This is a genomic window from Bartonella sp. CB10SXKL, from assembly GCF_042195515.1.
Classification (GTDB): Bacteria; Pseudomonadota; Alphaproteobacteria; order Rhizobiales; family Rhizobiaceae; genus Bartonella.
The window spans coordinates 173,014-230,684 of sequence record NZ_JBHION010000002.1; the positions used below are offsets into that span (position 1 = coordinate 173,014).

A 57,671-nucleotide genomic window follows, 5' to 3' on the forward strand; every position below is an offset into this window, starting at 1 on the left:
TGTAGCTTGTTCTTCACGCAATCAGCTTTTAACATTAGAAGATCGTAAAGCTGCCAAAATTATTCCTGAAAGTGGAAAAGCTGCTGAAAAGCTTTATCATGAAGGTGAACGGTCGGTTGATAAATTATGCAAAACTGTTCGTGATATTTTACAACAAGAAACGCGTGCAATCATTGAAGCGATAGATTTACGGGATATGGAAACTTTATGCGTGGTTAAAGGAACATTGAATAAACCGGCGGTTTTACTCCTTACTGTCCGCTTTGGTGAGGTAAGGCTGATTGATCAATATATATTGCAAGAGAAGAGTGGAAAATGAGTGTACATAAAACCGTAAAGCGTATAACATCTTCCGAAATACGTGCAAGAAAGGGACAACAGCCAATTGTTTCTTTAACAGCTTATCAAGCTTATACTGCGCGGATTGCTGATCCATATTGCGATATCCTTTTGGTTGGTGATAGCGTTGGAATGGTTGTGTATGGGTTTGAGACAACGCTTCCTGTTAATTTAGATATGATGATTTCACACGGGAAAGCCGTGGTGCGTGGATCTCAAAAAGCTCTTGTTGTTATTGATATGCCTTTTGGTTCTTATGAGGAAAGTCCAGAGCAAGCTTTTTTAAATGCATCGCGCATTCTTGCACAAACGGGGTGTGGTGCAGTTAAGCTTGAAGGGGGCGTTTATATAGCCGAAACAATAGATTTTTTGTGTAAACGTGGCATTCCAGTGATGGGGCATATCGGTCTTACACCCCAAGCAATGAATCGTTTTGGTGGTTTTAAAACACAAGGACGCAAGGAGAATGATTGGCAAAGAATTGAAGCAGATGGAGCAGCGATTGAAGAGGCAGGTGCTTTTGCTGTTGTTTTAGAAGCAATGGTCGAACCTTTAGCGGTGAAACTGACAAATAAGCTTTCTATCCCTACGATCGGTATAGGGGCGTCCAATCAATGTGATGGGCAAGTATTGGTTATGGAAGATATGTTGGGCTATGGTTCTCATGTGCCAAAATTTGTACGCCGTTATGGAGACCTTGAACAAGCCATGGAAACTGCAATAAAGAATTATGCAGAGGATGTCACATCTCGTGCTTTCCCAGCGGATAATGAAGTTTATAAACTAAAATAAACTTCAGTTTAAGATGAAAGGTTTGACAAGAGAACATTTGTTATTTTGATAATGAATGTGCATTTTTAATATATTTTGTATGCAATTTGAACTGTGATTTTTTCCATTTCTTTAATGAAGTCACGCCTCTCATGCAAAACAGAACGCCATTGGGTCGCTAATTCACGTGCTTTTTTAAAGAAAGCTTTCTTAAGGTACCCAATCCTATTTCGCGATGGCGTTCGTGGATAGTATAGTAGTAAGTCCCTTATGAAGTGTATAAAATTTATAGAGCACTCCCGTCTTTACGCTTCATAAGAGAGCAAGCCGGCATCATCACGCACTTTGCCAATTTTCAATGTTGCGACAGCGCTTAGCACTTGAGATGGTTCATAAGAAGCATTTTAATTCTTTCTTTAAAAAGTTTTATCTACACGCCAGCCCCACTTGTGGTGTGCAAGAGAATGATTTTGATTGATTCAATATAAACAGATTTGAAATGAGTGAAGCTTACGATATTAGGAGCCCTCATTCAAAATGAAAAAACAATGAATTATTATTATAAGTCAGTGTGATGATTCTGTAATGACAAGGAAACAACAATGCGAAGAGTCTATAATCTTTGGGCATCCAAGTCATTAAAGCGCGTTAAAAATGCGTTTTCAATGTGTTGTGTAGAATAGGGGGATAAATTAAGATCATCGGGTAGAATATTATTGGGAGAGCCAAAATAGCGAAGGGCTTCTTCTGTATTAAATCCAGCAAGCGTAATCGCTTCATAATAGGCAGCAATACGGTCGGCTTGTTTAATTTTTTTTAAAAGTTTTTGAGAAAGATCAACGGGAAGAGAAAAGCGCATGTGGATAGCATCTTGGATGCGTTTTTCAACGCGTTCATATTGTTTTCCTATGACAGCTTTAAAAGGGGAAATCATATCGCCGATGACATATTCTGGAGCATCATGAAGAAGGGCATAAAGACATTCGTTGCTTCCCGATTGTGGAAAAAGTTTTTGAAATATTTGTTCAACCAAAAGTGAATGTTGTGCAACAGAATAGGCATGCTCTCCTCGTGTTTGACCGTTCCAACGTGCCACGCGAGAAAGTCCATGGGCAATATCTTCAATTTCAACATCAAAAGGAGAAGGGTTGAGAAGATCAAGTCGCCTTCCAGAGAGCATTCTTTGCCAAGCGCGGGCTTCTCCATTTTTTAATAATTCAGCTTTAGCCATGAGTGTTTTCTATAGTATTTTCAGGAAAGGTAAAATTCATATTTTCAGCAATGCTTATAGTGACAGGAATGTTTTTTACAGTAAAGGGGATGTTATGATCCATAGCATCTTTGACGTGGTCAATACGCATTAAAGCAAGAGCCTCATTTTCTACACATGTTCCCAAGTAGCCAATTACTTTTGTTTCTGCTTCAATGCTAGATTGAGGGGTTAATTCACACTGGCCTTTTACAATAAAAATACGGCGACGTGCTGCACGGCGGTGGTGCATTCGTGAAACAATTTCTTGTCCAATATAACATCCTTTATTGAATGCAAGTCCATTGATTTGATCGTAATTAATATCATGAGGAAAGACTTTGCCAACTTCATAGTCTTGACCACTTTCCGCAATTGCATAACGGATACGCAATCGATTCCATGTGTCATGATATTCTGAAGTTAAAAAAGGTTTTTTGCTATAGATTCGTATTATTTTTTCTTGTTGTGGGAAGCGTTTATCAACAAAACTTGAATCAAAATTTAAAGAATCTGATTCATTATTCAAAGAAACTGTAACAAGCTCTTGGAATGGTTGTGTAATTTCTACTTTTTTGCGCAGCTTATAGAGCAACAGACGCTTATGGAGCGTATCAGCTAAAGGCATCCTGATATCAATCAGGTAACCATCTTCTTTTTTTCCGATAAGAAAATCAGCAAGAACCTTTCCTTGTGGGGATAAAAGGGCTCCAGGGAAAAGTTCCTGTGGACTGATTTTTTTTACATCTGTCGTGATCAGGGATTGTAGAAAATCTGTTGCTTCTTCGCCTGTAATTTGAATAAGCCCGCGGTTTTTTAAGCAAATGGCATTTTGTTTTTTAATCATGGTTCTTGCCTTTCTGCTCAAAGTTACATAATCGATAAGTGAGCAATATGTAAGGAGCGTGGTTATGTTTAAAACATTTGATACAATTTTTAAAGGTGCAACACTTGTGAATCATGATGGAAGAAGCAAGCGTGATATTGGTATTACAAATGGTCGTATTGCTGAAATAGGCGACCTTACATGTGCATCGGCTAGTGAGGTCATTGATTGTACGGGGCTTCATATTTTACCAGGAATTATTGATAGCCAAGTGCATTTTCGTGAACCAGGAAATGAATATAAGGAGGATTTGGAAAGTGGCTCGTATTCTGCTGTGTTAGGGGGGGTTACGGCAGTTTTTGAAATGCCTAATACCAGTCCATTAACAACATCAGAAGAAACATTAAGCGATAAGGTTAAACGCGCATTTCATCGAATGCATTGTGATTTTGCATTTTGGGTTGGAGGAACGCGTGAAAATGCTCATGAATTGTCTGAATTAGAAAGACTTCCTGGTGCGGCTGGAATTAAAGTCTTTATGGGGTCCTCTACCGGTGATCTTTTGGTTGATGATGATGAAAGTGTACGCCTTATTTTGAAGAATACACGCCGTCGTGCGGCTTTTCATTCTGAAGATGAGGCGAGGCTCAAAGAGCGTAAAATATTGCGTATTGAAGGTGATGCATCGTCACATCCGATTTGGCGTGATGAAGTTGCGGCATTAAAATGTACGCAGCGTTTGGTAAAAATTGCTCATGAGACGAAGGCTCGCATTCATGTGTTACATCTTTCGACAGAAGAAGAAATTGATTTTCTAAAAAAACATAAGGATGTTGCAACAATTGAAGTGACACAACATCATTTGACACTCACGGCTGATGATTATAAGAAGTTTGGTACATTAATTCAGATGAATCCGCCTATTCGTGAATTGCGCCACCGTGAAGCTCTTTGGTACGGTGTTCAACAAGGAATAATTGATGTCTTAGGCTCAGATCATGCGCCTCATACTCTTGAAGAAAAACTTCAACCTTATCCCTCTTCACCTTCAGGTATGACAGGCGTGCAAACAACAGCAGCAATTATGTTGACACATGTGAATGCAGGAAAAATATCTCTTGAACGTTTTGTTGATCTCACTTCACATGGCCCTAGTCGTATTTTTGGTATAAGCTGTAAAGGGCGCATTGCTGTTGGGTTTGATGCTGATTTAACCATTGTTGATCTTAAGAGAGAAGAAATTATTACGAATAGCTTAATTGGTTCTCGCGCCGGTTGGACACCTTATGATGGTCAAAAAGTTAAAGGTTGGCCTGTTGGGACTATTATCCGTGGTATGCGCGTTATGTGGGAAGGTGAAATTGTCACACCTTCACAAGGAGAGCCTGTTAAATTTATGGAAACTTTGGTGTAAACAGATTAAAATTATAAGTATGCCGTAAAATACCATCCTTTAGAGTGGTGATATAGGGTATGTCAGCCTCTTTGATACATAAGTGTTTTTTTAATGCGTGGTGAATATTCTTAGGCTTGTTTGTAGAAACTATGCAGCAAATTACATGCGTTAGAAGCCAAGAGGAACCTTGTTCAACAAGAACCTAGATTATTTACAGAGCAAATTTAGTTAAAAATCTTCGTCCTTTGAGGTGTGGGGAGGAAGCCAAAGAGCGATTTTGTATGGGGAAAAAGGCGCTCATACGAATAAAAGCGTATCGAGACATTATTCTTTAAACGTCTCTCTATTTTCAGAGCTGGTTTATTGCTCCCCGCATTTGTGAAAGGAGTATCATTGATACTGCTAAAATTGAGAGAGATACTTTTTGTATAGATTAATTATTTATAATGCATGAGGAGGTTTTCAGATAAAATTCTTCCTTCCTCAATGTATCTTTGATTGGCTTCAATGGCTTCTTGTGTACAATGATGATAATTTTCTGAGAAAGCACGATACGCTTCATTAAACGCTTCATAAAAATAAGCACGTCTTTGTGGAATGGGGTGTTCTGCTTCAATCAGTGCATTCATATAGTCATACCATTGGTTTGTTGGAGGCTCGCAAAGATTTTGGAGAGAATGCAATGATCCCAAAATTTCTGCTAGTCGGAGTAATTTTTTTTCATAAGGTGGAGATTGTTGTGCAAAGGTTGGCATTGAAATGACAAGAAATATTAAAATAATGATGTTCATCAATCTATTACGCATTATTTTTATTGCTTTCTTTGAATAAAACTCTGTAAAGATAAAATAATTTTGTCATGAGAACGGTGTAAAAAATAGAGTTAATTGCTACATTATTCTCAATTATTTATTATAAAATATAGGGCGTAAGAGGCAGTAAGGAACCCATTGTGGAATATTGAAAATACTGATGAAGCTTTATGTAGTTTAAAATTTAAGATTTTCTTTCTGCAAACTATCTATTTTTCACATAGATTTATATTGTATTACCTATAGAATTTTTTCTAAGCTCGTTTTCTTTAAGGAGGGAAAGCATTTCTAATGATAGAACGCTTTTGTCCAATCAAATAAAATAGATTATTTTTATGATAAATGATGGATACAGCCGTGAATATAATGGGAAAATGGTAAGAAGAATTTACTATAAGATAAAAGTTTTTAGCCTAAACAGCGTAATACAATAATTTGAGATAAGATACATCTAAAAGGATCGGTGCATAATATCGTCCATGGAGTCAATAAATGAAAGAGTTGCGATTTTATAATACGCTGACACGTAAAAAAGAAAATTTTACACCAATAGATGCGACAAGAGTACGTCTTTATGTTTGTGGTCCGACAGTTTATGATTATGCGCATATAGGAAATGCACGCCCTGTCATTGTTTTTGATATTTTATTTCGTTTATTGCGTCATGTTTATGGTAATGAGCATGTTCTATATGCACGTAATATTACAGATGTTGATGATAAAATTAATGCACGAGCAGCTTGCGAATATCCAAACTTGTCATTGAATGATGCTATTCGTCAATTAACAGAACGTACATATTCTCAGTTTCAGCAAGATACAATAGCACTTGGTTGTCTTTTGCCAACCAGCCAGCCGCGCGCAACCGAGCATTTAGAGGAAATGCGCTCTTTAATTGAAAGATTGCTTGAAAAGGGGCACGCTTATAAAGCGGAAAATCATATATTGTTTTCTGTAAGTAGCATAAAAAATCCTCCCCATTATGGGGCATTTGCAAATCGTTCTTTAGATGAAATGAGGGCGGGGGCGCGTATCGATGTTGCTGCTTATAAAAGGGAAGAGATGGATTTTGTTTTATGGAAGCCTTCTGTGGAAGGAGAACCAGGTTGGGAATCACCGGGCGGAATTCCTGTTTTAGGTCGTCCAGGTTGGCATATTGAATGTTCTGCAATGTCAATGGCAAAGTTATTAGCGCCCTATGGCGGTGGTTTAACCTGTGATGATCCGACCGCCAATGTTTTTGATATCCATGGTGGTGGAATTGATTTAATTTTTCCTCATCATGAAAATGAGATTGCACAAAGTTGTTCAGCTTTTGGGACGGAGCGAATGGCTAATTTTTGGATGCATAATGGTTTTTTACAAGTTGAAGGCAAAAAGATGTCGAAAAGCTTTGGCAATTTCATAACTATTCGTTCTGTTTTAGAGAATAATTTTTTGGAGCTTAATGGTATTTTAACCGATGAAATGAAGCAAAATTGGGCTGGTTTGTCTGCGCGTTTTTCGATGTTGCAAACGCATTATCGTGAACCACTAAATTGGACAGCGCAGCGTTTAATACAATCGAGCAGCGAACTGTATCGTTGGTATGAATGGCTTCGCAGCAAAAAGAGTGAGATGAAAAACAATGAAGCAATTGATGATACTTTGATAGATGCACTTAGTGATGATCTTAATACTCCAAAAGCACTGACTCTTTTGCGAAAATTTTATAAGGAAGGAAATGCTTTGGCTCTTGTAAATGGAATGAATTTATTAGGACTGTTAAGACAAGAATGGATTAAAGAAATAGACTGCCCATTATTTATAAGAAAAACTTTCCTTGATACAAAATTTATTGATCAGCGCATTGCCGAAAGACTAAGACTTATCCATAATAAAGAGTGGGAAGCTGCGGATACAATTCGTGATGAGCTTGCAGCCGAGGGGGTTCTTTTAAAAGACAGTAAGGATCCGCAGAGTGGTGAGCGCATAACTGTGTGGGAAATAAAGCGACACTAATGTCTCTATTCCAGCAGCTCCATAAAAAAGGAGAATATGATGGAATTTTTATATCATTATGGATATATCGCGCTTAAGCTGGCTGTAGGTCTTGTTGCCTTCTTATTTATTTTAAGAACGACGGGGCGGGGGAGTCTTAGTCAAATGACACCAGTTGATTTGGTCAGTAATTTTGTCATGGGAGGTATTATTGGAGGCGTTATTTATAATCAGAGTATTAGTAGCATTCAATTATTGCTTGTTTTACTCATCTGGCAAACCCTGATTACATCTTTTAATTTTATTGCACGTTATTCAGTTTTTTTTCGTCGTCTTATTGCAGGGCGGAATGTCACATTAGTTTTAGATGGAGTTTTCCAAATGGATAAGATTAAGAACTTAGGGATCAATATTAATGATCTCATTACGATGTTACGTCTTAAAGGGTGTCACTTACATGAAGCTGCTTTTGTTCGTTTGGAAACCAATGGTGATTGCACTGTCATTAAAAAGGAAGAGGGAAAGAAATCGACGATTTTAATAGAAAATGGTGAAGTTATTGATGATGGACTTAAAGAGATTGGTAAAACAAAAAAGTGGCTTCAGGCAGAATTGAAAAAAAAACATGTAAAAGTTGAAAGTTTATTCGCAGCAGAGTGGTATGAAAATACAGATCAAAATAATAAATTGTATAGTGGATTATTTCTTGTTCCTTTTTCAAAAACAGTCTAACTTCAAAAAACGGGTAGGTATAGCTTATTGGAAGTATAATAAAGAGATAAATCTATAAATAACCACAGAGGGTATTTTGCCTGTTTGTGCGGATGATAGAGAAGTAAGGACTTTATGAAACGCAATGAAATGACAAAAACTGTATCATCAGATACAGGGAAGACTCTGCACACACTTTACAATTTATGGCCCTATATGTGGCCGGTAGGTCGGCGTGATCTAAAAATGCGTGTGCTATGGGCAATATTTTATCTTGTTTTGGCTAAGCTCGTTCTCATATCTGTACCGTATTTATTTAAATATTCTACGAATGTGCTTGATTCAAGCTTTCAGCTACCTGAATGGTTCCCATCCAGTTGGATTATTCCCATCATGCTCGTTTTGGCATACAATGTCGCGCGTATTATGCAGGCTGGATTAAATCAATTACGCGACTCCCTGTTTGCCACTGTTGGTCAATACGCTGTTCGTCAATTAGCTTATAAAACCTTTGTACATATGCATGAGTTATCCTTGCGATTTCATTTGGAACGCCGAACAGGTGGGCTTTCTCGTGTGATTGAGCGTGGAACAAAAGGAATTGAAGCGATTGTAAGATTTTCAATTCTTAGTACAGTACCGACAGTTTTAGAATTTATATTAACGGCACTGGTATTTTACATAAGTTATGGGTGGCATTATCTTCTCATCGTTGTTGCAACGGTTGGATTATATATCTTATTTACCATTAAGGCGAGTGATTGGCGTATTCGCATTCGACAAAAAATGAATACAGCGGATACTGAGGCGAATACTCGCGCTGTTGATTCTCTTTTGAATTTTGAAACGGTCAAATATTTTGGTAATGAAACTCTAGAAGCCGATCGATTTGATGCTTCTATGGTAGGTTATGAAAAAGCCGCAACGAAGATTTGGACATCGTTAAGCTGGCTTAATTTTGGTCAGACTCTTATCTTTGGTATTGGAATGACGATCATGATGCTGATGTCAGCTTATGAAGTTTTTTATAAGACACAAACTTTAGGAGATTTTGTTTTTATTAATGCGCTTTTAATGCAACTTTCTATTCCACTAAATTTTATTGGGTCAATGTATCGTGATATTCGACAAGGTTTAACGGATATTGAAGCAATGTTTGATCTTTTAGATGTTCAGAAGGAGATCGTTGATAAATCGGATGCTAAACCGTTAGAGATAAGCGATGGGACCATTTGTTTTCATCAGGTAAAGTTTTCCTACGATTCGAGACGTCAGATTCTCAGAGATATTGATTTTAAAGTTCCGGGAGGAAAAACAGTCGCCATTGTTGGTCCATCGGGTGCCGGTAAATCCACTATTTCTCGGTTGCTTTTTCGGTTTTATGATGTTGATGCGGGCTCTATCACAATTGACGGGCAGGATATTCGTGACGTAACACAAAAGAGTTTGCGTGAAGCGATTGGCATGGTCCCACAAGATACGGTGTTATTTAATGATACAATTGCCTATAATATTTGCTATGGGCGTCCAAGTGCTACAGATGAAGAGATGCGCAAAGCTGCTGAAATGGCACAAATATCAAAATTTATTGAAATTTTACCGGAAGGTTTTCAGTCTATGGTAGGAGAGCGAGGTCTCAAATTATCAGGTGGTGAAAAACAACGCGTGGCTATTGCCCGGACACTTTTAAAAGCTCCCCCACTTCTTATTCTAGATGAAGCAACGGCGGCTCTTGATACGGCGACGGAACAGGAAATTCAACAAGCATTAGATATTGTAAGCCGTGGACGTACAACATTGATTATTGCTCACCGTCTTTCTACTGTTATTAATGCTGATGAAATTTTAGTTCTTAAAAGTGGTCGTATTATTGAAAATGGGACGCATACAGAGCTTTTACGCAAGAAAGGTCTCTATGCTTCAATGTGGAATAAGCAGCTTGAAGCAACGAAAGCTGAAGAAAAGTTACGTAAAATGCGTGAAGAAGATGAGATGAGTGTTGTTAATCGTAAAAAATAAATAGAGCAAAATGTAATCTATATCTTTATATGGAGTGATTGATTAAATACATAAAAAGACACAAGAGGAACAAAAAGATTTGTTGCTTGTTTAAGTTTACGATGAATAGGAAATTATATGAGTATTCTGCAATCTTTCCATAATAGCTTTGTATCGGTTCATAAAGAAGGCTATCCTTTTATTGTAGCGTTTTTTGTTATTTCGCTCATTCTTGGTTGGATATGGAGTCCGTTGTTTTGGTTTGGTCTCATTCTCACGGTGTGGTGTGTATACTTTTTCCGTGATCCAGATCGTGTGATCCCTTTGAATTCAAATTGGGTTATGTCGCCTGCAGATGGGCGTATTTCATTTGTGGAATCATGTGTTCCACCTGAAGAATTAGGATTAGGGAAAGATGAAATGATCCGTATTTCCATTTTTATGGATGTTTTTTCATGCCATATTAATCGTATTCCTATCAGTGGTACAGTAGAGTCTATCGTTTATCAGCCAGGTCGATTTACTAATGCTGACTTTGATAAAGCTAGTCAGTTTAATGAGCGTAATGGGATGGTAATTGATAGCAAACATGGTAAAATCGGTATCGTACAAATAGCGGGAATGGTTGCACGCCGGATTGTTTGCTGGTCAAAAGAAAATGATGCCGTTATGACTGGTGAGCGATTTGGATTGATTCGTTTTGGTTCTCGCCTTGATATTTATATACCAACTGAAATGAAAGTGCGTGTTGCAGTTGGACAGACAGCAATTGCTGGAGAAACAGTTTTGGGTTCTTTTGATGATAAGAGTGCCACAACGGATTTCAGATACGATTAGGACTCACAATGAAAAATTTTTCGCCATTTTCTTCATTCAATCCTGAGGGGCAGCATGATGAAGGTGCAAATCGGCGGCGTTCACCTACATCGATGCGGTATGTCATTCCCAATATCATTACTATTTTAGCAATTTGTGCAGGGATGAGCAGTATTCGTTTGGCTTTTGAACATCGCTATGAAGCTGCTATTTTAATGGTGCTTTTGGCCGCAGTTTTAGATGGTGCTGATGGTCGCATTGCCCGTTTAATAGATGGTAGTTCATCTTTTGGGGCACAGATGGATTCTCTTGCTGATGTTATAAATTTTGGTGTTACCCCTGCACTCATTGTTTATTCTTTTATCTTGAATCAAGCAAATCACATTGGTTGGGTTGCTGCTCTTGTTTATTGTGTTGCTTGTTGTTTGCGATTAGCACGTTTTAATGTGATGTTAGATAACCCCAATATACCTAAGTGGCAGAAAAGTTATTTTGTTGGTGTTCCAGCACCAGCAGGAGCATTATTACTTTTATTGCCTACCTATTTAGGCACTCTTGGTTTGGTTCCCAATTGGGGGTGGGCATTATTTTTTAGTCTTTATACTGTAATTATTGCTTTTCTTTTGATTAGTCGTTTACCGGTATGGAATGCAAAAACAATTGATCAAAATTTAAGGCGCGATATCGTTATACCGTGCATGTTGGTCATTGTTATTTATGTCGGTTTTCTTGCGACTTACACATGGGAAACTTTATTGATTACAGCTGTTAGCTATATTATTTTTCTCCCCTGTAGTTTTATCGCTTATAATAAACGTGCTACTTTAGAAGAGAAAAAGGCTGATGCTAAAGCTATCCAAGAATCATAAAGTGCTTCATGCTTCTGTCGAAGAGCACAGAAAAAAGAGAGAGTCAAACGATTTACTTCTCATATGATGATCAATCAGGTATGTGATAATTTACAAACCGATTTTTATGGACATTAAAGAGTTTTCCAGTTTCCTTTAAATCAGGTGATAACAAATGTACGATCTTTTTTGCGACCTCTTGTGGTGAAGGCAGAGTTTGTGGATCTTCACCGGGCATAGCTTCAGCGCGCATGGCAGTGCGTGTGGCACCAGGGTTGACACAATTAATCTTAATAGGGGTTTGTTTGAGTTCTTCTGCCCAACAGCGGGCAATCACCTCTAAAGCCGCTTTAGAGGCTGCATAAGCTCCCCAGAAAGGGCGCGCAGCATGCGCAACGCTTGAGGATAACAGGATGGCTCGTCCAGCATCAGATTCACGTAATAAAGGCTCAACGGCTTTCATTAAGCGCCATTGGCTGAAAAGATTTATTTGAAAAACATCTTCAAATACCGTGTTTTCTATATGCGCTATTGGTGAGAGTGTTCCAAGAATTCCTGCGTTTGCAACGATAATATCAAGTTTTTTCCAGCGTTTGGCAATTGAGATAGCAAGAATATCGATGTTTTCCATATGATGCAAGTCAAGGGGAACAAGGGTTGCATGAGCTCCTTTTTCTCGGATTTGATTATCTAATTCAGTAAGTCCACTGACTGTTCGTGCAAGAGCAATAATATGAGCCCCGCGTGCAGCAAGCTCGAGTGCCAAATAATAGCCAATCCCTCTTGATGCGCCAGTAACAAGTGCCACACGCCCATGGAGACTAAAATCACATTTTGCCATCATTAATCTCTTGTTTTAAGAACAGATGATTGATGAATTTTGGAGAGATTTTCTTGATCAACCAGATGCGTAGGATAATATCCAGTAAAATAATGGTCAGTAAATTGTGGATCGGCGTTATTCCGTTTTTCCCCTGCTACAGCAAGATATAATCCATCCGTTGAAAGAAATTCTAATGAATCCGCTCCAATAAAATCACACATAGATTTTAAATCTGGATATTGATTTGCTAAAAGATTTTCAGCTTTAGGTGTATCAATACCATAAAAGTCAGGATAAAAAATCATAGGGCTAGAAATGCGCATATGAACTTCTTTTGCTCCTGCATCGCGAAGCATTCGTACAATTTTAAGGGATGTTGTTCCACGTACAATAGAATCATCAACCAGAATAACACGTTTTCCTTCAATCACAGGACGGTTTGCCGAATGTTTTAACTTGACGCCAAAAGCGCGAATTTGTTGTGTTGGTTCGATAAAAGTGCGGCCAACATAGTGATTACGAATAATACCAAGCTCGAAGGGAATTCCAATTTCTTGTGCATAGCCAATTGCGGCAGGCGTTCCTCCATCAGGAACAGGAACCACAACATCACCCTCACAAGGGGCTTCCTGTGCTAAATGGATTCCCATATTTTTGCGTGTTGTATAAACACTACGTCCTCCAACGATTGAGTCTGGGCGGGCAAAATAAACATATTCAAACAAGCAAAGTTTTTCTGGTTTTGTATTTTCTGGTTTTATAATTTTTTTCGTAATTTCCCCATTTTTTTGTATTTCACATATGATGATTTCTCCATTTTTAACATCACGGACATATTTTGCTCCAATAATATCAAGAGCACAAGTTTCAGAACAAAAGATAGGCTTACCATCAAGTTCCCCCATCACGAGAGGTCTAATTCCTGTTGGATCGCGTGCCGCAATAAGCTTTGTACGTGTAAGCGCTAACATAGCATACCCACCTTCTACTTGCCGAATCGCATCAACAAAACGATCAGAGGACGATTCATAACGTGAGCGGGCAATAAGATGGAGAAAAACTTCTGAATCTGACGTTGATTGACAGATAGCACCAGAAGCGATGAGTTCACGGCGTAATGTGAGACCATTGGTAAGATTACCATTATGTGCAATAGCAATACCTCCAACTTTCAATTCAGCAAAAAGGGGTTGAACATTGCGTAATGCCACTTCTCCAGTTGTTGAATAACGGGTATGTCCAATAGCACGATTTCCTGGTAAGCGCGCAAGTGTTGCAGGGTTTGTATAGTGATCACCAACAAGACCTAAATGCTTTTCTTGATGAAATATTTTATTATGGTAAGAAACAATCCCAGCTGCTTCTTGCCCACGATGCTGAAGTGCGTGGAGTCCAAGAGCTGTTAATGTTGCGGCATCTTCATGCCCAAGAATACCAAAAACTCCACATTCTTCATGAAGGGTATCATCATCTAATGAAAATTCTTGACAGAAAACATCGCTTTTTATCATCATATTCTTTCAGTTGTGATATGGAGGAATCATTAATATCACATTTTACATCATTTAGTTCTCTTTCCTCATGAAAAACTATTCTCTATTTTTTAAAATTATCTTTTCATGAGAGTGTTGCTCATACGTATGTTTATTGCTGTCTTTAAACAAATTTTCAGCCTTTTCGAGAACAGATCCAATATCTTTTGGGAGTATTTCCCAAACTTTTTGTCCCAATGAATCTAAAATGGGTCTTGTTTTTGCATTTTTTAACCAATTCGCTTGAAGCTCGGGTTTAATCAGTGCATTAATCAGCAACATACCGATGACCATGATAAGTAAACCACGAAGTGCTCCAAAAATAAAACCAATAGCACGGTCAAGGATACCAATTCGACTATCAATAATAAAATCAGAGATCTTCATTGTAATAATTGAAGTAATAATGAGAACAATAATAAAAATTGTGACCAATGTTGTGATCAATGCAATCATTTTATTAGAGAGATATTGTTCAAAGAAAGGTAAGACAGGTTTGAATAAAAACAGTGTCGTAACAGCTGCAACTGCCCAAGAAATCAACGATAACACTTCACGTGAAAATCCTCGAAGCATAGCAAGAAAAGCGGACAACAGGATGATTACTACGACAATTCCATCAAGGATTGTTATGATCATTTGTTTGTTCCTTATACATAAAGTTGCGTTCTTTTAAGTCTGTGTGCAAATATATTTTTTGTTATGCCATTTTTTGTTCTTATAGCAAGGATCTTTTGTATGTTATAGAGTTTTTTCTATATTATCATATCTGTGGTGCAGATCATTTTTTACTTACGGTAAGAGTAGCAACGAGTTCGGGAAGGTCGGAGAAAGTTTTTTGTTTAAAGTTGAGCGACTTCATCATTTCGGTTGTTGTTGTGGGATGAAAGGCTCCTTGAAAGCCGAGTTTTTTGGCTTCATTTATGCGCTGTGCTGAATGTGCAACAGCGCGGGTAGCTCCTGAAAGACTGACTTCACCAAAATAGACATAATCCGTTGGCAATGCGATATTGGCAAGAGAAGATACCAAAGCAGCGGCTACAGCTAAATCAGCAGCGGGTTCTGATATGCGATAGCCACCTGCCACGTTCAGATAGACATCATGCTGTCCAAAACGAATGCCACAATGGGCTTCTAAAACGGCAAGAATCATAGAAAGACGATTTCCATCCCATCCGACAACCGCACGTCTTGGTGTCCCAAGGGAAGAAGGAGCAACAAGCGCTTGAATTTCTACGAGTATCGGGCGTGTTCCTTCCATACCGGCGAAAACAGCAGCGCCTGGGGCTTTTTCATTACGTTCTCCTAAAAACAATTCGGATGGATTTATCACTTCGCGTAATCCTTTATCAGACATTTCAAAGACACCAATTTCATCTGTTGGTCCGAAGCGATTTTTTACAGTTCTAAGAATGCGATAATGATGTCCTCCTTCACCCTCAAAATAGAGAACGCCATCAACCATATGTTCAACGACCCGAGGACCAGCAATTTGTCCATCTTTTGTAACATGCCCAACAAGAACAACGGCGGCTCCTGTTTTCTTGGCAAAGCGGATCATTGCCTGAGCACCGATACGTACTTGTGTGACAGTGCCAGGTGCTGAATCTGCTGTATCTGACCATAGGGTTTGAATCGAATCGATAATCACCATATCAAGGTTTTTATGTTCGCTTAAGGTTGCCAGAATATCTTCAACATTGGTTTCAGCAGCAAGTTTCACCTCTGTATTGTTAGCTTCAAGCCTTTGTGCGCGCAGACAAATTTGCGCAATAGCCTCTTCACCTGAAACATAGATGACATTATATCCTTTACGTGATAAAGCAGCAGCTGTTTGTGTCAGCAATGTTGATTTACCAATACCCGGATCACCTCCAACAAGGAGTGCCGATCCACGGACAAAGCCCCCACCGGTAACACGATCAAGTTCCGCAATACCAGAATAAATACGTGGAGCATCTTGGATATCTCCAGAAAGAGATGTAAGGGCAACGATGCGTCCTTTACGCGTATTCTGCTTAGGACCACTTCCTATGCCGCCATTTATATTTTCTTCGATAAGGGAATTCCATTCTCCACAAGCACTACATTTTCCTGCCCAACGAGAATGAACAGTGCCACAATTTTGACAGATAAATTGAATACGATTACGTACCATGTTGATTTAACCAATTTGCTCTGGAAGATAATTGCTATCGGCAAGATCACTGAATCGTGTGAAATCAGATTGAAAGGCAAGGGGCACGATTCCTGTCGGCCCATGGCGCTGTTTTGCAATAATAACATCAGCTTTTCCAAAAGCTTTGTCCATTATTTCTTGCCATTTTGTATGTTCCAAGCTACCTAGTTTTGGTTCTTCATTTTTGAGATAATATTCTTCGCGATAGACAAACAGAACGATGTCGGCATCTTGCTCAATTGAACCAGATTCACGTAAATCTGAGAGCTGTGGACGTTTATCTGTTCTATTTTCTACTTGACGTGAAAGTTGAGAGAGAGCGATAATAGGAATATTCAATTCTTTTGCTAATGCTTTTAATCCTGTGGTAATTTCTGTGATCTCTTGAACACGATTTTCTGATGAACGCTTTGAACTGCTTGTCATGAGTTGGATATAGTCAATAAACAAGATATCTAAACCATGTTGCCGCTTGAGACGCCGCGCACGAGCAGCTAATTGCGTAATTGATATTCCCCCAGTTTGATCAATATAAAGTGGTGCCTTTTGTAGTTGGTTCACCGCACGAATAATTTTTGAAAATTGTTCATCTGAAATATTACCACGCCGAATATCAGAAGAAGAGACTTCTGTTTGTTCAGAAATAATACGTGTTGCAAGCTGTTCGGATGACATCTCAAGTGAGAAGAATCCCACAATGCCGCCTTCATTTTCTTGGATATTGGCATTACGATTATAAGCATTAGCAATATTAAAGGCAATATTGGTAGCCAGTGAGGTTTTACCCATACCAGGGCGCCCCGCAAGGATAATTAAGTCAGATGCTTGTAATCCTCCCATTTTTTCATCAAGTGTTTTAATATGGGTGGCTATCCCTGATAATTGTGAAGAGCGCTTTTTCGCAGCACTTGCCATATCGATAGCTTTTTTAATAGCCTCATTAAAATTTTCAAATCCACCTCCATATTTCCCTTTTTCTGCTAGCTCAAATAACTGATTTTCAACAGTTTCAATTTGTTGGGTAGGCGTAAGCTCTACAGGAGCATCAAAGGCTGTATTGACAACTTGAGTTCCAAGGTTAATCAAAGACCGTCGGATAAAAAGATCGTAAATGACGCGTCCATAATCTTCAGCGTTAATAATAGTGACTGCCTCTGTGGCTAAGCGAACAACATATTGGTATACAGTAATATCTCCAATTTTTTCTTCCATTTGGATATAGGGCTTGATTGTAACTGGATCTACACGTTTTCCTGTTTTAATAAGGTGAGATAAAACATGATAAATTTTTTGATGCAATGGTTCAAAAAAATGTTCTGGTTTTAGAAAATCTGAAACGCGGTCAAGAGAATCATTGTTGATAAAGATGGCACCAAGCAATGCCTGTTCAGCTTCAATATTATGCGGAAGTTGCCGAAAAGAAGGAGAATCCTCTTTCTTTGAAGAGCTGACATTAACAACGTTAGTTTCTTCCATAATATTTTTCCACTAAAATTCTAAGTCTAGCTACTTTAGGCGATAAATTGAAAATCGTATAATTAAAAGAATAGAGCGACAAATCTTCATTTTAAGTTAAAATTATATAATTTTTTAAAACTCTCTTTTCGTTCCTCATTTATCATTTGTGTATTATTTATATAACGTCTATCTATTTTATTTTATAATATGTGATTTTAAAGTGGAAGTTTTGCTACTCTAAATTTAAGTATTTTTAAGTTACTTAACCTTAAAATTCCAATATCTGTGTAAGTAGAATTATTTTTTTATAACTGAAATTATTTCAGATCATGTGAGGATATAATCAACTTAACGCTCATACAAACTTTAGCCTTAAGGGTAGGACTTTAAATTATTTTTGCTTTATATGCTGGAAGACAAAAGACATTTCCTCTTAATGATATTATCATTCTCGGCATATAATGCCTTTAAATAATATATTTCTAATTCTTTCATAAAAATTAGATTATTTATGTACGATAGCCATAAAATACTCACTTTTAAAGTGTGAGTATTTTATGAACAATATTTAAAATGGAATAAAAAATATAAAACACAAAGCAAAAATAGCAGTTAAGCTTCTTGATGAGAACTGTTTATATCGTTGTCATTAATTTCTTCTGCCAATAATTCTTCCTGACTTTCTTCTAATAATTCTTCTTGAATATTATATATTTCTTTAGCCGAAGTGAGAGTTTCACCTTCTGCTTGGCGTTGTGCTTCACTGGTAGAACGCGCAACGTTAATAATCACAGAAATTTGAACCTCTGGATGTAAGCTAAGAGTGATAGTGTGAAGACCGATCATTTTTATTGGATGATTAAGTTCGATTTGATTTCTTCCAATAGAAAAGCCTTCATCTGTTATGATTTCAGCAATATCACGTGTTGACACAGAACCATAAAGTTGTCCCGTTTCACCAGCAGAACGAACAACAATGAATGATTGTCCATCAAGTTTTTCAGCAATTTTTTGCGCTTCGCTTTTGCGTTCAAGATTACGTGCTTCAAGTTGTGCACGTTGTATCTCAAAATGTTTTTTATTAGCTTCATTTGCGCGTAAAGCTTTACCTTGAGGTAAGAGAAAATTACGCGCATAACCATCTTTAACTGAGACAATATCACCCATCTGACCAAGACGAGGAATGCGCTCAAGTAAAATAATATCCATAGTTTTTCCTTTCGAACAAATAAATTTAGTGGAGTTTTTTGCGTGATTGAAAATTGTATTGAATAGCAGCCCAAATTCCCATCAAAAGCATCATGAAAACAATAGGTGGAGTAAAAACGATTGTAAAAATAGCAATATAAACAAGAGAAAGTATAATAATTCGACCGTTTACCCCTTTTGTAATATTGTGAAGATATGCTAGACCGCTAATTAATATGATGACAATGTATGCAGTGCTAAAGATACGGGTACTCAAGTTAAGAGAAGCGCTCAGCTCAATCATCGATGCTATGCAAACAATAATGAAAATAATAATTCCAGAAATGGGAAGGCGGAGAGTTTGGCTCCAATCATCACGGGGTCTTTTCAGCCATTTCATATGTTGTGCTGCTATCATGGAAAAGTAAAGGTTACCAATGAGAAAAACCAAACTATAAACAGTCAAAGAAAAAGCAGTAAAAGTTGCTGTATGCGTCATTAAAAGCTCACTAAAAGCGCGTATATCGGCTTCTTTTATTGACTGTGATTGTTGCAGAGTTTGTGCTATGTTTTCGGTGATTTTTTTTGCAATGACGGGTGTGGATGGACGGGTTTGAACATAGAGCCCAATGAAAGTTGCTATAAGAGCGATAAAATTAGTTAAATGAAAAATAACCGATGATAATGGGTACCATATCAGTTCGTTTTCTTTTTGCGCTGGTCGTGCAAGCCCAAGAAGCCAAGAAGCATAGACAGCAGGAAGGAAAAAAAAGAACATAAAGCCAAGAGCAATATAGGTATTAGTGGTTATGATAAGAACAACAGTGGCACTTATGAGGGCGATGAGACTGGCTAATGTTCCTTGACCGAACGCAACAATAAAAATTGGCAATGAAAGAAAGCAGCCAAGAAGAAGAGAAAAAAAGGGCGCGATATTTGCAACATTGATAATTGCCATTCCTATAACAACAGCAAATAATCCTGCCAAAATACCAGTTAATATCTCATAAGTACGATCTTTTTTCATTTATTGCTGTCCTGCTTTCTGCAGTTAGAGGCGTGTCAATACCCCAACTTTGATATTTAATAGCTTAACATAGGATACAACAAGCTATTTTTAAACCATATAAGAAAAGCAACTGGAGAAACTCTCCAGTTGCTAGAGCGTATTAGATTGTTTACTTTATAACGTACGGCAGTAAGCCTAAAAAGCGAGCACGTTTGATAGCATTAGCTAATTCACGCTGTTTTTTCTGACTAACAGCAGTAATCCGTGAAGGAACAATTTTCCCACGTTCGGAAATATAGCGTTGTAACAACTTGATGTCTTTATAATCAATTTTGGGAGCATTGGTCCCTGAAAAAGGACATGTTTTACGACGACGATGAAAGGGGCGACGTGCAGAGTTTTGATTAGTGTCAGTCATCATTCTACCTCTTCTATAGCATTTTCACGTTGACGACGTGGAAAACGAGGACGCTCTTCATCGTGTCCAATGTGACTACTGCGATCAAGGTGTGAGAGCATAGCAGATTTTTCTTTTTCGTGTTTTTCTACGCGAATGGTCATATAACGCAAAATATCCTCATTGATGCGCATTTGACGCTCCACTTCAGCAATTGCTGAAGCTGGTGCATCAATATTGACCAAGACATAATAAGCTTTACGATTTTTACGAATACGATAAGCAAGAGGACGAAGTCCCCAATTTTCTATACGCCCAACTTTTCCACCATGTGCTTCAATGACACCTTTGTAGAGACTCAAAAGTTCATCAACTTGCTGCGGTGCAATGTCTTGTCGGGCAAGGAACATATGTTCATAAAGAGCCATTGTTTTGCCTTTCTTCAATTAAATTTCACCGGTTTTAGCGCAAAGCCTCTGCGACTTGTCTTTTTTGGAAATCCAAAGAAGAAAGGACGCGTTTACAATTCGAGACATCTCAGAGCGGAGACACGGGAGGCCGGAAACATTGTATTTCCTACTGATTTTACAGCCCTCCGTTCAACCTCCGGCTAAAGTGCCGGCAACGAACACTTCATATCTACAAGTTATCTTTTAAAATAGCAAGTTTACGTACATAAAAAAATTGATTTATTAAATCTTGATATATTTTCAATATATTCTCTCTTCTACAAAGAGATGGTGCTGTACACTATAAGAATAAGGAGAGAAAAATGGGCTTTTTAAACCAGATTGATGTTACACTCTTTGAAATGTTTGTCGGCAATCATCAATCTTGGTCGATTTTAGTTTTGTTTAGTATTTTTTGTGCAAAGTTTTTAATTTATATTATTCCTCTCCATCTTTGTGCGTTGTGGTTTTGTGGTGGGGAGAGGGAGCGATGTGTCGTGCTAAGCATTTGCATGAGCATTTGTGCATCTCTTTTCATAGGTTATCTCATTTCTCTTTTTTATTTCCATCCTCGCCCATTTGTGGTAGGGTTGACGACACCGCTTATTCAACATCGTGCAACAGCTTCTTTTCCTAGTAATCATGCCTTGACCATTGCATCTTATGCAGCTAATTTTTATTTTTACCGATACAAAGTTGCTTTTAGATTTGCCGTAGTGTTTTTATGCTTAATCTGTTGGGCGCGCATCTTTGTGGGTGTACATTATCCCTTTGATATTTTAGCAGGGGCAATTTTAGGAAGTCTCATAAGTTTGGGTGTTATTCAGTTTATAGCACCTTATTTTCCTAAGTTTTTATATCAAATTCCGCCTTTAAAATATAATTTTAAGTGTGGTATTCGTTTTAAATAAAGGGCTTTATCTTGATTTGTGCGGATGAATAAGGTCAAAAGAAAATAATTTAATTGTACAGTTTTAGGAGTTGATAAATGGGTGCAGCTTTTATTTTTCCAGGGCAGGGGAGTCAACTTGTTGGTATGGGAAAGGCGCTTACAGAGCAATTTATTGCCGCACGGATGGTTTTCGAGGAAGTTGATGATGCTTTGGGTGAGAAATTATCAAAGATTATTTTTGAAGGACCAGCAGATGTTTTAACGTTAACAGCAAATGCACAGCCGGCATTAATGGCTGTATCTATGGCTGTCATTCGTGTGATGAAACAATTAGGGCTTCGTATAGAAGACAAGGTAAGATTTGTTGCTGGTCATTCTTTAGGCGAATATTCGGCTCTTTGTGCTGCTGATACATTTACTCTCACAGATACGGCAAGGCTTTTGCGTACTCGTGGCAATGCTATGCAGGCTGCTGTCGCGGTTGGAGAAGGTTCTATGGCTGCATTAATTGGTTTAGAAGAGCACATTGTGGAAGAAATTTGCAAAACTGTTTCTGGAGAAGGACTATGTCAGATTGCTAATGATAATGGTGGTGGGCAAATTGTTATTTCAGGTAAAGCAAAAGCAGTTGAGACAGCGGTAGAGATTGCATCAACAAAAGGTGCAAAACGTGCACTTCTTCTTCCAGTTTCTGCACCTTTTCATTCGTCTTTAATGCAGCCTGCTGCTGATGCCATGAAGAAAGCGCTTTTGACTGTTAATAAAATGGAACCTATTGTTCCTTTAATTGCCAATGTTTCTGTTACACCAGAAAAGGATCCAGAACGTATTGCTACTCTTCTTGTCCAACAAGTGACGGGGAGGGTGAGGTGGCGTGAAACAATAGAATGGATCGGGGCTAATGGGGTTGATACGCTTTTTGAAGTTGGTTCTGGAAAAGTATTAACAGGTTTAACGCGTCGTATTAACAAGGATATAAAAGGGGTAACTATTGGAACAGTTGATGAAATAGAATCAGCGCTAGGTATGCTTGGCGTTTAATCTATAAGGAGTTTAAAAATGTTTAAATTAACAGGGCGTAAAGCTCTTATAACGGGGGCATCAGGAGGAATTGGTGAGGCAATTGCACGCTGCTTTCATGCACAAGGAGCCATTGTTGGACTTCATGGAACACGTGAAGAAAAGCTTAGAGAAGTGGCAGCAGAATTAGGGCAGAATGTTTTTGTATTTCCCGCTAATCTTTCTGAACGCCAATCGATTAGACAATTGGTTGAAGTTTCAGAAAGAGAAATGGATGGCGTCGATATTTTGGTTAACAATGCTGGAATCACTAAGGATGGTCTTTTTGTGCGTATGCAAGATAAAGATTGGGATGATGTTTTAGAAGTTAACCTAACAGCTGCTTCTCTTTTGACGCGTGAATTAATACATTCTATGATGCGCCGCCGTTATGGAAGGATTATTAACATTACATCTGTTGTTGGTGTTGTGGGAAACCCTGGACAAACAAATTATTGTGCTGCAAAAGCAGGCTTGATAGGTTTTTCTAAAGCATTGGCACAAGAAATTGCTTCGCGAAACATCACTGTCAATTGTATTGCTCCAGGATTTATTAAATCCGCGATGACAGACAAGCTTAATGAAAAGCAAAAAGAAGCCATTATGGCTGCGATTCCGATGAAGCGTATGGGAAGTGGGCAAGAAATAGCCGCTGCTGCTGTTTATTTAGCAAGCGATGAAGCAGCCTATACGACAGGTCAAACACTCCATATCAATGGTGGAATGGCAATGATTTGAGTATTTGTTTTATTCCACATTGATTTATGAGTTGTATTATTTTAGATAGTAACGATTGAAATGGATAGATGCATCTATTTCTTTAATATGGTCGTTGATCAATTGATGTCGGAATGTCAGATTGGTTCATTTTGTAGGGGATATCCACAGGATGTTTTAAATCATTACTAAAATCTTTTAAAGTAATGCATCTATTGCTTGATTAGATGAACCGATATAGTTAACCAAATTATAGGAAAATATAAATTCGAGGATTTCAACATGAGTGATACAGTAGAGCGCGTTAAGAAAATTATCGTGGAACATCTTGGGGTTAATGCTGATAAAGTTGTAGAAAATGCAAGCTTTATCGATGATCTAGGGGCTGATAGCCTTGATACGGTTGAACTCGTTATGGCTTTTGAAGAAGAGTTTGGGGTAGAAATTCCAGATGAAGCTGCTGAAACGATTTTCACAGTTGGCGATGCAGTCAAGTTCATTGATAAAGCTTCTGCGTGATTACTAAAGGGCAAAGGCATGAATTGCTTTTGCCTATATTCTTCGGAGCTCTTTTGAAAAGAGAGCTTTGAGAGGTGAAGTTTAGTTCAAGGTTAGAAGTTATGAGACGTGTTGTTGTTACTGGTTTAGGGTTGGTATCTCCATTAGCTGGTAATACTGAATATAGTTGGAAACGACTTCTTGAAGGAAGAAGTGGTGTCCGACGTATCACAGAGTTTGATGTGTCAGATTTGCCATGCCAGATTGCTGCGCGTATCCCCTTAGGGGATGGAACAGAGGGGACTTATAATGCTGATTTGTATATGGAACCTAAAGAGCAACGTAAAGTTGATGCATTTATTGTTTATGCAATGGCTGCTGCTAACCAAGCGCTTGCAGATGCCGAATGGTTTCCTAAGAGTGATGAAGATCAGATTTGTACAGGTGTGTTAATTGGTTCGGGAATTGGGGGAGTTGAGGGTATTGTTGAAGCTGGTTATACGCTTCGTGATAAGGGCCCACGTCGTGTTTCTCCTTTTTTTATTCCAGGTCGTTTGATTAATCTTGCTTCTGGTTATGTGTCTATTCAATATGGTTTACGGGGGCCTAATCATTCTGTTGTAACGGCTTGTTCAACAGGGGCGCATGCGATTGGTGATGCGGCACGTTTGATTATGTTTGGTGATGCAGATGTCATGGTGGCAGGGGGGGCTGAATCTCCGATAAATCGGATATCTCTTGCAGGTTTTGCAGCTTGTAGAGCTCTTTCCACTTGTCGCAATGATGATCCTGAACGGGCGTCACGTCCTTATGATACTGATCGTGATGGTTTTGTGATGGGAGAAGGAGCGGCAGTTGTTGTTTTAGAAGAGCTGGAACATGCCAAAAAACGAGGAGCGCGTATTTATGCTGAGGTTATTGGCTATGGTTTATCTGGTGACGCTTACCACATTACAGCGCCTTCAGAAAGTGGTGAAGGGGCTCAGCGTAGTATGATAGCTGCTCTTAAGCGTGCACAAGTGAATGTGAGTGAACTTGATTATATTAATGCTCATGGTACATCTACGATGGCTGATTCCATAGAGCTAGCGGCTGTTGAGCGTGTTTTAGGGAGTTATGCACCACAAGTTTCTATGTCATCAACGAAATCATCTATCGGGCATTTACTTGGTGCAGCCGGTGCTGCTGAGGCTATTTTTTCTATTTTAGCTATACGTGATAATATAGCCCCAGCGACACTTAATCTTGACAATCCATCGATTGAAACGAAAATCGATCTTGTGCCACACAAACCGCGTGAACGAAAGATTGATACGATTCTTTCTAATTCTTTTGGATTTGGTGGGACAAATGCATCGTTGGTGATGCGACGTTTTAGGGGATAATAAGTATTTTTATTTAATTTTTGCTTTTGAGTTTTCTATTTTATTATAAGGTGAATGAGAAATTATAATATTATCCTTAATCGCTATTGAGGGGTTATGTCCGATGTGAAAAATGGAAATCATTAAAGGACGTAAGTGATTCCTCTTCGAATCATTTAGCAGATAGTTATGACATGTTAATACATAAAAAACGAAAGAAATCATCTATCGTCCGTAATCCGTTGGTCATTCTCGGTCATTTTTTTCTTATGCTGATTGTGATTATTCTTTTTGCCATAAGTATTCCTCTTTATATTGGAAAAAGTATTTTTGAAGAAAAGGGAAAAATTGAGGAAGAACAAATTGTTCTTATCCATCCTGGTACCGGAATTCGTGAAATTGCTTCATTGCTAGAAAAACGTGGTTTCATTCGATCATCAGATATTTTTGTTTATGGGGTTGGTTATCACCAAAAAACAACGCATCTGAAGGCTGGTGAATATTTAATTCCAGCTCATGCTTCGATGCAGGATATTATGGATATTCTTGTGAAAGGAAAATCTATAGAGTATACATTTACAGTACCTGAAGGTTTAACGGTTCAGCAAGTTTTCGATCGATTAGCTGCGAATGAAATTTTGATTGGAGACCTTCCAAAAATTTTGCCTCCAGAAGGTTATTTAATGACGGATACTGTTCGTTTTATTCGGGGAACAACGCGTAAAGAGATTGTAAACAGGTTGCGTGAAGGACAGACAAAATTAATTCATGCTATATGGGCTACGCGTTCACCTGATTTACCCATTAAATCAATTGATGAATTTGTTATATTAGCCTCAATTGTTGAGAAAGAAACGGGAATTGCAGCAGAAAGACCAATGGTTGCTGCGGTATTTTATAACCGCCTTACAAAGCATATGCGTCTTCAATCGGATCCAACAGTAATTTATGGTCTCTTCGGAGGAAAAGGAAAACCATCCGGTCGTGCAATTTATCGTTCAGATCTTGAGAAGGAAACACCATATAATACTTATAAAATTAATGGTTTGCCCCCAACGGCTATTGCAAATCCAGGTCGGGATTCTTTAAAAGCGGTGGCACATCCACCAAGCAGTGATGCACTTTATTTTGTTGCTGATGGTTCAGGAGGGCATGTTTTTTCTCGAACTTTAGAGGAACATAATATGAATGTTCGCAAGTGGCGAGAATTAAAGGCAAAACATTGAATTTATAGTGATAACACATCTTTTTGCATCGTAAATGAGAATCCCAAATATAGTAAAATTTTTCTATTTAAACTTTTTATGAGAATGATAAAAAATCATTTTCTTGTCTGTCACAAGTGGGATTGGCGTATGGATAAAAATATTTAAGAAAGAAGTGAATATACTGCTAATACCTTATCTCAAAAAAGAGCAAAATAACATTGAGAATTGCTAAGAAAACACATTGATTAGGGGAGAGGTTGAGATAATGTATAATTCAAATTTTGGAGAAACATTTATGAACAAAGTAGAGTGATGTAATGACAGTCTTTGAAAGTAAATTGAGTGCTATAAAAATAAATCAACGCCGCGGTTTTTTATTTATTCTCTCTTCACCTTCAGGTGCTGGTAAATCAACAATTTCTCGATTACTTCTAGAAGATGGACAATTAGAGCTTTCCGTAAGTATGACCACAAGGAAAAGGCGTCCTAGTGAAGTAGATGGGCTACATTATCACTTTATTTCAAAGGAAGAGTTTGAATATAAGCGTGATAGAGATGAATTTATTGAATGGGCAGAAGTTCACGGAAATTATTATGGCACTTTGCGTGAAACTGTTGAAAACGCATTGAATGCTGGCCATGATATGTTATTTGATATTGATTATCAAGGTACCGAGCAGCTGCAAAAAAAGATGCTAGGAGACACTGTATCTGTTTTTATCCTTCCACCATCAATGAAAGAGCTTGTTTCGCGTTTACATCGTCGAGCAGAAGATAGTCAAGATATCATCAATTTGCGATTGGAAAATGCACGAACGGAGTTAAAGCATTGGCGTTCTTATGATTATGTTGTGATTAACGAAGATTTAGATCAGTCTTTATCTTTTATTAAATCAATTTATTTAGCTGAAACCGTAAAACGTGAGCGTTGTTCTTATCTTGGCTCTTTTGTTGATGGGCTTATTGCTGAAAAAATCGATAAATGTTGTGATTAAAAAAGGTTTCATAACACAAAGTGTATTTTTTAGAGCACTAGATGCGCTAGAGTTACAAATTCAGAAACCGAGAGCGTTTCAGCACGGCGCATTCCATCAATTCCAGCTTTTTCTAATAGCACTTCACCTCCAAGTGTTTTGAGATTTTGACGAAGCATTTTTCGTCTTTGCCCAAAGGCGGTTTTTGTGACGAGGCTTAGTTTTTGTGCAGAGCAGGCAAGAGGTTGTGTTCGTGGAATAATATGAACAACGGAAGATGTTACTTTAGGTATTGGTATGAAGGCTTGAGGGGGTACATCGAAAGCAATTTTAGCAGTAGTACGCCAGCCAGTTAAGACACTAAGACGTCCATAATGAGTAGATTGAGGTTTAGCTGTAATCCGTTTGGCAACTTCACGTTGAAACATCAATGTCATTGATTCATAAAAAGGAGGCCATGGTTCAGTCAAAAGCCAATTTAATAAGAGTTTTGTCCCAATATTATAGGGAAGATTTGCAATAATACGAGGTTTTTCTGGGCTTGTTTCAAAGAGTTTTGAGAAGTCTTGCTTTAGTGCATCATTACAAATAACTTTTAATTTTTTAGGATAGTGTTTTTCTATTTCTAAGAGAGCCGGTATGCAGCGCTCATCGCGTTCTATTGCTGTTACAATGGCACCCTTTGCTAGCAAGGCACGTGTGAGACCTCCAGGACCAGGACCAATTTCAAGAACAGGTTTTCCTTCTATATTGCCTGCTTGATGAGCAATTTTAGATGTTAAATTAAGATCAAAAAGAAAATTCTGCCCCAAAGATTTATGCGCTTGTAATCCATATATATCAATGACCTCACGCAGAGGAGGGAGATTATCTATTGGCATGGTATTAAACTATTTTTTGCAAGTTGATTTGCAAGTTTAAGAGCAGCAATAAAGCTTTCGGGAGAGGCTATCCCTTTATCAGCAATGTCAAAAGCAGTTCCGTGATCTGGAGACGTGCGAATAAAAGGTAGACCTAACGTGACATTAACAGTGCTGTCAAAGTCTAATGTCTTAACAGGGATAAGGGCTTGATCATGATACATACAAATGGCAACGTCATATGCCTTTCTTGCACATTCATGGAACATTGTGTCGGCAGGTAGCGGGCCTGCAATATTGAGTCCTTTCTTTTTAAGATATTCAATAGCAGGAGTGATAACTTCAATATCTTCTTTGCCCATTGCACCTCCTTCTCCAGCATGAGGATTAAGACCAGCAACAGCTAGTCGGGGTGACGTTATTTTAAACCGTGTTTTTAAGTCACATTCAGTAATAAGTACCGTTTGAATAATTAAATCACGGGTAAGCTGTGAAGGAACATTTTTAAATGGAATATGAACAGTTATTGGTACTGTTTTTAATCGAGGTCCTGCTAACATCATAACTGGATGATAGTATTTATGAAAAGCTTTATGGGCTAAATCAGCTAAAAATTCTGTATGACCTGGAAATTGAAAACCGGCATCATAAAGATTCTTTTTTGCAATAGGACAAGTGATAAGTGCACATGCATGGCCATTTTGAATCAATTGAACACAGCGTTTAATTGCTTCAATAATTCCAGCGGCATTATTCGATGAAGGTATACCTAATTGATCACTTTGTTTGTTTTTTAACGGGATGATAGGAAGAGCGTTTTGAAAATTTTTTGCAGGATTATTGATTAAAACAGATTGCACCTCAACATCAATCTGTAAAAAACGAGCGCGCGAACGAATAACATCTGGATCAGCAAGAAGTACAAAAGGCGGAATTTGGCGCGTAACACGCAAATTCCACGCTTTTAATACTATTTCAGGACCAATACCGGCAGGATCACCACCACTAACAATAAGAGCAGCCATTATGAATTTTGAATGCGTGCCACTCGCCGCAGTTCTCCTAAATATTTGTCGCTTAATTCTTCAAGTTTTTGCGGGCTTCTTTTTTTACTATCTTGAAGAGAAAATATCAGTCGAGCGACATAATCATCAGAAACTCTTTTTATTTTGCAGACAGCAATTGCTTCAATTCCATCAGATGTTTCTTGTAATTTTGTCATTTTTCCAGCAGGCGTTTCAAGAATAGCTTGTTCCCATGCATTAGGAAGTTGTGGCTCCAGAAACTTTCCTAAGTGGCGGATAGTAACGTCTAAAATACCTCTTGCTTGATTGTGAGCATTGGCACATCCACGGAAATGTGCGCGAAAATTACTTGCTTCTCTTTGACGTCTTTCAAAGATCTCTGAACGACGATGTGCAGGAATGACAAAAACAATTCGCTGTAATGTATATTCGTTGGTTGAAGGTTTTACACCACCATTTTTTAATATTCTGCGTACAGCTTCTTGTTCGCTAATCATACCTGTTTCAGCTTGATAGCGTGCGCTAACAAGACGCCCCCATCCTATTTGTCCACGGATGTAATCTTTAAAGTGTTGCACTGTGATCTCAGTTTGGATCAGAATCTGGTTGAGCTGATCAATCGTCATATTATTTTGTGTCGCAAAATTCTCAAAAGCTCTATCAACTTCATCATTGCTTACTTCAATATTAAGACGTTTTATTTCAATATTTTTTAGCTTTTCGTCAATAAGCTCTTTTTTAGCCTGTGCCACCAAATTGCCTTGCTTTTGTTGTAATCTGAGAAAAGCAAGGCGTCTTTGTATATCATAATTTGTGATGGGGTTGCCATTAACTGTAACAACAATAGAAGTCTGCGCAAAGACTGTCGGAATCAAAAATCCATTTATTAACAGGCTACTTACGCTCAAAGACGCAATATAAAATAAAGCAAGAAAACGCTTTTTCAATTTATTCATGTAAATAGGCTTTCGCATTGTTTATTAATTCTCATCAACAACTTAAAATACACGCTTTCTTTCATAAAAACAATGATAAGTTAAATGACTGATACATTCCCTTTATAAATTAATCTATCTTTTTTCCGATATCTGCAATCGTACGCAATGAAAGAGAGAAATTAAAGTTTTGCAAGGGTGCTTTCCTGCCTGGATTCGTTACCTGTTGATAACCGAATGTTAACCCGAAACATTCATCCATATAACTCAAGCTAATTCCTCGCTTTATAAATGTACCAGATACTAAATCATAACCGGCGTTGCTATTAATGGACCAATAATCTGCCAATTTAAGTCCTGTTTGAAAAGAAATTTCTTGGCGCTCTTGAGAATATTCATAATCTGGTTGCTTTGCGATATAGGCATATTGTAGAGCTGCCCAAAAATTTTGCCATTTTTGTGATGCTTCGATTTCACTACGGCGGATTTTTCCTGTTTTTTTGTCAAAGCGTCCACGCGTTTCTAAGGAAAAACCACTTTTATGGGTTGTACCAAACATTGCAACATAGTCTGAACGTTTTGCCTCTAAGCTAGAATGAGTACCGACATTGATAAAGTCCTTTTCTGCAAAAGAATTCTTTCCTGCTAGATGAAAGGATTGTCCAATGAGACCATAAAGAGACCAATTATCATTAAGGCTTCCAGAATATCTTATACCTATATTGGCTCTTGTACCACCTTCTACACGATCATAACCAGAAAATTTGTCTCGTTGAAAGAGAGTGGTTGCATCAAAGACAAAGCTTTGAGCATCTTCATTAGGAATTTGTCCAATATATTGTTCATTATTGCGTATAAAAATTTGTGCAGTTGGTTCTATAATATGTGTAGAATGATCAGCTGTAATGAGGAAGGGATAGCGTAGTTCCAACCCTGCTGTTGCCATGCCACGAATTGCTGAACCATGAATTGCGGATAAGGCATTGTTTTCTATAGAATCTGTGTGATTTTCTCTTGCATTGGTTGTAATGATATCAGCTCGTAGAGAGAGAAGAGGGGTTAAGATGAGTCCGTTGTGCGTGTTGAAGCGCTTTTTCCACTGAAGCTCGTTTGTTAAACGTAAACTATTTCCAGCCATACCAGAAAGTTTTACTGTGTTGAGAGGGTTTCCGTTCTGGTCGGGTGAACTGAAGTCAGCATGGCGACGATAAACTGATTGCATATTACTATGGAAGGTAAGCTCTCCATTATAAATGGGTTCATCTGGTGTGAAAAAATAATCGATGCGTGGTAAGACCCACGCTTGCCGAGAGTGACGTTCATAATGAGGATCATTCAATATTGAATCTTGAACTTTAAAATGATAAAAACGCATATCAAAATAATTTTTTCCTGCAAGACCATTCAGATAGATCTGAGAAAGTTGTGTAGGATTGTTATAGTTTTCAAGTTTATAGGCACGACTAAAATGCCGATCTGATTGTGCAAGAATATCCCATCCATAAGTCCAGTGTGAATTAATACGAAAATCCCCCTTTGTCGCCAGCATATAACGGTTTTTATGTTGGGCATCAATCGTATCATTATCAAATCTATGCGGTTTCATTTGATATATATGAGCAAAGCGAATGTTATAACGTCCCGTTTTTAAACGCTGACGCCATTCCCCTTCGGTTAAAAGCCCTTGTTGGGTATAAACCGTAGAAGAAAGGGTAAAATCATAATGGGGGGCGAGATTCCAGAAATAAGAATTCTTTATCCCCATACCGAGATAATCAGTATAAAAAAAATGAGGAGTAAGCAGACCGCTAGCACGCCTAACAGTTGGATCATAGATCTCAAAATTTGGAAATTTTATAATCGGTACACCAAAAACTTCAAAACTGCTATTTTCAAACCGAATTTTTTTGATGCTATTATTCCATATGATCTTTCTTGCTTTAATTTTCCATAGGACGTCTCGATCTGGTTTATAAGAGCAAGGTTCACAGGCTGTATAGGTTGCATTTTCAAAGACTGTTATGTGGTTGTGTTTGCGTGTAGCATTTTGGGCTGAAAAGTGAACATTGTTGGCTGTATCAATACGTAAGGCGTTTACAAAACCCTCGCCAAGATCTTTGGTCATATCAATTTGGTTGGAATAAATTTTATTACCATCCTTTTGAGTAATTTCAACGTTCCCTTGTGCTATAAGCCGTCCTGTTTTTTGATTGTAAATAATTTTTTGAGCGACAACTTTATTGCCATCATATTCGATTTGAACATTACCGTGTGCAGAAACAGTGTTTTCATCACGATTGTAGATGAGTTCATCCGCAGAGAGCAAAAGAGGAGGTTCCGGATTTTGAATGCGACTTTGAGAAGGAGATAGAAGGCTTTGAGCGTGCGCACAATAAGACAAAGCACTTCCTAAAATAACCCCTATAACACTTTTAAAAGCGAGAGCACTTAATTTTGTTAAAATAGTTTTTTTAAGTGTTAATGCTTTCACTTAGCCATCCTCTTTATGAAGTAAAAAAGAGATTCCTAAGAATAACGCAATAACAACGGGTGTCCAAGCTGCAATAATTGGTGGAATATATCCAGCATTACCAAAAGCTTGAACAAGTACGGAAATAACATAAAGCATAAACCCAGCTATTACGCCACCAAGAATCAACATTCTAGATTGCCCAAAACGTGTAAAATTTAAAGATACAGTTGCTGCAATGAGGGTCATTGCCACAAGCAATGCCGGTAATGCAATCAAAGATTGAAAATACATATCAAAATTATTAGCAGAATAGCCAAATGAACGTGCAATCATAATTTTTTTTGGCAATTGGTAAAATGGAATAGTTGCGGGATTCACTAAACGTTCCGTTAAAAATTCAGGTTTTAGATTGGTTTTTATTTGCAACACGGTAAATTTTTCAGGAGGATGCCCTATTTTATAGATTGTTCCATTTGTTAATAGCCAAAATCCATTAGTCAAGGTTGCTTTTGGGGCGTTAATCCAATTTTTGACGGTTGCGTTGTCATTGTATTGTACAAAGGTTGCATCGAGAAGAGAAAGTCCTTGATCGGTGATAGATTTGGCACCAATGGTTGTTCTGCCTAAATTTGTACGTTGTGTTAACCAGTGGATACTTGTATTGTGAAGAGGTGTTAGTACATTGTGATTGCGCCATTCAGTCATCTTTTTTTCTGCTTGAGAAAATCCCCATGCAGCAAGTGGATTAATGAGAAGAATTGAAAATAATCCCAAAAGAAAAGCTCCAAAACAAGCTGGCATAAGAAATTGCCATGCAGAAACACCGATTGAACGAGTCACTACAAGTTCAAGTTTTTTGTTGAGCGAGATAAGCGTTGCCATTGCAGAAAAGAGTGCAATGAAAGGGATAAGTTGTTGCATGATAAAAGGGATGCGTAAAGCAGAGAGGAAAAATGCATCTTTTGCTGTATAATGCGGAAGGGAAGATAGCCTACCGGAATTCTCTGTGAAATCGATTAAAAGAGCAAGAACAAAAATGCTTCCCCAGAAATAACAAGTTATTTTAAGATACCGTATAAAAAAATATCGTCCAAGTGTCCACCCAATCATGATATTTTATCCGAGGAATCTTGAGATTTTCGCTGTTCAAATTTGTTCATTATTTTTTGAAAAGCGATTTGAAGTATCTCATTAACTTTTGTGGGAAGCCCAATTTTATGATTCGTTAAAAGCATAAAAAAGACAAATGCACTTGTTCCTATGGGTATAATATAAAGGAGAGGAACGTATGCAAGATCGCTTTTTGATTTTTCTGCGAAAAAATATCCTATCCAATACACCAGAAAAGAAAGGGCAATTGCCGAGAGATTTGCGGAATGACGAGCTTGTCGATGGGAGCGTACATCTCCTGCCGCTGCTAATGCAATAAGTGAAAAAACAATAGGGTAGAGCCATTGTGTTAATCTGCGGTGAAATTCAGCTTTATATTGGAGTGGTTTTCGTTGATAGTAGGGATCTTTTGGGTCAGGGTTTTGTAAATAAGAAAGAGACTGATCTTTTGGATAAAGAGTAGGTGTTTTATCACTGGGGATAAACTCTCCTAGGCTAAAAGTATATGAGCTAAATTGCACGATTGAAACACTGTTATTTTGATGATTGACTCTTTCTATTTCACCGTTATTGAGAACCAGAAAACTGCCGTTTTTATTGCTCACAATGGATGCGTCTGTTGCATAATAAAAAAGATCAGTCTTAGGATCACGCTGGTCGGCAATGAAAAGGCGTTCAAGTGTTCCGTTTGGATTTCGTTCGCCAATTTCTATGTAAAGGTTATTGGCGAGTTTTTGAAAGCTCCCTTCACTAATGAATAGATTAATAAGATCAAAATGAGCGCTTGCTAGCATTTGTCGCATATGAAGACGCGCTTGAGGAACAACAAAATTAGCTATAGAAAAGGAGATACAGGATGCAACAATAGCAAGAAGAAGGATAGGTTTCCAAACAGTACTTTTAGGAAAACCAGAGGCATTGATGACAGCAAATTCTGAGTCTTGATGCATTGCTGAGAGGATGGTTGTAACTGCGATCACTAATGCAAATGGAATGACAAGAAAAATAACAGAAGGAACCAATGAAAGTGAAAATTGTAAGACTGTGAGGAGTGTTTGTTTACTTGTTGTGAGAAAGTTTATCCGTGCAAGAATTTGTATAGTCCAACTAACGCCCACTGCTGCAATCATGACAGAACTAAACAAAACAAGGACACGTTTCAGGATGTAGAACTCAATAATACGCATAAATTGGGGAAAATCCTCAGTCTTTAATTCGATAGCAAATATTTTTACTGCTTTCGGTTAAAATGTAATAAAGTTTGAAAAAATATCCTTTCATGAATTGGATATTTTTACCAAATAAATAATATCAAATTGCCTATGAGGTCCTCTTTAAATTTTCCGTACATTATATTTTATTTTCAACTATAGTCTACAAAGAATCTAGAAAATAACTTAAAAAACTTTTTTATTAACGTTGAAAATAAAAATTATTGTCTTTTAAAGACACGTGCAAAAAGATGATGCATCTCCATCAAAAAAGAGGGTTTATATCTTGAACCGTTTCCTTTGTATTAGAGATATAGAAGTTTTTTTAAAAAGATGTTAGCTTTTTTATAAAGAATGATGAAGGCTTAAGAGATTGGATATTTTATTCTATCATTTGACGCAGTCAACGCTGAAGGATATTTTGCCGACGCTTGTGGAGCGTGCATTGGCTCGTTTTGGTAAAGTAACAATACAATGTGTGAGTAAAGAACAACGCGATTCTATAGATATACATTTATGGGTTTATGCTGATGAATCATTTATTGGACATGGAACGGAGTGTGATCAATATTCAAACTTTCAGCCTGTATTTCTGACGACAGGACAAGAAAATCCGAATGATTCAAAGGTTCGTTTTCTCATAGAGGGAGCTGTTTGTTCGGATATTGATGCTTATCAACGGCTTGTCGTGATATTTGATGGTAGAAGTGAAGAGCAGTTGAATCTCGTTCGTGCACAGTGGAAAAAATATAAAATGGAAAATCATAATTTAACGTATTGGCAACAGACTGAAGATCGTCGCTGGGAAAAACAGGTTTAATGCGTCTCGTATCTATTGCTCTGATTTTTATAGGATTGCTGGGAATAGTAAATCCAGCACTTTTTATTACGGAAGGTTCAGGGGGAGGGCGTTGGGTTTTTATTGTGATTTTTCTTTTAGGCATGCTAAAGATATGGCCTATAATTAAAAAAACGAAACGCCATGATGATGATTATTGATCGAATTTTGCTTATTTTATGGGCTGTGATGTTGTCCTTCTTTTGCGTGTCGTGGTTGGGGACAACGCATATCTTATCAAAAATGTTTGCTGTTGCTTATATGAGTAATATTGCAGATTTTTTATTTTTCTTTTTGAGTGCATTGTTTGCGGGAATATTGTGGTGGAAAATACCTCAACCCCTGTCTTTAAAAACAAAACTGGCAGCATTTTTGCCGCCAGTCCTTATTTTATTCTTCGTTATTATATTTTAGTTGGATATTTCATCATCTGTAAATCCGACGAAGCAAATCAGTGAAATAAAAGAAGCAAGAAGCAAATAATAACCGATATAAGATGTATCGAAATGTTGCACCAGATATTCTGCAATATAAGGCGCGAGAGAAGCTCCTATGATAGCAGATAAATTGAAAGTGATAGAAGAACCGGTATATCGGATTGCTGTTGGGTATGGTGAAGCCAAAACAGCACCAAGAGGACTGTATATCATTCCCATGAGAGACAAACCAATAACAGACATTGCAAGGACTCCTATAACTCCAGAATTTAAGAAATAAGGAATTGCGAAAGAATAAATACCGGTGATGATTGTAATCCAAATCATCAAAGTTCTACGTCTAATACGGTCAGCGAGTTTTCCAGTGATGACAGTAAAAATCCCACAAAAAATAGCACCGACAATTTCGATTTGAAGAGCTTGATGAAATGGCAATTGCAGATGGTTTGTTGAATAGCTTAACAAATATGTAGTAACCAAGTAAAACAAAACAAAAGTTGCCATACCAGAAAATACTCCAAGAAATAGGATTCGTGGACATTTTAAAAAGACATCTATGATAGGAACTTTGACATGTTCTTTACTTTCAAGAGTTTTTTTGAATTGAACAGTTTCATTAATTGAAAGACGGACCCATAATCCTATAATCATAAAAACAACTGAAGCAATAAAAGGAATACGCCATCCCCAAGCTAAAAGTTCCGCACGATCAAGGAAATGCAACAGAGCTAAATAAACAGCAATAGATAAAAACAAACCTATTGAAACGCCTAATTGGGGGAACATCGCATACCAGCCGCGCTTTTCTGGAGGGGCATTTTCTGTTGCGAGTAAAACAGCGCCTCCCCATTCTCCTCCTAATCCCATTCCCTGTCCAATACGGCACAAGGTTAAGAGGAAAGGGGCAAACCACCCTGCTATTTCATAAGTAGGAAGAAAACCAATAATGACTGTTGAAAGACCCATTGTGAGAAGAGAAGCAATAAGTGTTGCTTTTCTTCCAATTTTATCCCCAAAATGTCCAAAAACAACTGATCCAAAAGGGCGGGCAAAAAAGGCTGCTCCAAATATTAGGAAAGATTGTAAAATGGCAGTCTGATCATTTTGTGTTGGAAAAAACACATGAGGAAATATAAGAGCTGCGGCAGTGCCAAAGACATAGAAATCGAAGAATTCAATTGTTGGTCCAATAAGGCTTGCAAATAAAATTCGACGAGGGGAGTTTCTGTTGCTTGTAGCTTTCATTTCTGAGTTTATAGACATGAATAGAATGTCCCTTTCAGTATATGACAAATCAAATAACGAGTTAACTGACTATAACTATAGAAATTTCAAATCAGTGTCGAGTCAATATTATGACACTTCGTTATATATTAGAACAATGATTATGGACTGATGAGTATGAATAAGTGTTCTATATATTATCCAAAATGAATAAAATAAAGACGCTGTTTTAAATGCTGTAGAAGATGGCAATAGGTGGCTATAAACGCAGCTCTCATTCACATTGCTGTTTCCTTTAAAGTTTAATGCCATTTTTATCTATTAAGGGATCAATCTTATTCGTAGATCAGTATTTAGTGTCTCAAAATATTAAAAATATTTTTATGGATGCAATTGCAACACTTTTAAAGTGTATCTAAAATAAATTAAATCTTTTAGTTGTGTATGCATTTTAAAACACAAGGTGTATATTTCGTCTATCATAGCTTAATCCATCGTATGCTTTGCTATCTTAAAAGACATGAGGTTGAGCAATTACGTTGTGTTGTTTTTGTCTATGCACTTTTTTCTAAATGGGGGAATTTAAATTTGAAATTATGGAGTGTGAATAATGCACCGCAAAATGAAATTAAGTTTTTATGCATTAATGACCAGTGGTTTTTTTGTCAAGATTGCGAGTGCAGATGGAGTAGCTACACCAAGAGAAAAGTTATTAACACCAGTAAGTATCAGTGAACATCTAGAAGAGACAAGAAAGTTGTTATCGGAAGTAAGGGGATTAAAAGAAAAAAAGGGGGGATCAAAAAGGATAGAGAATAAACAGAGAGCAGAAGGAAGTAATCCTTCAGAAGAGGGGAGGAAGAGATTAGAAAACCTATTCTTTGAAGTACTCACAAATTCAATAATTTATGATGATATTGCCGTTTATATTACTGACCGTGATTCTGAGGACTCTGGTAAAAAAGTAAATAGCTTTAATTATGAAGACGCTGGATATTCTATCAATAATACGGTTCAGGAGGGTGGAAAACTTTACATTGATGCAGCAAGTGTTAGCAGGGATACGACAATTGAGCATGGTGGGATTGAGTTTGTCCAAAACTTGAGCATTTCAGAATATGCCGCTGTTAAAAAAGGGGGTAAACAAATTGTTGAGAGTGGTGCAAATGCAGAAGGTACTAAAATTTATGGTGGCGAGCAGATTATTTTTGGTAAGGGAAGTTTTGGATCTGGTTTGTTGCGTAAAGATAAGGCAAGTAGTGCTTATAACACCGAAATTTATGCTGAAGATGGAATACTAGGACTACAAAGTGTCTATAGTGGGGGGATGGCTGTTGACACAAAGATTATGAGAGGCGGTGTCCAGAATCTTGATGGTGAAGAGAATTTTCATAACGGCTTTTCAGAAGATGCTGATACAGCCGATACAGAAGATGAAGATTTTACAATTAATGAGGGGGCTTTTGCACTGAGTAGCGAACTTTTTAAAAATGGTATGCAGAATATCTTTGCAGGAGGGAATGCGAGTGAAGTTACTTTATACGATAGAGCTATTCAGAATATATATGATTCTGGATATGCGGATAATCTAACTATTAAGCATCAAGCAAGGTCATGGGGTTTTGCTGGTGCGATATTAGGTGAAAATACAAATGTTCATGATTTTGGTAGTCTTTATCTTTATGCTGGGAATGGTGAAGCTGTTACGGAAGTAGAAAATCTTAATTTAAATGGAGAAGATAGCAAACTATACATTATTGCGTCTGAAGATAACGGCAAAAAACCTGAGATTAATGTTAAGAATTTAAAAGGAAGTGGCAGAGTTATTTTTACGTCTTTAGGGACGAATAAGCTCTATTCTCAACTTAATATTGATGATCTTTCAGGTTCTTTACATTTCGATTTTAATGTCAATTTTGCCAAGCAGCTTAGTGATTATCTTGTGATTAAAAAAAGGGGCTCTGGTTCTCACACAATAAGTGTGGCTGATTCTGGGCGTGAAATTACAAATTCTTCTTACAAAAAGCTTAAATTAATTACTGATCGCAGCGGAAATGCCCATTTTACTCTGACAAACACTTTTGGTGAAAAAATCGGAACTATTGATGCCGGAACCTATCGGTACAGTTTGAAACATAGAAACAATAAGGGTACTGGTAAAGTTTGGTACTTAGATGCAAACCACACCATTGATGAGACAACTTCTCAAGTTTTTGATAGTGTATTGAAACCATATACTGGTTCATCAAGTGATTTACTTACAGAACTCACAATTGATCAAGGAACAACTGTTTCTATTGCTGATCCTAGCTTTGACACGAGTAGCAAGGAAGTTGATAGCAATGGAGAAACTTCAATTAGTAATACAGTTAAAGATGGTGGAAAGCTTTCCGTTTATAGCGGTGGTTTTAGCTTGTATACGACAATTCAAAGAGGTGGCACTGAGCTTATTAAAACACAGGGTCTTTCACAGGATACTATTGTTCATAAAGGTGGGCAACAAAAGGTTGAAGATGGGGGAAAAGCTGAAGGGGCTAAAATTTACGGTGGTGAGCAGTTTGTTTCAGGAAAGTCTGATATCAAAGGTGAGATGGTAAGAAGCAGTGCCTATGACACTATCGTTTCTGGTAAAAATGGAGTGCTAGGATACCAGAATGTGTACGATGATGGAGAGGTGTTTAACACAAAGATCATGGAAGGAGGGATACAAAATCTTTATGTAGAAGAGGATCTAAACGATTATAGCAGTTTTGCATTTGATACGAAGGTCTTTTCTGGTGGAGAGCAACACATTTTAGCGGGGGGAATCGCGATTGGCGTTCTTTTACAAGGGAATGCTTTCCAAGCAATAGATTTAGGAGGCTATGTAAAGGATTTAATAATTAGAGATCAAGCACAATCGTGGTTACATTTTGGTGCAACATTAGAAGGAAGCACTATGATTCATGATTCTGGACGGATTTATCTTTATGCTGGTGCTGAGCGATCTCGTACTGAAGTAGAAAAAATTGTCTTAAATGGCAGAGATACAAAATTGTACGCGATTGCCTCTAATATAGATGGTGAAAGTTCTTTGATTGAGAATCTGAGTGGGAATGGTCGTGTTATTTTTACTTCTACCGTGTTTAATCCACATTACTCTAAACTTGAGATCAATGATCTTTCAGGGAGTTTACATTTTAGGTTGCATACTAATTTTGCAGAACAGCGCGGTGATTATCTTCTGATAAAACAAGGATCAGGTAATCACACCATAAGTGTTATCGATTCTGGTGTTGAAATGACCAATTCTCCTCTACAAGATCAGAATTTAGTTTTGGAGCTTGATTTAATTCATGTTCAAAGCGGAAATGCGCATTTTACTCTGACAGATTTTTCTGGTGAAGAGACTAGTACGATTGATGGTGGAGCCTACATGTATGGCTTAAAGACAAAAGATGATAATGGGGGAAAGACTTGGTCTTTGGCTACATCACAAATAACTTCTGCTCCTGTAATTTCTTCACCTCATGTGGAGTCGCCTATAGATAAGCTTCCTGAAAAAGAAGAAAATATGACATCGTCAAAAGATTTTAGTATCTCTGATGTAATTCATTACAGCATTGGGGAAGGTGGAGGAATTCTACAAAGCTCTTTGCTCGGTGATGATAACGTAGTTTATGTCTCTGATGATGGAGAGCAAGGTGTTCTTAAGAAGTCTATTAATAATACAATTCAGGGATCAGGAAGACTTTATGTTGAAGCTGGTGGTTTCAGTAAAAATACAACCATTGAAAATGGTGGTACTGAGATTGTAGGGGAACAGGGGGTCTCAGAATCTACGATTATTTACGAGGGTGGAAAACAAAAAGTGGAGGGGGGAGGCTCTGCATTGAGAGCTGAAATTTATGGTGGGGAGCAGCTTGTTTTCGGAAATGGTTATGTAAATGGTGGAATTGTGGGGAGCAGTGCTTATAACACGACACTTTATGGTCAAGGTGATACGCTGGGACAGCAGAATGTATATGATGATGGGATGGCTGTGGGAACAAAAGTGATGAGTGGAGGAGTACAAACTCTTGCTAAGTGGTTTCCTAATGATGATAACTTTGCAGAAAAAGCCGGCGGTTTAGCTGTAAATGCTGAAATCTTTTCAGAGGGTGTGCAGCGTGTTTTAGCAGGAGGTGAAGCAAATACAGTCATTTTACGCACTGGTGGTGTTCAAGAAGTCTATGCAGGTGGAATTGTAAAGAATCTAACGATTGAAGGTAATGCTAATTCATGGATTTCTCCTGGTGCAATATTAGGAGGAGAAATAAAAGTTCAGGATTTTGGTGGGCTCCATCTTGATGCTGGAGACGATGGTCAACAAACTATAGTAGAAAACATTGAATTAAATGGAGAAGACGCTCAATTATACTCCGTTGCTCGTGGGTTTGACGACAAAAGTACACGCATTCAGCAGTTAAGCGGTGTAGGAAAAGTCATTTTTACCTCTTTTGAAGATGATTTATATTACTCTCAGCTTTACATTGATAATCTAGCAGGGAGTCTACATTTTAACTTTAATGTTAGCCTTGCAGAAGAAAAAGGTGATTATCTCTTTATCAAGAATGGGAGTGGTTCTCACACAATAAGTATTTTAGATTCCGGTATTGAAATTGTTGATCCCTCTTCAACAGAACTTGATTTAATTTTTGATCAAAGTGGTGGCGCACATTTTACCCTGAGAAGCTTTTCTGGTGCAAATGTTAAAACTATTGATGGCGGAACCTATACGTATGGTTTAAAACAGAGAATTGATGAGGATGGGGGTGAAAAAGTTTGGTATTTATCTGCAGTATTTATTGATAATGTTTCATTTCTCAACAGTTTACCACGTAGTAGAAGCAGATCTGTGCGGCATTTAAATCAAAATCAATCAGTTTCTTCTCTTTCAACGATTGCAGCATCACAAGAGCATGCTATTAAATTGCCACGTCGAAGAAAAAACCGCCAAAACTTGAGTCAAAGATCTCCAGCTTTTGTTTCTCCAACTGTTTCCTCTCTTGGAAGTCACGTTATTGAAGTCTCAGGTCCAGCGAGTTCTCATCCTCTTTCTGCTGAAGAGCAACAAACTGCTGTTTCAGAATCTTCTCACTCTTTAGCCGATCAGATGATTGTGCGTCCAGTTCATAAAGAACAGCCTTCTCCACAATTGAGTGAGACGTTTTCAGTTTCTCACTTTTTGACCACGCCCTCTACAGATGCGGTATTGTCTATGTCTGTAGCTCCAGCGATGGTGTTTCACAACGAAATGCAAACAGTGCGTGCGGGAAGAGGGATTCTAGATAAAAGTAAAAAGAATGCAGCTTTATGGACCTATGCGATTAAATCTAAAGAGAGTATTGCGACAGAGCATATAGATTTTAAGTTAGATCAGACAGGTATTGTTTTAGGGATCAATGGTTTAAGCGAGTGGGAAAGTGGAGAATTTTATATAGGTGGTTTTGGCAGTTATGATCGTGTCCGTGTTGCGCATGCACGGGGGGGTATCAGTGGTATCAATACTTATGGTATTGGCGCTTATGTCACTTATTTGGATCATAGTGGATGGTATCTCGATGGTATTTTAAAATACAATCATTATCAAAATACTCTAAAGGCAGTTTCAACGAATGGTTTAGGGATTGAAGGAAGTTATAGGCAATGGGCGGTGGGCGCCTCCTTTGAAGCAGGTTATCGACTTCAGACGTCAAAGAACAGTTGGTTGCAGCCTTATGGACAATTTACATGGTTGCAAGTTGAGGGTAAAGAAATCAAGTTATCGAATGACATGACAGGTGACATGCGTCCATTCACTTCATTACGCAGTGAGGTTGGTTTATCTTTAGGATATGAATTTGGTTTTCACATGGATTCCTCATCGCTTGCGTATATTACAGCAGCATGGTTGCGTGAGAATAAAGATGACAATCAAACGTTAATTAATCAACGGCATTCATTTACCACGGACTTATCAGGGAATGCAGGTAAATTAGGAATAGGTTTAAGCAGTTTAGTGAGTGAGAAGTTAAAGTTATATGGTGAGGCCCATTATATTAAAGGGCGTAAAACAAAACAGTCCCTTCAGGGAATTATAGGTGTACGCTATAGTTTCTAAATATATGGTTATTTTTTAGTTATCTTTAAATATATGATTGTTTTTAAAGGTCTTTAATTAAAGGTTCAGAGAACAATTTTTCAGAGCACGCAGCTTCGTTGTTCATGATAAACTGTATACCCTTATATACTTGATTATGCATTACTTTTTATCTTTGATAAGAAAACTCCGAGAAAATGCTAAAGAAGCACTATAAGAGCGCTCTTATATTCTTGATCAAAAAAGTATTTAAAAACTATAAAGAGCGGTTTTTTATGAGATAAGGATGATTTTTAAGAAGGATTGTTGCAATCTAAGGTTGAAAATATATTTTGTAGAGCTAATTACGTTTAGTGTCTATGCAGGCGTGAAGGGGGAGGATATGGCTCTACAATATAAATGGAAACGACATTGTTGGATACTCATGTTGAGCAGCTGTTTTGTGCAAGCTGCTGCTGCAAATGAGGGGGGACCAGCACTTTTTTGTCAATCTTCAAGTTATGAAAATGATAAAGTATTTCAAGATCAATACAATGAGGATATGAAAACAGGCAGATGCATACTTGGAGCCTCTAATGATGCCATGGTAAGAACGCGCAATGAATTAGACTTTTTGAAAAAGCCTAGCGATTTTATCATGGATAAGGGTGCTAGAGTGTTTGCGAGTCAACAGGAACTTGACAGTAGTCATCGTGACAATGCTGGATATAATGCACAAGAACAAAATACTGCGTTTCTTAAAAAGCCTGAACTTATCTCCATTAAAGATGGGGCAATTTTAGAAAATTATATCCTTGATAATGAAGGTAAAGCATACATTTCAAATGATGGTGAGATTGATAGTCCAGGGCGATCCATTAATAACACTGTAAGGAATGGTGCAGAGCTTTATGTGTATGCAGGAGGACTCAGTGAGAATAGTAAAATTGAACATGGTGGAATTGAAAATGTTCAGGCTTTGAAGGGAAAACAAGGTTTTTCGAAAAATGCTGTTGTTGAAGAAGGCGGACACCAAAGTGTTGGAAATGGAGGAAAAGTAGAAGGGACTAAAATTTATGGTGGTGAGCAGCTTGTTTTCGGCGAGGGGGATATTGGAGGAGAGATTAAAGGGAGTAGTGCTTCTCATACTGTCATTTATGGTCAAGATGAAACACTAGGCCAACAAAAAGTATATGATGGCGGAAAAGTTTGGAATACGAAAGTTATGCGAGGGGGTGTCCAAGAGGTTGGAAAAAAGTCTCAAAGTGCAAAAAATGGTGGTTTTGCATTTGACACAGAAGTTTTTGGTGGTGGTAAACAACGTATCTTAAAAGGCGGTCAGGCTATTGGAGTCACTTTAAATGAGAGTGCTATTCAGGAAATATATACTGATGGATCTGTAAAGAATCTAACAATGAATGATCAAACAAAATCATGGGTGCATGCTGGAGCAACATTAGAAGGCAAGACACAGGTAAACCATTCTGGGCAGATCCATCTTTATGCTGGGAATGATCAACAACGCACCACAGTAGAAGATATTATTTTAAATGGAAAAGATACAAAACTGTACTCTGTTACTGATGAGTTTGATGGAAAAAGTTCTTTGATACAAAAATTAAGTGGTGAAGGGAGTGTTATTTTTTCGTTTACAGGTTCTGATCCATATTATTCTCAGCTTCATGTGAATAATCTTTCAGGAAATTTACATTTCGCGTTCAATACTACGATTGCCCATAACCGTGGTGATTATCTCTTGGTTGAGAAAGGCGCTGGGAAACATACAATAAGTGTTGCTGATTCTGGAGTTGAAATCACGGATCCTTTTTCAAATAAGCGTGATTTAATTACGGATCAAAGTGGTGGTGCGCATTTTACGCTGACAGATCTTAAGGGTGAAAAAATTAACGCCATTGATGGTGGAACTTATATGTATGATTTGAAAGAAAGAAAGGATGAAAATGGGAAAGTTTGGTTTTTATCGGCAGACCGCCTCAGTGGACCAGAGCCTTCTATGCCAGATCCGACAGATCCTTTTTTTCCTGGTGAAACATCAACAACCCCCTCTACAGATGCAGTGTTAACGTTGTCCGTAGTCCCTGGACTTATTTTTAATAATGAGTTGCAAGTTGTACGGAATGGTAGAAAAATTTGGGACAGAAATAAGAAAGATATCGAACTATGGACTTATGGGATTAAGAGCAGAGAACGTGTTGCGACAGGCCATACACACTTTAAGCTTGGGCAGACAGGTTTAGTCTTTGGTGCTGATCAGTTGAGTGAATTAAGGCATGGAGAGTTGTATGTTGGTGGTTTTGGGAGTTATGATCAAGCACGTGTTTCTCATGCACGAGGTGGTGATAGTGATTTGAGCTCTTATAGCATTGGAACTTACGCAACTTATTTTGATCATCGTGGATGGTATATGGATGGTGTTTTGAAATATAATTATTACCGAGATAATTTAAAAGCCATATCAACGAATGGTTTAGCTATTCAAAGTCATTACAATCAGTGGGCGATAGGTGGATCATTTGAGATTGGCTGTTATTTTGAACCGGCACAGAATACTTGGATGCAGCCTTATATCAAGCTAACAGGTTTGCAGGTTGAAGGTAAAAGAATAAAACTTTCCAATGAAATGATAGGTGATCTAAGCCCATTAAATTCATTCCGCAGTGAAGTTGGATTGACTGCAGGACATGAATTTTTTGTGAATTCAGAAACTTCATTAACAGCTTACATTATGGCAGCTTGGTTGCGTGAGAATATAAATAATAATTATACGACAATTAATAAGCAGTATAAATTTATTACAGATTTATCAGGCAGTGCGGGTAAATTGGGAATTGGTTTAAACGGTACGGTCAATGATAAACTAACACTTTATGCGGAAGCACATTATCTAAAAGGACATAAGATTAAGAATGCTCTTCAAGGTATTTTAGGATTACGCTATAGTTTCTAAATATGTGTGTACACGGCTGATTAATTTTACAAATGTAATTGTTTTGCAAGCTTAAACAGATAACGCCCGGCTATGTCTTTTCGAGAGTATAGGGACTTTCTCAAATAGTAGGAATGTCTTTATACTCTCTCTTTTAAAGGCAACATACTGAATTTATAATAATAATTCATTTCTATGCATGTTGAATGAGAGTCCCGAGTATCATAGGATTCTCTCATTTCAAATCTGTTTATGTTGAATCAATCAAAATTATTCGCCTAGCACATCACAAGCGGGATGAACATGTGTATAAAAACTATATAAGAAAAGAGTAAAAATGTCTCTTATGAATCTTCTCTAGTGTCAAGGGCTATCATAACATTAGGATGGCAAAGTGTATGATGATATCGGCTCGCTTCTTCATAAGCGTAAAGATTGGGGACGCAATGGCTTTACCGGTATACCATTCATGGGATGACGTCGCGAAATGGGTTCGGGTGCGTTGAGAGATGTCTCTTTAAAACAAGCGCGTGAATGTACAATTCAAAGGCGTTTTGTGTTCCGTGAAGGACGTGACCTCGTTAGGCACGAGCATTTTGTTCATCTAACTTCAAATATTGAAAATTGTTCCTTGAACTCAAGTAAACAATTTGAATTTTATTAAGATTTTCAGCCGTAAGTTAGAACTTTCTAGTGGCTTTTATAGAAACACAACTTAAAGTTGTTTATATTAAAAAATACACTTAAAAAGTGTTTCTAAACATAAATAAAACACATTACGATACAATCTAAGACGAGTTACCTACGTAGCCGTGGGATATTTTTCTAAATAATTGAGAGTGGAGTGTCGATAATGCAGTATAAACATAAGTTGAGTTTTTCAGTATTGATGATCAGTAGTTGTCTTGTACAAGTTGCAAGTGCAGTTGAAAACAGGAATGAAGAGTTAAAAAGATTAGAAAATGTGGGAAGTGGAGGGAAGGTACCAAAAGGTTCAGCACTGATTACAACCCTTTTCAACAATAATGTTAAGATCGAAGGTGGTGGTGTTGAAATTGTTGAAAATGGAGCAACTTCTGTAGGTGCCACTATTGAAAAAGGAGGGATGCAAATAGTTACGCGTGGAGGAAATGCAATAGATGCTAAAATCCTTGGAGGTCAGCAGTTTGTTCATGAAGAGAAAAATATTGATCTTACAAGCGTGGAGAGAAAAAGTAGTGCATATAAATCCACAGTTTCGGGGGATAGTGGAGCAGTGGGACAGCAGAATGTGTATGATGGAGCGTGGGTGTGGTATACGAAAGTGGAAAATAACGGAGAACAAAATCTTTATGCAGGAGAAAGAAAAGAGGGGGGAAAATCAATGTATGCTGAGGTCTCTGGAAATGGGAGGCAGCACGTTTTAGCGTTAGGAGAATCTTTTGCTACTAATTTGAAAGATCATGCTATTCAAGTTGTATATCCTGAAGGGTTTGTGGATGGTCTGACTGTTAACAACTTTGCTAAGTCATGGTTCCATGTTGGTATAAAAGATGTCGTTGGAGAAGTAATGGTCAATGATCACGGAGAACTTTATTTATTCGCTGGTGATAGGACAAATCATACGACTAAGAAAAAAATTCCTATAAAGGACAGAGTTGAAGAAACAATATTTGAGGTTGGTGAACGGAATATAGGAGAAAAACCTCAGATTGAAATTGAAGATTTAGGGGGGCAGGATGGGACTATTATTTTTACTTCTATACCGTATGATCCACAACATATTTCACTTCACGTTGAGAAACTTTCAGGAAGTTTGCATTTTCGATTCAATATTAGTGCTACGGGGGATGCAAGTGATTACTTGTCGATTGATGAAGGTTCGGGTAATCACAAAATAAGCGTTGCAGATTCTGGTCGTGAAATTACAGGTCCTATCTCTCAGAAAAATGGTTGGGCTACAGAGATTAATTTAGTTACTGATAAATTAGGAGGCGCTAATTTTACTCTGGAAGATCTTTCGGGTAATTATATTACAGCTGTTGATGGTGGAGCCTATCAGTATGTTTTACGAAAGAGAGAAAGATGTGCTGATTCTAGTGGTTATTCTACAATTTGGTATTTAAGTTCTGCCTCTGAAGGTACGACACGTTCGAGTACTGAAACACAGTGTGTAAACAAGAAAACGAAGATTCCTCTTGCATTATCTGAGCAAGGTGCTTCTTCTAGAGGAAAAAATACCGGTTCTCGTAAACCTACTAAAAAACAACCAGCTAAACCACGTCCTCCACGTCATTTAAGAGAAGCGCAGAATGTCTCTAGTGTTTCTGTATCTCCCTCTCAAGAAAATCAGAATCGTCTGGTGTTTCCTCTAGCGAGGCCTCTTCATTTTTCTGATGAAGAGCAACAGGCTGTTGTTTCAGAATCTTCACAATCTTTAGCCGATCAAATGATTTTGCGTCCAGTTCATAAAGAACAACCTTCTCCACAATTGAGTGAGACGCTTTCAGTTTCTCACTTTTTGACCACGCCCTCTACAGATGCGGTATTGTCTATGTCTGTAGCTCCAGCGATGGTGTTTCACAACGAAATGCAAACAGTGCGTGCGGGAAGAGGGATTCTAGATAAAAGTAAAAAGAATGCAGCTTTATGGACCTATGCGATTAAATCTAAAGAGAGTATTGCGACAGAGCATATAGATTTTAAGTTAGATCAGACAGGTATTGTTTTAGGGATCAATGGTTTAAGCGAGTGGGAAAGTGGAGAATTTTATATAGGTGGTTTTGGCAGTTATGATCGTGTCCGTGTTGCGCATGCACGGGGGGGTATCAGTGGTATCAATACTTATGGTATTGGCGCTTATGTCACTTATTTGGATCATAGTGGATGGTATCTCGATGGTATTTTAAAATACAATCATTATCAAAATACTCTAAAGGCAGTTTCAACGAATGGTTTAGGGATTGAAGGAAGTTATAGGCAATGGGCGGTGGGCGCCTCCTTTGAAGCAGGTTATCGACTTCAGACGTCAAAGAACAGTTGGTTGCAGCCTTATGGACAATTTACATGGTTGCAAGTTGAGGGTAAAGAAATCAAGTTATCGAATGACATGACAGGTGACATGCGTCCATTCACTTCATTACGCAGTGAGGTTGGTTTATCTTTAGGATATGAATTTGGTTTTCACATGGATTCCTCATCGCTTGCGTATATTACAGCAGCATGGTTGCGTGAGAATAAAGATGACAATCAAACGTTAATTAATCAACGGCATTCATTTACCACGGACTTATCAGGGAATGCAGGTAAATTAGGAATAGGTTTAAGCAGTTTAGTGAGTGAGAAGTTAAAGTTATATGGTGAGGCCCATTATATTAAAGGGCGTAAAACAAAACAGTCCCTTCAGGGAATTATAGGTGTACGCTATAGTTTCTAAGTATATGGTTATTTTTTAATTGATCTCAATGTGTGTAGAAGGATTTTCAAACCAAGTGTCTAGGTTCGTCCTCTTTAAAGAAGAAGGCTTTCAAAAAGATATATTTTTTGCATGTGAGTTTTTTCTTATGACTTTTTATTGCTTAAATGATAATTTTGATGGGAAGCATTTAAGATTATGAAAGAAGGTTCAATATTTATTGAGAGTCGGTAGCGCATCTTTATGATGGGATGAGCGATTGCAGGTATTTTTATTAAAGTTTTCTTTATAATTCATTCTATATTTTGAGAATTTGTGTAGATTTTTGCAGAGTCACTTGGCAAAGGGCTCCTTGCTCGCTATAGAAACAGTCAGAGAATGTTATAAATGAAATAAAGGTGAGTAAATGGCTTTAGAGCGTACTTTTTCGATGATTAAACCAGATGCAACCCGTCGTAATTTGACTGGCGCAATTACTAAAATGCTTGAGGATGCGGAGCTACGTGTTATTGCGTCTAAACGTGTTTGGATGAGCAAACGTGAGGCTGAAAAATTTTATGCTATTCATAAAGAACGCCCTTTTTTTAGTGAATTGGTTGAATTCATGTCTTCTGGTCCAACCGTTGTACAAGTTTTGGAAGGCGAAAATGCAATAGCTAAAAACCGTGAAGTAATGGGGGCTACGAATCCTAGTGATGCAGAAGAAGGGACAATTCGTAAGGTTCATGCTTTATCGATTGGCGAAAATTCTGTCCATGGATCCGATAGTGCTGAAACGGCAAAAACAGAAATCGCCTTTTGGTTTTCTGAGATAGAAATTGTTGGTTAATAAAGCGTTTATAATAATAAAGCGTATATAAAAAGCAAAAATCCGAAACACTATATTTCGGTTTTTTGCTTATAAGATTATAGACTTTTTTGAAAGCATATGGAGCATTAATTGTTTTTTTAGCTTTTAATATTACAGTTGCTTTTACGAAAATATAAAGCCTATTTACTCTTTTTTGAAGAGCTTTTATCTATATACCACCCTTACTTGTAATGTGCAAAAAAGTGTTTGATTGATTTATCATTAATAAAAATAAATCAATCTTATGCTATTCTTATCTCTTATTTAAGTACAAAAAGATAAATTATCCATTATAAATCTCCATACTCTTCATAGGATAACGTGTTTTAAACCTGCACGAAAATAATCCCACCCTGTCCACAATGTAAGGAGGGCAGAAATCCACAGCATAGTAATGCCAAACTCTACTGTGTAAGGGAAAATTTTATTACCGGCTGGTCCAGCTAAAAGAAATACAATAGCGATCATCTGTACAAAAGTTTTCCATTTTGCAAGACGAGAGACAGGAACACTAACTTTTAACTCAGCCAAATATTCACGTAATCCTGATACAAGAATTTCTCTGCAAAGAATGATAATAGCTGCCCATAGTGTCCACCCAGCGATGGTACTGTCTGCGGCAAGCAAGAGCAAACAAGCAGAGACGAGAAGTTTATCGGCAATTGGATCTAACATGCGACCAATATTGGATGTTTGTTCCCAAATACGAGCAAGGTAACCGTCAAGAAAGTCAGTAATGGATGCAACGATAAAAATGGAAACAGCAATCCAGCGAGTGATATCACTTGATTGTAGCCGCCCTTCTAAAAAAAAGCATGCAACAACCATTGGGACTGCAACAATTCGTGCATAAGTTAAAATATTTGGAAAAGAAAAAGTATGATTTTTCATGGAGCCATTTTTAATTCTTGTGAAAGAGAATATATTTCCTTAACGTAACAAGTCGAAGGTTATGAAACAAGCCTATTTTTCATGAAAATGGTTATGAATTTTTTGTGCAATTGTCATAGAGATTCCCGTAACTTTTTTTAAATCTTCAAATGAGGCACTAGCAACAGCTTTGGCACTTCCAAAATGATGAAGCAATGCACGCTTTCTTGTCGGACCAATATTTTCGATTTCATCAAGTGGGTTTTTGAATGTTGCTTTTTTTCGTTTTATCCTATGAGTTCCAATCGCAAAACGGTGTGCTTCATCACGCAGACGTTGCAAAAAATAGAGGATAGGATCACGTGGAGGAAGTGTAAAGGGGGGGATACCTTTTATAAAAAATCGTTCACGTCCCGCATGACGGTCAACACCTTTGGCGATTCCAACAACTGTGAAGAGATCATTTAATTGTAATTCAGCAAGTATTGCATGTACGCTGTTGATTTGTCCTTCACCACCATCGATTAAGATAAGGTCAGGCCAAATGGGAAAAAGATCATCATCTTTTATGTCATGACTTCTATTTGGCAGATCATACTCTTTGATAAGGCGTGAAAATCTTCGTTTAATCACTTCTTTCATCATGCCAAAATCATCGCCAGGCGTGATATCTGTTGAGCGAATGTTGAATTTTCGATATTGATTTTTAATAAATCCCATTTGACCAGCAACAATCATAGCCCCTACAGCATTTGTTCCCATGATATGAGAATTGTCATAGACTTCTATCCGGCGTGGAGGAACAGGTAGTTGGAATGTTTTAGCAAGACCTTGAAGCAATTTTGTATGGGTGGCTGTTTCAGAAAGCTTATGTTCAAGTGCTTCATGAGCATTGAGATAGGCACGATTAACAAGAGTTTTTCGTTCACCTTGTTTAGGTAAAGAGAGGGACACTTTGTGATTTGCTTTGAGACTAAATGCCTCTGTAAGAAGTGTCTTTTCTTCAATTTCTTCAGATAAAAGGATGCTTTTAGGAAGTGGTTTATCATCGTAAAATTGGGCAAGAAAACTCGCTAAAATTTCAGTGCGGGAAAAAGAGGGATCTGCTTTAGGAAAATAGGCACGGTTTCCCCAATTTTGCCCCATGCGAAAAAAGAACACTTGAATACAGGTCATTCCTTCTTTTTGCGCAATTGCAAATACATCCGCTTCTTTTATCGTTTGAGGATTAATACCTTGATGGCTTTGTATGTGAGAAAGGGCTGATAAGCGGTCACGATAGGAAGCTGCTTGTTCAAAATCGAGATTTTCAGCGGCTTTATGCATAGCTTGAACCATATCGCTTTTAATAGATTGATCTTTTCCCGAAAGGAACGCTTTTGCTCCTTTCACCAGTTCTTTATAATCACTGTCACTAATTTCATGAGTACAAGGTGCAGAACATCGCTTAATTTGATAAAGCAAGCAGGGGCGTGTACGGTTTTCAAAAACTGAATCAGTACAGGTTCGTAATAAAAAGACGCGTTGTAAAACATGAACTGTTTGTGTCACTGCACCAGCAGAAGCAAAAGGACCAAAATAGTGAGCTTTTCGTATTCGAGCACCACGATGTTTGTAAAGTGCAGGCACTCGATGATCATCTGTAATCATAATATAAGGAAAACTTTTATCATCACGTAGGAGTACATTAAAATGTGGATGCAATCTTTTGATGAGATTGGCTTCTAAAAGGAGTGCTTCTGTTTCTGTATGGGTGACGATAAATTCCATATGATATGTTGCACGAATCATGCGGGTAATACGATTATTGTGTCCTTGTTCACGTGTATAGTTTGAAACACGTTTTTTGAGATTACGGGCTTTGCCAACATAGAGAATATCACCATTTTCACCAATCATCCGGTAAACCCCTGGCTTATGCGGAAGGTGTCTAACAAACTCTTGTATGAACTTGATACCTTGGAATTGATTTTTCTCATTGCTTTGATTAGCATTATGCCATGTAATATTAGAGAGAAAAGAAAGTTTTTCCCGTTCATTTTGCGGACAATTTGTATTACTTTTCAGGACCATTCCGTTTATTACAAATATGTTGTTCGTTTAATGTATGAAATATTCTTTTTTATTAAATAATGATTATTTATGTCTTTATAATTTTTTTCTATAAATAATATCTTATAGCATAAGAGTATGATTTTAGAGAGCCGATCTTTCATAAAAAACATGAGAGTTGTTATTCTAAGACAGCTTTATGAATTTGCCTAATTTATCCATTAAAATGATTGAATAGGAAATTCATGATGATTAAGAGGATAGACTTTCTAAAAGGAAAAAAATTAATTCACGCTGATCGTTATTAGCTTACCATTATAATATGTTGGTATTATCCAAAGAATCAAAGAACTTTATCATTTAATGCCTTTGTATTTTACAACATGATATTTGATTTAGAAAAAATATAGAGAAAAGTCTAACATAATAGATGTTCTTTTTGAAGCCACTTATGCGTTATTTGGGCATTTTCATCTTGTCCCAGACGGTTGATAAGAAAGGGGCTGAGTTTTTTCATTTCTTCTTCCAAAAGGTAGGGAGGGTTAATAATAATCATACCACTTCCATTCATTGTCGGTGGACTTGAACTTTTTCGGATACGCATTTCAAGCTGTAGAATCTTAGGAATTCCGGTTTGATAAAGCGCGTGAAGAAAACTTTCAATTTCTTTGTCATATTTAACAGGATACCATAAAGCGTAGATTCCTCCAGAAAAGCGACGATAGGCTTTCGTTAATCCATCAATAAGGCGGGAAAACTCTCCAGTTTTTTCAAAGGGAGGGTCAACAAGGATAAACCCACGTTTTTCTTTTGGTGGTACATGAGCATTTAAGGAAAGCCAACCATCTAAATGCAGAACTTTTGTCTGATAATCTCCTGCAAAGTTTTTTGCTAAAATATGATAATCTTCATTGTGCAATTCTATTGCAGTGAGGCGATCTTGTTTCCGTAATAATTGACGAATAAGAACAGGAGATCCAGGATAAAATACAATTTCTTTTTCCCCTTTATTGAGGGCATCAATGATATCACACCATGGACAAAGGAGTGTTCTTAAATCTTCTGGGATAGGAGTTGAAAAAAGTCGTTGGACACCTTCGCGCCACTCTCCTGTTTTATATGCTTCTAAAGAAGAAAGGTCATAAATACCGATTCCAGCATGCGTATCTATAACGCGAAAAGCTTTTTCTTTGCGTTTGAGATATTCTACAATGCGAGTGACAATAATGTGTTTAAAAACATCAGCAAAATTGCCAGCATGATAAATATGCCGATAATTCATGGAGTAAACTCTATCATATGTATAACTGTACCGGATTATTAGCATAGAATAATAGAATTGATATCCATAAAAATATTCTTATAGAAATCAAACAATACCCTCACTCCCACATTATACACTACAGAAAAAATATTAATGTCATCGGAGCATTTATTCACAAGGCTATTTTTATATTATGAGATTAATCGTTAAAATTTTAAATTTTTTATATGAAAGATAGACAAGAAGAGATCAAACATTTCAATAGAGATATTTATGTTGTAAGAGATTTTTCTTTATGATCGCGGACTCTTCCAGGAAGACTATAAAAAACACTCAATTAACGAGAATATTAGTGAAGTTTTTTGAAAAATTGAAGGGTATCTTTCAAATTCATTCATAAATTTTCTTGTTTAAAGATTAAAGAATTTCAAATGCTTGATAAAAACATTGTTACATTTATAAGTTTTTTTAGCGAGCGTAAAATTATGGATAGAGCAATAAAGTGCTGGTGTTATAGTGATAGATTTTTGTAAAAGTGTGAATGAATCTCATTGCTTTAAGCAGAGCCAAAGCTTTACATTATACACGCTAAATAGCTAGGTTATTGTGTATGATGCTAAAATAAAACTTTTAAAAATTGATATGTGCTCTGCAAGCTATCTCAATCAAAATGAGGAATTTTAAACTAAAGTAAATAGGTTTATCTATCTCTAACACTGTATTATCGAGCGGCTTTATGAGGTAATCTTATAAAAAAGGCTAGGATAAAAAATTCTTTTTATATGGATTATGCTTCGATACCATGCCTTTGATTGAATGTAATTTTCTATTCCTGCCCATTCTGTTTTCAATACTGAGATAGGTTAAACACATGATATTATGAGAACGCATGCCCAGAATCTGGAGACGTGTAATAGTTAGAGCATACAGTGGCTTAGAGAGCTGGTTATATGGAGGTATTTTCTGAATAAAGGCGCAAGCTGGTACCTTTTTTATTTTTTAGCAGTATTGCCATACCTCTTGGCACTTGAGTTAGTTCATAAAGTGCATTTTTACTCTTTCCGCTAATAGTTTTTATTTACACGCCAGATATTTAACTGAACGCGATAATGGCTCATATTTCGTATTGTACATAGAATAATGAATGATAAAATTCCTACCCCAACGCAAAGAATAAATGTTGTGCGTAAGATGATAGTTTTTGAAGAGACTGATGATGTGTTAAGAAAGTTTTTTAGAGATTTTTCTTTCTGAATTTTTTAATTGAATACGTAAAGTATTTTACAACATGTTATGATCTTTATCAGTAAAGGATAATTTGACGGAAATGTTTGTAATGATACGTAAAACATTGTGTAAAAGGAGAGACATTAGTTATAGTATTTACAGGAAGATGAGTAACCTAGGAGATCAGATGAAGTTATTTTAGAAAAGTTTTTAAGTGTTTTGAATTTTGTATGAGGCGGTTTATCATTATTGAATAGTTTGTGTTATAGTACGCTAAAAAGGGATGAGAGGATAAAAAGTTCTTTTGCAATAAAAGCGTGTAATTGTTTTTAAGTTAAGAAGAAAATATACAAGTAAGATATTATTTTGATACATTCTTCAGAGGAAGCATGAATAAATGAAATCAAATTTAAAAGCATAAGTTAGAGAGAGTAATGGGTAATATTTTTTCACCAACGCATTTAATTATAATTTTATTGATTATCTTTGTGCTTTTCGGTCGCGGTAAAATTTCTGAATTAATGGGCGATGTTGCTAAGGGAATTAAAGCCTTCAAAAAAAATATGAAGGAAGAAGATGACAGCATTGAGGATAAAGTTGAAATGGCTCCTACTTCCCAAATAATTGATGTAGAATCTCAACAATCTCAGCCGTTATCGGTAAAACATGCAACAGCGCGCAGAAAGGTTTCTTCTGCTTCTAAAAAACGCAAAACATCTGTTGCTAAAAAACAGTAACAAAAACGCAATCATCATTGTGCATTATTTTTTGATGAGAAAGTCGAATTAAGAGATGTTTGGGATTGACGGACCAGAGTTTATCGTAATCTTACTTGTTCTCATCATTGTCGTTGGACCGAAAGATTTACCTAAAATATTTAAAACAGTAGCAAAGGTAAGAGCTCGTATGTGTTCAACAGCAAATGAATTGCGTCATCAGTTTGATGATGCAATAAGACAAATCGAGCTCGATGCTTTGCAAAAAACATGTTCGAATATTAGCGATTCAAGTAAGAAGTTGACAGAGACTTTTGATCCCATTCAAAATACATTAGAAGATATCCACGATAATTTGGATGTTAAGGCAACACACCATAAATCAAAAAAAGATAAAGAAATTTTGGAATGCGATCAAAACGTAACCAATAAAGATACGACAGTATCTATTGCTTCTAAAGATAAAGAAGATATGTCATGAATGTTAAGAAAGATGAAGTTGATGCCCATATGGCACCACTTTTAGAACATTTAATTGAACTTCGTCAGCGAATTATTGCTGCCTTGGTTGCATTTATGATCGCTTTTATGATGTGTTTTCTTGTTAAAGATTATATCTTAAATTTTTTACTATGGCCATATCAGTGGGCAATGAAAATAGCAGGG

General features: G+C 37.3%; 46 protein-coding genes and 3 pseudogenes (2 of these 49 only partly in view). 26 read left to right on the forward strand and 23 right to left on the reverse strand.

Translation table 11 applies throughout. The features are described from left to right. Together panC and panB are read left to right on the forward strand one after the other, a co-directional pair. Window positions 1-319, forward strand: the final stretch of a protein-coding gene (gene panC / locus ACFIK3_RS01935) for a pantoate--beta-alanine ligase (RefSeq protein WP_273791096.1). 542 nt of this gene lie to the left of the window's left edge; 319 of the gene's 861 nt are visible here — the last part of the coding sequence; the start codon falls outside the window, past its left edge; the stop codon is at window positions 317-319. Further along, window positions 316-1,131, forward strand: a complete 816-nt coding sequence (gene panB, locus ACFIK3_RS01940; protein WP_375630782.1) for a 3-methyl-2-oxobutanoate hydroxymethyltransferase — start codon at window positions 316-318, stop codon at window positions 1,129-1,131. Before panC ends, panB begins: the two co-directional genes overlap by 4 nt. A 98-nt stretch (window positions 1,132-1,229) precedes the next feature. Here the strand turns inward: panB and ACFIK3_RS01945 are convergent. The 3 genes and pseudogenes from ACFIK3_RS01945 to ACFIK3_RS01955 form a co-directional block, all read right to left on the reverse strand. Beyond that, window positions 1,230-1,513: pseudogene (locus tag ACFIK3_RS01945) on the reverse strand (integrase); the annotation flags it as partial. 210 nt (window positions 1,514-1,723) lie between these two features. Then, window positions 1,724-2,341, reverse strand: a complete 618-nt coding sequence (locus tag ACFIK3_RS01950) for a YfbR-like 5'-deoxynucleotidase (RefSeq protein WP_375630780.1) — start codon at window positions 2,339-2,341, stop codon at window positions 1,724-1,726. Further along, entirely contained in the window at window positions 2,334-3,206 is an 873-nt protein-coding gene (locus tag ACFIK3_RS01955) for a YgfZ/GcvT domain-containing protein (protein WP_375659939.1), read from the reverse strand. Before ACFIK3_RS01955 ends, ACFIK3_RS01950 begins: the two co-directional genes overlap by 8 nt. A 64-nt stretch (window positions 3,207-3,270) precedes the next feature. Between ACFIK3_RS01955 and ACFIK3_RS01960 the strand changes: the two genes are divergently transcribed. Then, on the forward strand, window positions 3,271-4,599 hold the full coding sequence (locus tag ACFIK3_RS01960) for a dihydroorotase (protein WP_375630776.1): 1,329 nt from the start codon (window positions 3,271-3,273) through the stop codon (window positions 4,597-4,599). A gap of 419 nt (window positions 4,600-5,018) precedes the next feature. Here the strand turns inward: ACFIK3_RS01960 and ACFIK3_RS01965 are convergent, their stop codons facing one another. Then, entirely contained in the window at window positions 5,019-5,387 is a 369-nt protein-coding gene (locus ACFIK3_RS01965; protein ID WP_375630774.1) for a TIGR02301 family protein, read from the reverse strand. 498 nt (window positions 5,388-5,885) lie between these two features. On the opposite strand from ACFIK3_RS01965, the gene cysS reads away from it, so the two are divergent. The 5 genes from cysS to pssA all read left to right on the forward strand — a co-directional run bounded on the left by cysS (window position 5,886) and on the right by pssA (window position 11,767). Then, the gene (gene cysS / locus ACFIK3_RS01970; protein ID WP_375676180.1) at window positions 5,886-7,394 is read left to right on the forward strand and encodes a cysteine--tRNA ligase; all 1,509 of its coding nucleotides are present in this window, start codon (window positions 5,886-5,888) and stop codon (window positions 7,392-7,394) included. A 39-nt stretch (window positions 7,395-7,433) separates the two neighbouring features. Continuing rightward, window positions 7,434-8,105 (forward strand): DUF421 domain-containing protein, encoded by a 672-nt coding sequence (locus tag ACFIK3_RS01975; protein WP_273791089.1) that lies wholly within the window; start codon window positions 7,434-7,436, stop codon window positions 8,103-8,105. A gap of 114 nt (window positions 8,106-8,219) precedes the next feature. Further along, window positions 8,220-10,103 carry an ABC transporter ATP-binding protein/permease gene (locus tag ACFIK3_RS01980; protein ID WP_273791088.1) on the forward strand — a complete coding sequence of 628 codons (1,884 nt, stop codon included), beginning with the start codon at window positions 8,220-8,222 and terminating at the stop codon, window positions 10,101-10,103. A 117-nt stretch (window positions 10,104-10,220) separates the two neighbouring features. Continuing rightward, window positions 10,221-10,919 carry a phosphatidylserine decarboxylase gene (locus tag ACFIK3_RS01985; protein ID WP_273791087.1) on the forward strand — a complete coding sequence of 233 codons (699 nt, stop codon included), beginning with the start codon at window positions 10,221-10,223 and terminating at the stop codon, window positions 10,917-10,919. A gap of 8 nt (window positions 10,920-10,927) precedes the next feature. Further along, on the forward strand, window positions 10,928-11,767 hold the full coding sequence (gene pssA, locus ACFIK3_RS01990; protein ID WP_375657719.1) for a CDP-diacylglycerol--serine O-phosphatidyltransferase: 840 nt from the start codon (window positions 10,928-10,930) through the stop codon (window positions 11,765-11,767). Window positions 11,768-11,837: 70 nt separating this feature from the next. Here the strand turns inward: pssA and ACFIK3_RS01995 are convergent, their stop codons facing one another. The 9 genes from ACFIK3_RS01995 to rpsF all read right to left on the reverse strand — a co-directional run bounded on the left by ACFIK3_RS01995 (window position 11,838) and on the right by rpsF (window position 20,760). Then, window positions 11,838-12,587, reverse strand: a complete 750-nt coding sequence (locus tag ACFIK3_RS01995) for an SDR family NAD(P)-dependent oxidoreductase (RefSeq protein WP_375676194.1) — start codon at window positions 12,585-12,587, stop codon at window positions 11,838-11,840. Between the two features lie 2 nt (window positions 12,588-12,589). Beyond that, complete coding sequence (gene purF, locus ACFIK3_RS02000) at window positions 12,590-14,083, reverse strand: amidophosphoribosyltransferase (RefSeq protein WP_375630765.1); 1,494 nt, start codon at window positions 14,081-14,083, stop codon at window positions 12,590-12,592. A gap of 75 nt (window positions 14,084-14,158) precedes the next feature. Then, a complete protein-coding gene (locus ACFIK3_RS02005) occupies window positions 14,159-14,740 on the reverse strand; it encodes a CvpA family protein (protein ID WP_273791083.1) in 582 nt (193 codons plus the stop codon). A 142-nt stretch (window positions 14,741-14,882) separates the two neighbouring features. Further along, window positions 14,883-16,259 (reverse strand): DNA repair protein RadA, encoded by a 1,377-nt coding sequence (radA, locus tag ACFIK3_RS02010; protein WP_375630763.1) that lies wholly within the window; start codon window positions 16,257-16,259, stop codon window positions 14,883-14,885. A gap of 6 nt (window positions 16,260-16,265) precedes the next feature. Then, the gene (locus ACFIK3_RS02015; RefSeq protein WP_273791081.1) at window positions 16,266-17,756 is read right to left on the reverse strand and encodes a replicative DNA helicase; all 1,491 of its coding nucleotides are present in this window, start codon (window positions 17,754-17,756) and stop codon (window positions 16,266-16,268) included. A 594-nt stretch (window positions 17,757-18,350) separates the two neighbouring features. After that, window positions 18,351-18,947, reverse strand: coding sequence for a 50S ribosomal protein L9 (rplI, locus tag ACFIK3_RS02020; protein ID WP_375611229.1), 597 nt, complete (start codon window positions 18,945-18,947; stop codon window positions 18,351-18,353). Window positions 18,948-18,972: 25 nt separating this feature from the next. Further along, entirely contained in the window at window positions 18,973-19,953 is a 981-nt protein-coding gene (locus ACFIK3_RS02025; protein WP_375676181.1) for a hypothetical protein, read from the reverse strand. A 151-nt stretch (window positions 19,954-20,104) separates the two neighbouring features. Further along, complete coding sequence (gene rpsR / locus ACFIK3_RS02030; protein WP_012754957.1) at window positions 20,105-20,353, reverse strand: 30S ribosomal protein S18; 249 nt, start codon at window positions 20,351-20,353, stop codon at window positions 20,105-20,107. Further along, complete coding sequence (gene rpsF, locus ACFIK3_RS02035) at window positions 20,353-20,760, reverse strand: 30S ribosomal protein S6 (protein ID WP_375645773.1); 408 nt, start codon at window positions 20,758-20,760, stop codon at window positions 20,353-20,355. Before rpsF ends, rpsR begins: the two co-directional genes overlap by 1 nt. A gap of 344 nt (window positions 20,761-21,104) precedes the next feature. On the opposite strand from rpsF, the gene ACFIK3_RS02040 reads away from it, so the two are divergent. The 7 genes and pseudogenes from ACFIK3_RS02040 (at window position 21,105) to gmk (ending at window position 27,514) form a co-directional block, all read left to right on the forward strand. Beyond that, the gene (locus ACFIK3_RS02040; RefSeq protein ID WP_375622195.1) at window positions 21,105-21,692 is read left to right on the forward strand and encodes an undecaprenyl-diphosphatase; all 588 of its coding nucleotides are present in this window, start codon (window positions 21,105-21,107) and stop codon (window positions 21,690-21,692) included. Window positions 21,693-21,769: 77 nt separating this feature from the next. Then, on the forward strand, window positions 21,770-22,714 hold the full coding sequence (fabD, locus tag ACFIK3_RS02045; RefSeq protein WP_375645775.1) for an ACP S-malonyltransferase: 945 nt from the start codon (window positions 21,770-21,772) through the stop codon (window positions 22,712-22,714). Between the two features lie 18 nt (window positions 22,715-22,732). Beyond that, window positions 22,733-23,470, forward strand: coding sequence for a 3-oxoacyl-[acyl-carrier-protein] reductase (gene fabG, locus ACFIK3_RS02050; protein WP_375676182.1), 738 nt, complete (start codon window positions 22,733-22,735; stop codon window positions 23,468-23,470). A gap of 261 nt (window positions 23,471-23,731) precedes the next feature. Continuing rightward, entirely contained in the window at window positions 23,732-23,968 is a 237-nt protein-coding gene (locus tag ACFIK3_RS02055) for an acyl carrier protein (RefSeq protein WP_004860281.1), read from the forward strand. Window positions 23,969-24,069: 101 nt separating this feature from the next. Continuing rightward, window positions 24,070-25,332, forward strand: a complete 1,263-nt coding sequence (gene fabF / locus ACFIK3_RS02060; RefSeq protein ID WP_375637388.1) for a beta-ketoacyl-ACP synthase II — start codon at window positions 24,070-24,072, stop codon at window positions 25,330-25,332. A 96-nt stretch (window positions 25,333-25,428) separates the two neighbouring features. Further along, a pseudogene (gene mltG, locus ACFIK3_RS02065) lies at window positions 25,429-26,537 on the forward strand (endolytic transglycosylase MltG). Between the two features lie 299 nt (window positions 26,538-26,836). Beyond that, window positions 26,837-27,514: a guanylate kinase gene (gene gmk, locus ACFIK3_RS02070; protein WP_375676183.1), complete on the forward strand. Its 678-nt coding sequence runs from the start codon at window positions 26,837-26,839 to the stop codon at window positions 27,512-27,514. A 29-nt stretch (window positions 27,515-27,543) separates the two neighbouring features. On the opposite strand, the gene rsmA is transcribed toward gmk, so the two are convergent. The 6 genes from rsmA to lptF all read right to left on the reverse strand — a co-directional run bounded on the left by rsmA (window position 27,544) and on the right by lptF (window position 35,083). Continuing rightward, on the reverse strand, window positions 27,544-28,374 hold the full coding sequence (gene rsmA, locus ACFIK3_RS02075; RefSeq protein WP_375630755.1) for a 16S rRNA (adenine(1518)-N(6)/adenine(1519)-N(6))-dimethyltransferase RsmA: 831 nt from the start codon (window positions 28,372-28,374) through the stop codon (window positions 27,544-27,546). Then, window positions 28,365-29,378: a 4-hydroxythreonine-4-phosphate dehydrogenase PdxA gene (gene pdxA, locus ACFIK3_RS02080; RefSeq protein ID WP_375630753.1), complete on the reverse strand. Its 1,014-nt coding sequence runs from the start codon at window positions 29,376-29,378 to the stop codon at window positions 28,365-28,367. Before pdxA ends, rsmA begins: the two co-directional genes overlap by 10 nt. Beyond that, window positions 29,378-30,334: a SurA N-terminal domain-containing protein gene (locus ACFIK3_RS02085; protein ID WP_375612927.1), complete on the reverse strand. Its 957-nt coding sequence runs from the start codon at window positions 30,332-30,334 to the stop codon at window positions 29,378-29,380. Before ACFIK3_RS02085 ends, pdxA begins: the two co-directional genes overlap by 1 nt. 109 nt (window positions 30,335-30,443) lie before the next feature. After that, on the reverse strand, window positions 30,444-32,804 hold the full coding sequence (locus tag ACFIK3_RS02090; RefSeq protein ID WP_375630751.1) for an LPS-assembly protein LptD: 2,361 nt from the start codon (window positions 32,802-32,804) through the stop codon (window positions 30,444-30,446). Then, on the reverse strand, window positions 32,805-33,896 hold the full coding sequence (gene lptG, locus ACFIK3_RS02095; protein WP_375612925.1) for an LPS export ABC transporter permease LptG: 1,092 nt from the start codon (window positions 33,894-33,896) through the stop codon (window positions 32,805-32,807). Further along, window positions 33,893-35,083 (reverse strand): LPS export ABC transporter permease LptF, encoded by a 1,191-nt coding sequence (gene lptF / locus ACFIK3_RS02100; protein WP_375630747.1) that lies wholly within the window; start codon window positions 35,081-35,083, stop codon window positions 33,893-33,895. Before lptF ends, lptG begins: the two co-directional genes overlap by 4 nt. Before the next feature lie 397 nt (window positions 35,084-35,480). Between lptF and ACFIK3_RS02105 the strand changes: the two genes are divergently transcribed. Genes ACFIK3_RS02105 through ACFIK3_RS02115 form a run of 3 tightly spaced genes read left to right on the forward strand, consistent with a single transcriptional unit; the run spans window position 35,481 to window position 36,359 of the window. After that, window positions 35,481-35,927 (forward strand): DNA polymerase III subunit chi, encoded by a 447-nt coding sequence (locus ACFIK3_RS02105; protein ID WP_273791065.1) that lies wholly within the window; start codon window positions 35,481-35,483, stop codon window positions 35,925-35,927. After that, window positions 35,927-36,106, forward strand: a complete 180-nt coding sequence (locus tag ACFIK3_RS02110; RefSeq protein WP_375630745.1) for a hypothetical protein — start codon at window positions 35,927-35,929, stop codon at window positions 36,104-36,106. Before ACFIK3_RS02105 ends, ACFIK3_RS02110 begins: the two co-directional genes overlap by 1 nt. Further along, entirely contained in the window at window positions 36,096-36,359 is a 264-nt protein-coding gene (locus ACFIK3_RS02115) for a hypothetical protein (protein ID WP_273791119.1), read from the forward strand. Before ACFIK3_RS02110 ends, ACFIK3_RS02115 begins: the two co-directional genes overlap by 11 nt. Here ACFIK3_RS02115 and ACFIK3_RS02120 read toward each other — a convergent pair. After that, complete coding sequence (locus ACFIK3_RS02120; RefSeq protein ID WP_273791063.1) at window positions 36,356-37,645, reverse strand: MFS transporter; 1,290 nt, start codon at window positions 37,643-37,645, stop codon at window positions 36,356-36,358. The two genes, ACFIK3_RS02115 and ACFIK3_RS02120, sit on opposite strands and share 4 nt — an antisense overlap. A 571-nt stretch (window positions 37,646-38,216) precedes the next feature. On the opposite strand from ACFIK3_RS02120, the gene bafA (ACFIK3_RS02125) reads away from it, so the two are divergent. The 5 genes and pseudogenes from bafA (ACFIK3_RS02125) (at window position 38,217) to ndk (ending at window position 50,855) form a co-directional block, all read left to right on the forward strand. Then, window positions 38,217-43,727, forward strand: coding sequence for a BafA family autotransporter (gene bafA, locus ACFIK3_RS02125; RefSeq protein WP_375676184.1), 5,511 nt, complete (start codon window positions 38,217-38,219; stop codon window positions 43,725-43,727). Window positions 43,728-44,088: 361 nt separating this feature from the next. Continuing rightward, entirely contained in the window at window positions 44,089-46,653 is a 2,565-nt protein-coding gene (bafA, locus tag ACFIK3_RS02130; RefSeq protein WP_375667579.1) for a BafA family autotransporter, read from the forward strand. Window positions 46,654-46,992: 339 nt separating this feature from the next. Further along, a pseudogene (locus ACFIK3_RS02135) lies at window positions 46,993-47,227 on the forward strand (integrase arm-type DNA-binding domain-containing protein); the annotation flags it as partial. 258 nt (window positions 47,228-47,485) lie between these two features. Next, on the forward strand, window positions 47,486-50,047 hold the full coding sequence (gene bafA, locus ACFIK3_RS02140; protein ID WP_375676185.1) for a BafA family autotransporter: 2,562 nt from the start codon (window positions 47,486-47,488) through the stop codon (window positions 50,045-50,047). Between the two features lie 385 nt (window positions 50,048-50,432). Beyond that, window positions 50,433-50,855, forward strand: coding sequence for a nucleoside-diphosphate kinase (ndk, locus tag ACFIK3_RS02145; protein WP_375631370.1), 423 nt, complete (start codon window positions 50,433-50,435; stop codon window positions 50,853-50,855). A gap of 330 nt (window positions 50,856-51,185) precedes the next feature. On the opposite strand, the gene pgsA is transcribed toward ndk, so the two are convergent. From pgsA to ACFIK3_RS02160, 3 genes are all read right to left on the reverse strand, one after another. Continuing rightward, window positions 51,186-51,767 carry a CDP-diacylglycerol--glycerol-3-phosphate 3-phosphatidyltransferase gene (pgsA, locus tag ACFIK3_RS02150; protein ID WP_273723320.1) on the reverse strand — a complete coding sequence of 194 codons (582 nt, stop codon included), beginning with the start codon at window positions 51,765-51,767 and terminating at the stop codon, window positions 51,186-51,188. Between the two features lie 72 nt (window positions 51,768-51,839). Then, window positions 51,840-53,819, reverse strand: coding sequence for an excinuclease ABC subunit UvrC (gene uvrC / locus ACFIK3_RS02155; RefSeq protein WP_273791127.1), 1,980 nt, complete (start codon window positions 53,817-53,819; stop codon window positions 51,840-51,842). A gap of 397 nt (window positions 53,820-54,216) precedes the next feature. Continuing rightward, the gene (locus ACFIK3_RS02160; protein WP_273791128.1) at window positions 54,217-55,080 is read right to left on the reverse strand and encodes a 23S rRNA (adenine(2030)-N(6))-methyltransferase RlmJ; all 864 of its coding nucleotides are present in this window, start codon (window positions 55,078-55,080) and stop codon (window positions 54,217-54,219) included. Window positions 55,081-56,723: 1,643 nt separating this feature from the next. Here ACFIK3_RS02160 and tatA point away from each other — a divergent pair. The 3 genes in view from tatA to tatC are tightly spaced (at most 55 nt apart) and all read left to right on the forward strand, a layout consistent with a single transcriptional unit that may run on beyond the window. Continuing rightward, a complete protein-coding gene (tatA, locus tag ACFIK3_RS02165; RefSeq protein WP_375637381.1) occupies window positions 56,724-57,026 on the forward strand; it encodes a twin-arginine translocase TatA/TatE family subunit in 303 nt (100 codons plus the stop codon). A 55-nt stretch (window positions 57,027-57,081) separates the two neighbouring features. Then, window positions 57,082-57,486, forward strand: coding sequence for a twin-arginine translocase subunit TatB (locus ACFIK3_RS02170; protein ID WP_375659946.1), 405 nt, complete (start codon window positions 57,082-57,084; stop codon window positions 57,484-57,486). After that, window positions 57,483-57,671 carry the beginning of a twin-arginine translocase subunit TatC gene (tatC, locus tag ACFIK3_RS02175; RefSeq protein ID WP_273791131.1) on the forward strand. The gene runs 594 nt beyond the window's last position, so the window shows 189 of its 783 coding nt (coding positions 1-189); its start codon is at window positions 57,483-57,485; the stop codon falls past the right edge of the window. The genes ACFIK3_RS02170 and tatC overlap by 4 nt, the downstream gene beginning before the upstream one ends.

Coding starts and splice junctions, on each gene's coding strand:
- ACFIK3_RS02120 (WP_273791063.1), bottom strand. CDS start 37,645: ATGTCTATAAACTCAGAAATGAAAGCTACAAGCAACAGAAACTCCCCT.
- ACFIK3_RS02015 (WP_273791081.1), bottom strand. CDS start 17,756: ATGGAAGAAACTAACGTTGTTAATGTCAGCTCTTCAAAGAAAGAGGAT.
- rplI (WP_375611229.1), bottom strand. CDS start 18,947: ATGGATATTATTTTACTTGAGCGCATTCCTCGTCTTGGTCAGATGGGT.
- pgsA (WP_273723320.1), bottom strand. CDS start 51,767: ATGAAAAATCATACTTTTTCTTTTCCAAATATTTTAACTTATGCACGA.
- radA (WP_375630763.1), bottom strand. CDS start 16,259: ATGGTACGTAATCGTATTCAATTTATCTGTCAAAATTGTGGCACTGTT.
- fabG (WP_375676182.1), top strand. CDS start 22,733: ATGTTTAAATTAACAGGGCGTAAAGCTCTTATAACGGGGGCATCAGGA.
- rsmA (WP_375630755.1), bottom strand. CDS start 28,374: ATGCCAATAGATAATCTCCCTCCTCTGCGTGAGGTCATTGATATATAT.
- purF (WP_375630765.1), bottom strand. CDS start 14,083: ATGATGATAAAAAGCGATGTTTTCTGTCAAGAATTTTCATTAGATGAT.
- rpsR (WP_012754957.1), bottom strand. CDS start 20,353: ATGACTGACACTAATCAAAACTCTGCACGTCGCCCCTTTCATCGTCGT.
- ACFIK3_RS01950 (WP_375630780.1), bottom strand. CDS start 2,341: ATGGCTAAAGCTGAATTATTAAAAAATGGAGAAGCCCGCGCTTGGCAA.
- ACFIK3_RS02115 (WP_273791119.1), top strand. CDS start 36,096: ATGATTATTGATCGAATTTTGCTTATTTTATGGGCTGTGATGTTGTCC.
- rpsF (WP_375645773.1), bottom strand. CDS start 20,760: ATGGCTCTTTATGAACATATGTTCCTTGCCCGACAAGACATTGCACCG.
- ACFIK3_RS02160 (WP_273791128.1), bottom strand. CDS start 55,080: ATGAATTATCGGCATATTTATCATGCTGGCAATTTTGCTGATGTTTTT.
- ACFIK3_RS02055 (WP_004860281.1), top strand. CDS start 23,732: ATGAGTGATACAGTAGAGCGCGTTAAGAAAATTATCGTGGAACATCTT.
- ACFIK3_RS01975 (WP_273791089.1), top strand. CDS start 7,434: ATGGAATTTTTATATCATTATGGATATATCGCGCTTAAGCTGGCTGTA.
- pssA (WP_375657719.1), top strand. CDS start 10,928: ATGAAAAATTTTTCGCCATTTTCTTCATTCAATCCTGAGGGGCAGCAT.
- ndk (WP_375631370.1), top strand. CDS start 50,433: ATGGCTTTAGAGCGTACTTTTTCGATGATTAAACCAGATGCAACCCGT.
- ACFIK3_RS02170 (WP_375659946.1), top strand. CDS start 57,082: ATGTTTGGGATTGACGGACCAGAGTTTATCGTAATCTTACTTGTTCTC.
- panB (WP_375630782.1), top strand. CDS start 316: ATGAGTGTACATAAAACCGTAAAGCGTATAACATCTTCCGAAATACGT.
- uvrC (WP_273791127.1), bottom strand. CDS start 53,819: ATGGTCCTGAAAAGTAATACAAATTGTCCGCAAAATGAACGGGAAAAA.
- gmk (WP_375676183.1), top strand. CDS start 26,837: ATGACAGTCTTTGAAAGTAAATTGAGTGCTATAAAAATAAATCAACGC.
- ACFIK3_RS01965 (WP_375630774.1), bottom strand. CDS start 5,387: ATGCGTAATAGATTGATGAACATCATTATTTTAATATTTCTTGTCATT.
- bafA (WP_375667579.1), top strand. CDS start 44,089: ATGGCTCTACAATATAAATGGAAACGACATTGTTGGATACTCATGTTG.
- bafA (WP_375676185.1), top strand. CDS start 47,486: ATGCAGTATAAACATAAGTTGAGTTTTTCAGTATTGATGATCAGTAGT.
- ACFIK3_RS02025 (WP_375676181.1), bottom strand. CDS start 19,953: ATGAAAAAAGATCGTACTTATGAGATATTAACTGGTATTTTGGCAGGA.
- ACFIK3_RS02085 (WP_375612927.1), bottom strand. CDS start 30,334: ATGAATAAATTGAAAAAGCGTTTTCTTGCTTTATTTTATATTGCGTCT.
- lptG (WP_375612925.1), bottom strand. CDS start 33,896: ATGATTGGGTGGACACTTGGACGATATTTTTTTATACGGTATCTTAAA.
- fabF (WP_375637388.1), top strand. CDS start 24,070: ATGAGACGTGTTGTTGTTACTGGTTTAGGGTTGGTATCTCCATTAGCT.
- lptF (WP_375630747.1), bottom strand. CDS start 35,083: ATGCGTATTATTGAGTTCTACATCCTGAAACGTGTCCTTGTTTTGTTT.
- ACFIK3_RS02005 (WP_273791083.1), bottom strand. CDS start 14,740: ATGATCATAACAATCCTTGATGGAATTGTCGTAGTAATCATCCTGTTG.
- ACFIK3_RS01985 (WP_273791087.1), top strand. CDS start 10,221: ATGAGTATTCTGCAATCTTTCCATAATAGCTTTGTATCGGTTCATAAA.
- cysS (WP_375676180.1), top strand. CDS start 5,886: ATGAAAGAGTTGCGATTTTATAATACGCTGACACGTAAAAAAGAAAAT.
- ACFIK3_RS01960 (WP_375630776.1), top strand. CDS start 3,271: ATGTTTAAAACATTTGATACAATTTTTAAAGGTGCAACACTTGTGAAT.
- fabD (WP_375645775.1), top strand. CDS start 21,770: ATGGGTGCAGCTTTTATTTTTCCAGGGCAGGGGAGTCAACTTGTTGGT.
- ACFIK3_RS01980 (WP_273791088.1), top strand. CDS start 8,220: ATGAAACGCAATGAAATGACAAAAACTGTATCATCAGATACAGGGAAG.
- ACFIK3_RS02040 (WP_375622195.1), top strand. CDS start 21,105: ATGGGCTTTTTAAACCAGATTGATGTTACACTCTTTGAAATGTTTGTC.
- tatA (WP_375637381.1), top strand. CDS start 56,724: ATGGGTAATATTTTTTCACCAACGCATTTAATTATAATTTTATTGATT.
- pdxA (WP_375630753.1), bottom strand. CDS start 29,378: ATGGCTGCTCTTATTGTTAGTGGTGGTGATCCTGCCGGTATTGGTCCT.
- ACFIK3_RS01995 (WP_375676194.1), bottom strand. CDS start 12,587: ATGGCAAAATGTGATTTTAGTCTCCATGGGCGTGTGGCACTTGTTACT.
- ACFIK3_RS02110 (WP_375630745.1), top strand. CDS start 35,927: ATGCGTCTCGTATCTATTGCTCTGATTTTTATAGGATTGCTGGGAATA.
- ACFIK3_RS01955 (WP_375659939.1), bottom strand. CDS start 3,206: ATGATTAAAAAACAAAATGCCATTTGCTTAAAAAACCGCGGGCTTATT.
- bafA (WP_375676184.1), top strand. CDS start 38,217: ATGCACCGCAAAATGAAATTAAGTTTTTATGCATTAATGACCAGTGGT.